This is a genomic window from Phytopseudomonas punonensis (genome assembly GCF_900142655.1).
GTDB lineage: Bacteria > Pseudomonadota > Gammaproteobacteria > Pseudomonadales > Pseudomonadaceae > Aquipseudomonas > Aquipseudomonas punonensis.
Genome location: NZ_FRBQ01000006.1, coordinates 79271 through 135201, shown reverse-complemented (window position 1 = coordinate 135201; position 55931 = coordinate 79271). Strand labels below are relative to the sequence as shown.

Here is a 55931-nt window from a genome sequence, read left to right as displayed (position 1 = left end):
TGTCGCAGGCCTTACAGCCTTCGATGGCGGCCGAGCCGGTATCACCACTGGTGGCACCCATGATCACCACACGCTCGTTGCGTTTGGCCAACACGTAATCGAGCAGGCGGCCGAGCAGCTGCAGGGCGAAATCCTTGAACGCTAGGGTCGGGCCGTGGAACAGCTCCAGAACCCACTCGTTGCCATTGAGCTGACGCAGCGGCGCAACGGCCGAGTGCTCGAACACGCCATAGGTGTCTTCGAGGATCTTCTTGAAATCGGCATCCGGAATGCTGCCGGTGACGAACGGGCGCATGACCCGGAACGCCAACTCGTGATACGGCAGGCCCGCCCAGGAAGCGATCTCTTCCTGAGTGAAGCGCGGCAAGTTTTCCGGCACGTACAGGCCGCCATCTGTGGCCAGGCCGGCCAGCAGGACGTCTTCGAAATTCAGGGCCGGTGCTTGGCCGCGAGTGCTGATATAGCGCATGGTCTGCAAACCTTCGGTTTGGGCGTCACGCCGCGAATGACCGCGGCGCGCGACTGAATTAGCTGAGTTGTTCGACGCGGATGCGCACCACATTGCCGACGACGTCGGCCAGCGCTTCCAGGGCAGAGATGGCGTCGTTCATGCGCTGCTCGGCAACGCGATGGGTGACCAGAATCATCGGCACCAGACCGTCCTGCTCCTCGACTTCCTTCTGCATGATCGATTCGATGTTGATGCCGCGCTCCGAGAGGATGCTCGCCACCTGAGCCAGCACGCCGGGGCGATCCTTGGCCTGAATGCGCAAGTAGTAAGCGCTTTCACAGTCGGTGATCGGCAGAATCGGGTGATCGGACAGCGAATCCGGCTGGAAAGCCAGGTGCGGTACGCGGTTGGTCGGGTCGGTGGTCAACACACGCACCACATCGACCAGGTCAGCGACGACAGCCGAGGCGGTCGCTTCCATGCCGGCACCGGCGCCGTAGAACAGCGTGCTGCCAGCGGCATCACCATTGACCATCACGGCGTTCATCACGCCGTTGACGTTGGCGATCAGGCGGTCGGCCGGGATCAGCGTCGGGTGCACGCGCAGCTCGATACCAGCGTCGGTACGGCGCGCCACACCCAAGTGCTTGATGCGATAACCCAGCGCCTCGGCATAGTTGACGTCGGCAGTGGTCAGTTTGGTGATGCCTTCGGTGTAGGCCTTGTCGAACTGCAGCGGGATACCAAAGGCGATGGAGGCCAGAATGGTCAGTTTGTGAGCGGCGTCGATGCCTTCGACGTCAAAGGTCGGATCGGCTTCGGCGTAACCCAGCGCCTGGGCTTCGGCCAACACGTCTTCGAAGGTGCGCCCCTTCTCGCGCATTTCACTGAGGATGAAATTGCCGGTGCCGTTGATGATCCCCGCCAGCCAGTTGATGCGGTTGGCCGACAGGCCTTCACGAATCGCCTTGATCACCGGAATGCCGCCTGCCACCGCCGCCTCGAACGCGACGATCACACCCTTTTCGCGGGCGCGGGCAAAAATTTCGTTGCCGTGTACGGCGATCAGCGCCTTGTTGGCGGTGACCACGTGCTTGCCGTTATCGATGGCCTTGAGGACCAGCTCACGGGCGACGCTGTAGCCACCGATGAGCTCAACGACGATATCGATCTCGGGGTTGCTGGCCACCGCGAAGACATCGTCGGTCATGGTAATGCCGGTCGACTGGTACTGAGGCTTGGGTGTACGGGTGGCAATCTGCGCCACCTCGATGCCACGCCCGGCACGACGCGCGATTTCCTCGGCGTTGCGCTTGAGCACATTCACGGTACCGCCACCGACGGTACCCAGCCCACAGATGCCTACTTTGACCGGATTCACACTAGACTCCCAACTGCACTGCGTAAAACGGCCGACGCGAGCGCCGGCCGTAGAAAAGAGCCGCACATTACGAAGCGGCTGTCTGATAGTCAATCTAGCCGGATCACTTGGCTTCCAGGGCCAGTTTCGCCAGCTGCGCCGCCGGCTGATAGCCGGGGATCATCTTGCCGTTTTCCAGAATGATCGCCGGCGTGCCATTGACGCCGATCATCTGCCCAAGCTGGTATTGCTGGGCGACCGGGTTGTCACAGGAAGCCTGGGCAATCGATTCGCGGGCCTTGGCCTTGTTCATCGCCGCCTGGCGATCCTTCGAGCACCAGACGCTGGCAAGATCCTTGGCGCCCTTGCTGCCCATACCCTGACGCGGGAAGGCCAGATAACGCACCTCGACACCCGCTTTGTTCAGCTCGGCCACTTCGCTGTGCAGCTTCTGGCAGTAAGCACAGTCGGTGTCGGTGAACACCGTGATATGGGTCTTTGGCTCTTTGGGCGCGAACACCACCATGTCCTTGGCAGGAATGGCGTTGATCTGCTTGGCAATCGCTTTGCCTTCTTCAGCCTCGGTGAGGTTCACCGCCTGGCCGTCCTTGAACTGGAACAGGTAGCCCTGCATCACGAACTGGCCGTCAGCGCTGGCGTACAGCTGGCGACCGCCTTTGAGCTGCACCTGATAGACGCCCGGCATCGGGCTTTCGGCGATGGCCTCGATCGGCAGATCCGGCTGGATCGACAGCAGGTTCTTGCGGATCGCCTGATCCGGGTCGGCAGCGTGGCCGAGAGTACTGACCAGACCAAGGGCCATGGCCGCGAAAATGCGGGTCACACGCATGGTTACTCCTATCGAGCGACGGGGTGACAAGGGAAGAGCGAAGACTACCATAACCAGGCCCCGCGACTGCGGACGACAAACGCAAAGCGTGAACCGGCGCCGGCCATTCAGCCGCGCGGATGATGCTGCGCATGCAGCGCCTGCAAACGCGCCCGCGCGACATGGGTATAAATCTGCGTGGTGGACAGGTCACTGTGGCCGAGCAGCATCTGCACCACGCGCAAATCCGCACCATGGTTGAGCAGATGGGTCGCGAAGGCATGCCGCAGGGTATGGGGCGACAGCGACTTGGCGATCCCCGCTACCTTGGCCTGATGCTTGATGCGGTGCCAGAAGGTCTGCCGGGTCATCTGCTCACCACGCAGGCTGGGAAACAGCACATCCGCTGGCCGGCCGGCCAACAGCGCCGGGCGCGCCTCGCGACAATAACGCTCGACCCAACCGATGGCCTCCTCGCCCATCGGCACCAGACGCTCCTTGCTGCCCTTGCCGAACACGCGCAACACTCCCTGACGCAAGTTGACCTGTTCGAGCGTCAGACCGATCAGCTCACTGACCCGCAGCCCACAGGCATACAGCACCTCGAGCATGGCGCGATCACGCAGGCCAATCGGGTCGTCCAGATCAGGGGCTGCCAGTAGCGCTTCGACATCCGCCTCGGAGAGCGATTTGGGCAAGGGCCGACCGAGCTGCGGCATATCCACCTGCAGCGTGGGGTCGGTATCGATAATTCCTTCGCGCAGCAGAAAGCGGTAAAAGCCACGCATGCCGGAAATCAGTCGCGCCGTGGAGCGCGCCTTGTAACCCTCATTCATCCGCCATGCGAGATGATCGAGCAGTACCTCACGCCCGACCGACTGCAGCTCGACGCCGCGCGCCTGCAGCCAGCCATTGAGCAACGCCAGATCACTGCGATAGGCCGACTGAGTATGGGCGGAAAGCCCCTTTTCCAGCCACAAGGCCTCGATGAAACGCTCGATTAGCGGATGGTCGACAGCGGACATGGGGGTCAGCTCTGCTTCAGGTAAATAGTCATGGCGCAGGGGCTCGCAGGATTTATCTGTGGGAGCGCGCCATGCGCGCGATTCGCAGGCATGGACGCCCCCGCCCGCTCCCACATTAGATCGCGAAACGACATCTGGTACTGGCTCACCAAACGCCAGAAACGAAAAAAGCAGCCGAGGCTGCTTTTTTCGTGGGAAAAGCTGGATTAAACCAGTTTTTCCTTGATGCGTGCTGCCTTGCCGGACAGGTCGCGGAGGTAGTACAGCTTGGCTTTGCGAACGTCACCACGACGCTTGACGGCCAGGCTGTCAACCAGCGGGCTGTAGGTCTGGAAAGTACGCTCAACGCCAACGCCGCTGGAGATCTTGCGCACAGTGAAGGCGCTGTTCAGACCGCGGTTACGCTTGGCGATTACTACGCCCTCGAACGCCTGCAGACGCTGGCGGTCACCTTCCTTTACTTTTACCTGGACGATTACGGTGTCGCCCGGGGCAAAGGTCGGGATCTCTTTGCTCATCTGCTCAGCTTCGAGTTGCTGAATGATTTTGTTGGTCATGCTGCGCTCCTAAGACGGGCCGTCAGGCCGGCCATCGATATTTAGTTATCGTCCCGCTGGCGGATGTATTCCTCCAGCAGCTTTTTCTCTTCTCCAGAAAGCGAGCGGCTATCCAGAAGATCGACACGGCGTTCCCAGGTGCGCCCCAGGGACTGCTGCAAACGCCAGCGCCGGATGTGTTCGTGGTTACCGCCAAGCAGCACCTCAGGAACACGTTTATCCGCATACACCTCCGGACGGGTGTAGTGCGGGCAGTCGAGCAAGCCATCCGTAAAGGAGTCTTCCTCGGCCGAATCTGCATGACCCAATGCACCAGGCAAAAGGCGCGTTACCGCATCGATCAGCACCATGGCCGGCAGCTCACCGCCGGACAGGACGTAGTCGCCAATCGACCATTCCTCGTCGACGTGCGTTTCGATGAAACGCTCGTCGACGCCTTCGTAGCGGCCGGCGATAAGGATCAAACGCTCCTCTTTCGCCAGCTCGCGTACCGCCGCCTGCGTCAGCGGGCGACCTTGTGGCGAGAGGTAGATCACCTTCGCCTGGCCGCCGCTGGCCTGCCTGGCATCAGCCAAGGCATCTTCAAGCGGCTTGATCTTCATCACCATGCCAGGACCACCACCGAAGGGGCGGTCGTCAACGGTGTGATGACGATCGGTGGTGTAACTGCGTGGGTTCCAGCAGGTGAGCTGCAACAGCTCCTGCCTGACCGCACGGCTGGTAATGCCGTAATCGCCGATGGCGGCGAACATTTCCGGGAACAGCGTAATGACGTCAACGCGCAAGCTAGGCATAGCGCTTAGAAGTCCGCATCCCAGTCGACCTGCATCTCTCCAGCTTCGAGATTGATCGACAACACACACTGCTGCGTATAAGGCAGCAGGCGCTCACGATCATCGAGGCTGTCAGCGCACGGCTTGACCACCATCACATCGTTGGCACCGGTCTCGAACAGATGATCGACCTTGCCGAGCAATTGCCCTACTTGATCGATAACCTTCAGACCTTCCAGCTGATACCAGTAGAACTCGCCGTCTTCCAGCTCCGGTAGCTGGCTGCGGGGAACGCAGATCTCAAACCCCGCGTAGGTACGCGCCACTTCACGATCATCGAGCCCCTTCAGCCTGGCGACCAGAACCTTGCCCTGCAAGCGTCCACCAGCCAGTTCAACCTGCCTCACCTCGCTATCGCGCCGTAGCGTCCAGCGAGGGTAATCGAGCACGTTATCCACCGGGTCGGTAAAGGAAAAAACCTTCACCTCACCTTTGACGCCATGCACCGAGACAATCTTGCCAAGAACCATCAAGTCCTCGGCGGGAGCTGGCGTCGTGCTCATAAAGTGCTTAGGCGGCAGCCTTGGCAGCTTCTTTCAGCAGCTGAGCAACGCGCTCAGACGGCTGTGCGCCCTGGCTCAGCCAGTAAGTAGCGCGCTCTTGATTCACGGACAGCTTAACTTCAGCACCCGAAGCGATCGGGTTGAAGAAACCGATACGCTCAACGAAGCGACCGTCGCGCGCATTGCGGCTGTTGGTCACGGTCAGGTGATAGAAGGGGCGCTTTTTGGAGCCGCCACGAGCGAGACGAATAGTTACCATGTGAACATCGTTCCTGTAGTCGGTGCTAACTTGAGGCACACATCAAAAATGGGCCTAGGCCCGAAAGGCCGCATATTCTAAGGATTATGCGGCTGTTTGCAAATCTCTTTTTCCGCCGGCCGTCGATAAGCCCGCGCAGAGCCATCAGAACTTCGGCATACCGCCGCCTGGCATCATGCTGCCCATGCCACGCATCATCTTGGCCATGCCACCTTTGGCGCTGAATTTCTTCATCATCTTCTGCATCTGCTTGTGCTGCTTGATCAACCGCCCGATATCCTGCACCTGCGTGCCGGACCCCATGGCGATACGCCGCTTGCGCGAGCCGCTGATGATATCAGGGTCACGGCGTTCGGCCGGGGTCATCGAGTTGATGATCGCTTCCATCTGCTTGAACTGCTTCTCTGCCGCGCCCTGGGCACCGCCCATTTGCGACAGATTGACACCACCCATTTGCGGCAGCTTGTCCATCAGGCCACCAAGGCCGCCCATGCTTTTCATCTGCACGAGCTGGTCACGGAAGTCTTCGAGATCGAAACCTTTGCCCTTCTTGAGCTTCTTGGTGAGCTTCTCGGCCTTTTCCCGATCGAGAGTCTGCTCTGCCTGCTCGATGAGGCTGAGCACGTCACCCATGCCGAGGATACGCGAGGCGATCCGCTCAGGATGGAACGGCTCGAGCGCTTCGCTCTTCTCGCCCATACCGATGAACTTGATCGGTTTGCCGGTGATGGCGCGCACCGACAATGCAGCACCGCCACGGGCGTCGCCGTCGACCTTGGTGAGCACCACGCCGGTGAGCGGCAGCGCATCGTTGAAGGCCTTGGCGGTGTTGGCGGCGTCCTGACCGGTCATAGCATCGACCACGAACAGGGTTTCCACCGGCTTGACTGCGGCGTGCAGCGCCTGGATCTCGGCCATCATCTCGGCATCGATAGCCAGACGACCGGCGGTATCCACCAGTACGACGTCGATGTACTTGAGCTTGGCTTCGCGAATCGCCGCTTCGGCGATGGCGACCGGCTTCTGGGTAATATCGGACGGGAAAAACGTCACGCCGATATCGCTCGCCAGAGTTTCCAGCTGCTTGATCGCAGCAGGACGGTAAACGTCCGCGGACACCACCATCACGCTCTTCTTCTTGCGCTCCTTGAGCAGGCGCGCCAGCTTGCCAACGGTGGTGGTCTTACCCGCGCCCTGCAGACCGGCCATCAACACCACCGCCGGCGGCGTGGTGCTCAGGTCGAGGTCTTCGTTGGCCGCGCCCATGAGGCTTTCCAGCTCCAGGCGCACGATCTTCACGAAGGCCTGACCAGGCGTCAGGCTTTTCGATACTTCGGTACCTACAGCGCGATCCTTGACGCGGGCGACGAAATCCTTGACCACGGGCAGCGCCACGTCGGCCTCGAGCAACGCCATGCGCACTTCGCGCAGGGTGTCCTTGATATTGTCCTCGGTCAGCTTGGCCTTGCCAGTGACGCTGCGCAGGGTCTGCGAGAGGCGATCGGTTAAATTTTCGAACATGCGCGTTCCTTTCGGGCCGTCTGGCCGGGATGGGCTGGCAGCAAACAGCTGATTATAACGAAGACTGGGCGGCTTTCGAGGCTTCTTTGTCGGCGCCCCTGCGACATATGAGACCTGATACCACTTGCAGTCTTTTTGCGTCCCCCGTTGTGTGCCACACTCGGCGCCTTTCAGGCTCTCGTCATCCAGGATCTATGCACCCTCTGTTGCCCAGTCTCGCCGCAGCCATCCTCTATTTTGGCGCCGCCGGTTACCAAGGCCTGCATTTGGCCCGCCGCAGCCAGCCCAGCAAAGCTGTTTTGCTGGTGGTGGGCGTAGTCGCCCTGCTATTCCACGGCGGCAGCCTGTTCATGCAAATGCATGACAGCACCGGGCTCAACCTGGACTTTTTCAACACCTCGAGCCTGATCGCCTTCACGGTGATCGCGCTTATCCTGCTGGCCTGTCAGCGCATGCCAGTGCACAACCTGCTGCTGTTCCTCTTTCCGCTTGGCGGGCTGACCATGCTGTGCGCGCAATTCATGCCCAGCGGCACCAGCCAGCCGATCGAAGAAGGCCCAGGCATCCTCGCCCATATCCTGCTGTCGATCGTGGCCTACGGCATGCTGACCATCGCCATGTTCCAGTCGCTGCTGCTGCTGGTGCAGGACCGTCAGCTCAAGAACAAGCATCCATCCGGGCTGATTCGCAACTTCCCTCCACTACAGACAATGGAAAGCCTGCTGTTCGGCTTCCTGTGGAGCGGCTGGGCACTGCTGTCGCTGTCGCTGCTTTCCGGCGCGCTGTTCATCGACAACCTGTTCACCCAGCATCTGGTGCACAAGACCATCCTGTCGTGCTTCGCCTGGATTGTTTTCGCCTTGCTGCTTTGGGGCCGCCACCAGCTTGGCTGGCGTGGACACAAGGCGATCCGCTGGACGCTGGCCGGGTTCTGCCTGCTGATGCTGGCTTTTTTCGGCAGCAAGCTGGTTCGCGAATTCATACTCCACATCTGAGCCGTGGACACGCCCTCTCCGCTTTTCCAGCTAGCCCTGCTACTCAGCCTGCTGGGCTGCGCCGCGTTTTTCATCTGCGCACGAACCGTGCTGTTCGGCCTGAACCGCTACCGCCTGCGCCATCGCGCGCGCCAGGGTCATCGTGCTGCTGCACGGCTGATCGCCCTGCTCGATCAGCCACAACGTCTTTCGGCCACCCTGCGTATCGGCACCATATGCAGCACCATGGCGGCATCGGTCACGGCTACGCTGTTGGCCTTGCGCCACGGCACGACCGGAACATTGGCACCGTCGCCGTTCATTCTGACGCTGGCCGTGCTGATGCTCGCCCACCCGCTTGGCCGAGTGCTGGCGATTATGCCGCCACCGCTGTTCGCCTACCCGGCAAGCTGGCCGCTCACCCTAGTAAGCAGCGCGTTGTCGCCCCTGACTCGCCTGCTGCTGGTGATCGGCCAGGCATTGCGCCGCGCTATTGGCAAGCCGGCTGAAGGTAACGAGCCCCACGACGCGCCCAGCCTGACGGAGCTGCGTGCTGCGCTGCAGGCCGACGATCTACCGTTGCCGGACGAGCGACGCGCAATGCTGCTGGGCGTGCTCGAACTGGACAATGTCAGCGTCGACGACATCATGATCCCGCGCCACGAGATCACTGGCATCGACCTGCTGAGCAGTACCCCGCTGCTCGAGCAGATCCGCGCCGCCTCGCACACCCGCCTGCCCGTGTATCGCAACAACCTCAACCAGACCGAAGGCATCCTGCACATGCGCCGCCTCGCCGGGCGTAGCGAGCTGAATGAAGCGACGCTGCTACAGGCCTGCGACGCGCCCTACTTCGTGCCGCAAAGCACCACGCTGGCCAATCAACTGGTGAGCTTTCAGCAGCACAAATACCGCACCGCGGTGGTGGTCGATGAATATGGGGAAGCCATGGGAATCGTCACCGTGGAAGATATTCTCGAAGAAATCGTCGGTGACCTGAGCTCGGTGGAAACTGCCCACCCTCGCGAATTTCACTCGCTGGGCGATGGCACCTGGTCGATCCAGGGCAGCGCTTATCTGCGTGAAGTGAACAGGGCATTGGGCTGGCAATTACCGGTAGATGGGCCGAAGACGGTCAATGGCCTGGTGACCGAGCTGCTGGAGAACATCCCGGATTGCGCGGTATGCCTGCAGGTTGGCCGCTACCGGCTGGAGATCGTCCAGGCCAGCGGCAGCCGGGTGCTAGAGGTGCGGGCCTGGGAAGCACAGCAGCACTGAGGCCGCTGGTGCCGAGAAGCTGTTCACGGCCGCCCGTAACCGAGAGCTCGCGTTCCTCACGAGCGACGGGAAAAAGCAAAAGCGGTCGGTGAGCATTGTAGGAGTGGCTTTAGCCACGAGCTTTTTATCAAAGCAAACAAAGAGCTCGCGGCTAAAGCCACTCCTACAAAAGTATTCCGCTCACCAGCCGCTCCCGCCACTTTGCGGCCGTTGCGCCAGTGGACAGGAACCGAAGCGTTACAGCTCGACCTTGACCGCCTGCGCCGATCGCAACGCCTTGGCGCGCGCCGCGTCCAGCGACTCGTCGCGGGCCAGGGCAACGCCCATACGGCGCTGACCGCTGACTTCCGGCTTGCCGAACAGACGCAATGCAGTATCCGGCTCGGTGAGAGCTGCGCCCAGGCTGCCAAAGCTGACCTGCTTGGACTCGCCTTCGACCAGAATCACCGCCGAGGCGGATGGGCCGAACTGGCGGATCGCCGGGATCGGCAGGCCGAGAATGGCCCGGGCATGCAGAGCGAACTCGGAGAGATCCTGAGAGATCAGGGTGACCAGACCGGTGTCATGAGGGCGCGGGGAAATTTCGCAGAACCACACCTGATCGCCTTTGACGAACAGCTCGACGCCGAACAGGCCACGGCCACCGAGAGACCCGGTCACGGCCAGGGCGATGCGCTCGGCCTCGGCACGTGCGGCCGGGCTCATCGCCTGGGGCTGCCAGGATTCCTGATAGTCGCCTTTCTCCTGACGGTGACCGACCGGTGCACAGAAGGTGGTGCCGCCGACGTGGCGCACGGTCAGCAGGGTGATTTCGTAATCGAAGTCGATGAACCCCTCGACGATTACCCGGCCTTTGCCAGCACGACCGCCAGCCTGGGCGTAATCCCAGGCCTTCTGCACGTCATCAGCGCCCTTGAGTACCGACTGGCCCTTGCCCGACGAACTCATGATCGGCTTGACCACGCAGGGGAAACCAATGGCGCTGACCGCAGCCTGGAACTCCTCGAGGGAATCGGCGAACTGATACGGCGAAGTCGGCACGCCCAGCTCTTCGGCAGCCAGGCGGCGGATGCCTTCGCGGTTCATGGTCAGCTGCGCAGCGCGGGCGCTAGGGATCACCGTGTAGCCTTCGTTTTCCAGCTCGACCAGCGTGGCGGTGGCGATCGCTTCGATCTCCGGCACGATGTAGTGCGGTTTCTCCTGCTCGATCACCGCACGCAGCGCAGCACCGTCGAGCATGTTGATCACGTGGCTGCGGTGCGCCACCTGCATGGCCGGAGCATTGGCGTAGCGATCGACAGCAATCACTTCGACGCCGAGGCGCTGCAGCTCGATGACCACTTCCTTGCCGAGCTCGCCCGAGCCACACAGCAACACGCGGGTCGCGCTGGGCGACAGGGGGGTTCCGATACGGGGCATAACAGGATCCTTGGGTAGCAGGAGAATTCAGGCGGGGATTTTAATCTCGCCGCGCCGCGACCGCGAATTAAATCGGCGAGCCCGCCGAATCAGCGTTATGGGTGACTGCAATGCATCGGCACCGCAAGGGCCATCATTGACCGCACGAATTGCCCTGAATCAGCACAACGGCACTGCCCCTCGACTACGCTAAAGGTGTAGGCCAGCACTGCATCCGCCACATCGCAGCCACGGCCAGCACCACTCTGCGAGGAGGCACCGCCATGGACGCTTTCCACATCATGATCGTGCTGCTGATCAGCGGCTTTCTGCTGCTGGGCATCGGCTTCAACAACCGCGAACAGGAATGGGGCATCTGGCTGACAGGCGTCGGCGCGCTTTCGATGTTCGCGCCCCTGTTCTTCAAGGTATTTATCGAGTTCAACTGAGCCGGCGCTGCCGCTCAGTCCGCCTCGGTTTGCCAGCGCTGTGCAGCGGTCTGGTCGCTCTCGCGGCCTTCGACCCAGCGCGGGCCGCCCGCGGTGTCTTCCTTTTTCCAAAACGGCGCGCGGGTCTTCAGGTAATCCATGATGAACTCGCAGGCCTGAAAGGCAGCCTGCCGGTGAGCGCTGGCCACGCCGACGAAGACAATCGGCTCGCCCGGCTCCAGCCGCCCTACGCGATGAATCACCTCGACGCCAAGCAGCGGCCATCGCGCGCGCGCCTGGGTTTCAATTCCGGCCAAGGCCTTTTCGGTCATCCCAGGAAAATGCTCGAGAAACATCCCCGCCACGTCCTGCCCGTCATTGAAATCGCGCACGTAGCCGACGAAGCACGCCACCGCACCGACGCCGGTATTGGCGGCATGCACGGCATTGGTCTCCTGCCCCGGATCGAACACGGCCTGCTGTACGCGAATACCCATCTCAGCCTCCGGTGACCGTGGGGAAGAACGCTACCGCATCGCCATCAACCAGCGGTTCGCTCAACGCGCACAGTTCTTCATTGCGGGCACACATCAGCCCGCGCTCGGCGAGCACCTCCCAAACGCCGCCACGGGCCAGCAGGTGCTGGCGCAGCTCATCAAGGGTGGCGAAGCCGGCTGGCAACTCTTCGGAGTCCAGCCCGAGGGTTTCGCGGTAGCGGGCAAAGTACTGCACGCGGATCATCGCTCGCCCTCGTCTGCCAAGAAATGACCACTCTTGCCGCCAACCTTTTCCAGCAGGCGCACCTGCTCGATGACCATGCCGCGATCCACGGCCTTACACATGTCGTAGATCGTTAGTGCAGCAACGCTGGCAGCGGTCAGCGCTTCCATTTCCACGCCGGTCTGCCCGGTGAGTTTGCAGCGCGCGCGAATCAGCACGGCATCGCTACCGTCAGCCTGCAGCTCGACCTTGACGCTGGTGAGCATCAGCGGATGGCAGAGGGGGATCAGATCAGAGGTTTTTTTCGCAGCCTGAATACCGGCGATACGTGCCACGGCAAATACGTCGCCTTTTGGGTGTTCGCCCTCGACGATCATCTGTAACGTGGTGGGCAGCATGCGAACGCGCGCTTCGGCCACCGCTTCGCGAACGGTCTGCGCCTTGTCGCTGACGTCGACCATATTGGCGCGCCCTTGAGAGTCGAGATGGGTCAGCACGGGCAATCTCCAAGTAGAAAACCTGGCGATTGTAGGCCCCGCACCGGCCCCTGCAAACCGCGGCTATCACAATGAATGCCCGGAGCCGCCAGGCGGCTCCGGGCAGGTTGCTACATGTGGCTTTCCGCGTACTCGGCAAGGATCGAGCGTGGTACACCCTGCAGGGTGATATGCACGCCGTGTTCGAAGCCCTTGAAGCGCTCGGTGAGGTAGGTCAGGCCCGAACTGGGCGCTGACAGGTACGGGGTGTCGATCTGCGCCAGGTTGCCCAGGCAGATCACTTTGGAGCCATTACCGGCGCGGGTGATGATGGTCTTCATCTGGTGCGGGGTGAGGTTCTGGCATTCGTCGATGAGGATCAGGCTCTGCTGGAAGCTGCGCCCGCGAATGTAGTTCAGCGATTTGAACTGCAACGGCACCTTTTGCAGGATGTAGTCGACACTGCCGTGGGTATTTTCGTCGTCCATGTGCAGGGCTTCGAGGTTGTCGGTGATGGCGCCCAGCCACGGCTCCATCTTCTCCGCTTCGGTACCCGGCAAGAAGCCGATTTCCTGATCCAGCCCCTGCACCGAGCGCGTAGCGATGATGCGCCGATAGCGCTTGCTGACCATGGTCTGCTCGATGGCTGCTGCCAGCGCCAGAATGGTTTTGCCGGAGCCGGCGGCACCGGTCAGGTTGACCAAGTGGATATCCGGATCGAGCAGTGCGTAGAGCGCCAGCGCCTGGTGGATGTCTCGCGGTTTGAGCCCCCAGGCTTCCTGGTGCAGCAGCGGCTCCTGATGCAGGTCGAGAATCAGCAGCTCGTGACCATCCACTTCCTTGACCCAACCGACGAAGCCTTGCTCGTCGATGATGAATTCGTTGACGTTCACCGCCGGCAGATCTTCGCTGAGCTGCACGCGGTGCCAGGTGCGCCCATGGCCCTGACGGGTATCGACCTTGGCGACGCGATCCCAGAAGGAGCCTTCGACGTCGTGGTATCCCTTGGACAACAGGGACACATCGTCGACCAGCTGGTCGGTGTGGTAATCCTCGGAATCCAGGCCACAACCACGGGCCTTCAGGCGCATGTTGATGTCTTTGGTCACCAGCACCACGGAGGTGCCCGGGCGCCGCGACTTGAGCTCGACCAGCTGGTTGATGATCTTGTTGTCGTTGAGGTCTTCCGGCAGCCAGGTAACCGGCGCCGCACTCTTGCTCATGAGAATCGACAGGAAGCCACAGGGGCCGCTCTTGTCACGCTGAATCGGTACACCGTGCTCGACCTCCTCGGGCGTGGCGCCATCGAGAATCTTGTCGATCAGGCGGATCGCCTGGCGGCATTCGGCAGCGACGCCCTGCTTGCCAGTTTTCAGCTTGTCGAGTTCCTCCAGCACCGTCATCGGGATGGCGACATGGTGTTCCTGGAAATTGAGCAACGCGTTGGGATCGTGAATCAGGACATTGGTGTCGAGGGCGTACAAGGTTGGGGCGGTGGGCTTGATGCGTCCGTGGTCATCCATACTCGTCACCTTTTGTCGGATCCAGCGACGGAATGCCGGGACGGCGCTCCGCCACACAGGGCCACCGACTCCCCGGTGAGGGGAGATGCAAACGAATGAGGGCCGAGGGCCGCCACCTGTCTGCAGGGTTCGGCGGTCTTTCAAAGCGTGGTCTGCGCGGGCCGATCATCATGCTCGGTTCGCTGCAAATCACAGTTCGTTGATACTCCAAAAAATGTGACAGGCAAACGATCTTTTCAGTTTTTTTATTTTTATTTTTCAGGTTGACGAATGACCTTGGCAGCCACGCCCAAGCGCCACTAGAGTCATAAGTCAGCCTCTGCCATATCCTCGTTCCCAGCGCCCCGCGGTGCTGATCGAATCGGCTAGAATCGCCGTTCCGCCGAAGGAGACGACTCATGCTGATGGTGATTTCACCCGCCAAGACCCTCGATTACGACACCGCGCCGGTGACGTCGCGCTTCACCCAACCCGAATTTCTCGACCACTCCCAGGAGTTGGTCTCACAGCTGCGTGATTTCTCGCCAGCACAGATCGCCGAGTTGATGCACCTGTCCGACAAGCTCGCTGGCCTCAATGCCGCGCGTTTCGGCAGCTGGACGCCCGAGTTCACCCTGCAAAACGCCAAGCAGGCGCTGCTGGCCTTCAAGGGCGACGTGTACACCGGCCTCGACGCGGAAAGCTTCAAGGAAGCCGATTTCGACTTCGCCCAGCAGCACCTGCGCATGCTCTCCGGCCTGTATGGTCTGCTGCGCCCGCTCGACCTGATGATGCCTTACCGCTTGGAGATGGGCACCAAGCTGGCCAATGCCCGCGGCAAGGACCTCTACGCGTTCTGGGGCGAGCACATCAGCGAGTGGCTGAACGAGGCGCTGCAGGCCCAGGGCGACGACGTGCTGCTCAACCTGGCGTCCAACGAATACTTCGGCGCGGTGCAACGTAAGGTGCTCAAGGCGCGCATCATCGATACCGAGTTCAAGGACCTGAAGAATGGCCAGTACAAAATCATCAGTTTCTACGCCAAGAAAGCCCGCGGCCTGATGGCCCGCCACGTTATCAAGGAACGCGTGACAGATCCGCAGCACCTCAAGGATTTCGACGATCAGGGCTACCGCTTCTCGGCAAAGGACTCGACCGCCAACAAGCTGGTGTTCCTGCGCGACCACGCGCCGGAGTAAGCACTGCAGAAACATCCGCCAACCCCTGCGCACGTGCCGATACATCCGCCCTTGTGTAGGATTGGCGAACATTCGACGTTCAAGGCCCAGCCATGATTTTCGGCGCGATTCTGGTTCTCAGCTGGTTCATCCTGCTGATCCGCTACCCGGCCAAAGCTCTCCCCATCTCACTTGCCGCCCTGCTTGGTCTGGGCCTGGTGGCGAGCTGGGTGCTGTGGCAGGAAAGCCGCGAAAATCGCTACCTGGCGCACCTTGAGTTGCGCCTGAGTTACGCGCCTGACAGTTGCCCCGCTGATCGCCCACTGAGCCTGCACCTGCATAACGGCAGTGAGGCTGCGATGCAGGAACTGCGCTGGCAGGTTACCGCTTACCGGCCGGGTGACAGTGTCAACCTGGCGCAGGGGCTGTTCGAAGCGCCACGCTACAGCGGCCCAGGTGAACTGTTGCCGGGCGCTGACTGGCAAAGCTGCATGCCGCTGCCTACCCTGCGTAGCGGCTACCGCGCCAGCACCCTGGAATTCCGCGCCGAACAGCTGCAGGGCACCTTTAGCCGCTAAGCCCGCCCTTCAATCCAGCAGAGAACAATCATAAGGATTACCCATGAGCCAACCCACGGTTCTGATCACTGGCTGCTCCAGCGGTATCGGTCGAGCGCTGGCCGATACCTTTGCACAGCATGGCTATCAGGTCTGGGCGAGCGCCCGTAAAAGTGAAGACGTGGCGCGCCTGAGTGATGCCGGCTTCAACGCCGTGCAACTGGACGTGAACGACGAGGCGGGCGTCGAGCAGTTGGCGACGCAACTCAAGGAGCGTATCGGTGGCCTGGACGTGCTGATCAACAATGCCGGCTACGGCGCTATGGGCCCGCTGCTCGACGGTGGCGCCGAAGCGCTGCGCAAGCAGTTCGAAACCAACGTGTTCTCTCTGCTCAACGTGACCCGTGCACTGTTTCCCCTGCTGCGCCAGAACAAGGGGCTGGTGATCAATATCGGCAGCGTCTCGGCTGTTTTAGTCACCCCGTTTGCCGGCGCCTACTGCGCCTCGAAGGCCTCCGTGCATGCGCTTAGCGACGCCCTGCGGCTTGAGCTAGCGCCGTTCGGTGTAGGGGTGATGGAAGTGCAACCGGGTGCAATCGAATCGAGCTTTGGCGCCCATGCCAGTCAACAGGCAGAACAGTTGATCGGTGAACGTTCCCCGTGGTGGCCGATGCGTGACGGCATCCGCGCCCGCGCCACCGCCTCCCAGGACAACCCGACGCCTGCCAGCCATGTAGCCCGCAACGTCTACGCGGCCGTCGCAGGTGCCAAGCGCCCGCGCATAGTGCGCCTCGGCAACGGTAGCCGCGCACTGCCGCTGCTCGCCGCCCTACTCCCCGGCGCGCTGCTCGACCGGATACTGAGCCGGCGCTTCGGCCTGCACCGCAACTTGTAGAACCCTGCGTCAGAGGCGAGACTCCAAGCTCTACAGCCACCGCCGAGTTGCACCACCATGCCGCCCTCTTCTCAGCCCGTAGCCATGCTTCGCTACGCCCTCGTCGGCGTGGTGGTGGCTGTGGTACTCAACCTGCTGCTGCGCAGCTTCGTCAAACTCGGCGGCGTGCTCGCCACGCTGGTGATCGCCGCCAGCATTGCGGCGCTGATGGCACTGCTGTTCGCCTGGCAACAGCGCCGCCCGCCAACGCGCGGTGAACGGCGCCGCCTGGTGTGGCTGTATGGCGGCATGCTCGCGCTGCTGTATGCCGGCCTGCTGGCCATGATGAGCCTGCAGGACGAGCCCAGCCCCATGGGCGTGCTGATCTTCATCCTTCATTACTTGGCCTATCCAGTATTCGCTCAGATGCTGTTCTCAGAGCGAATTTTCAAACGCGCATCCTGATCATGGGGCACTTGCCGGCAAAACGTCGCTCTACACTCGGTAACCAAACCTGACTGGAGAACCGATGAGAAGCAGCCGGCACATCAAAACCCAGGAGCGACGCATCATCGTGGTGTTGCTCGTGGCGTTGCTGACCGTGCAGGTGGTCATCTACCTGGTCAGCACTCGCACCAATCGCAATATCGTCGAAGAAACCATCAGCAATAGCCTGCACACCACCACCCAGGTGGTCGACGAATTGCTCGAGCTGCGCCAGCGGCAACTGGCCCAGGGCGCTGCCGTGCTGGCCTCTGACTACGGCCTCAAGGAAGCCATCGCCACCGGCGAGCGCTCGACCATCGAATCCATGCTGCTCAACCACGGCAGGCGGCTGAAGGCCGACTTCGCGCTGCTCAACACCCTGGATCGACAGTTGATCGCCAGCGTGCCCAAAGAACTGCAACAAGCCGACATTGCGCCGCTGCTCAAAGCCGCCGCGCTATCGACCAACCCCGAGGCGCAACCGGTCACCCTGCTGCGTAGCCAAAGCGGCGTGCTTTACCAGCTCATTCACAGCGTGGTGAACATGCCGACGCCACAGGCCGAGCTGACCCTGGGCTTCGCCATCGACGACGAGTTGGCAGAGTCGCTCAAGCAGGTCACCGACACCGACCTGGTGTTTCTGTCCCGCGGGCAGAACGGTGCCTGGCAGCTGCATGGCAATACCCTGCACAGCAGCTTCGAGCGTTTGCTGAGTAACCCGGCGGCGCTGGTCGATGGCGCCATGTGGACGCTGCAGGACGACAGCGACGAATACCTGATGCGCTCGGTGGCGCTGAACCGCCTCAATGTTCAGGAGGCCAGCGAGGTACTGCTGATTGCCGGCAAATCACTGGGCCAGAACATGGCTGCCTACGAGCGTATCGAGCGTTTTCAGCGCTATCTGCTGCTGGCCAGCCTGGTGTTCTCGGCGCTGGTAGTAGTGCTGATCGGCCGGCATCTGCTGCGGCCGCTCAACACCTTGGCCCATCAGGACCCTCTGACCGAGCTGCCGAACCGCCGCGTGTTCGATCACAGCGTCGCCAGTGCGCTGGCCAAAAGCCGCACGGCGTCGTTCGCGCTGATGATGATCGACCTCGACCACTTCAAGCAGATCAATGATCGCTACGGCCACGCCGCAGGCGATGAAGTGCTCAAGGTCAGCGCCAGCCGTCTGCGTGGCCTGCTACGCAGCATCGACATGCCGGCCCGCCTGGGCGGCGACGAGTTCGCCGCGCTGCTGCCGGGGCTGGACAGAGCCGCCGCCATTCGGCTCGGGCAGCGCATCGAGGACGAGCTCGGCGAGCCCATCGCCTACAACGGGCAAACCCTGCAGGTCGGTATCAGTATCGGTATCGCCATCGCCCCCGAAGACGGCACCACCGCCAGCGAGCTGCTGCGCATGGCCGATGCCGAGATGTACGCCGACAAGGCGCAGCGCGAGAACGCCCCGGTCTGAAAGGTCGAACGCACGCGGCACTGCGCCGGTCGCTACTGAGGTCACCCTCAGTTAACGGATGCATTCATGGAGTACCTCGACTGGCTGCAATGGCCAGCCATGCTGATCACCGTCGTCGCGGCCTGGCTGGTCGCGTCCAAACAACGGCGCCGTCGCAACCTGGGCTTCTGGGTGTTCATGGCAAGCAACCTGCTGTGGATAGTCTGGGGGCTTTATAGCCACGCTTATGCGCTGATCGTGCTGCAGCTGTGTCTGGGTGCGATGAACATTCGCGGCGCCCTGAAAACCGAAACCGACGGCGTCTGAACGGCCGGCGCAGTGCTGCCATTCGCGGGCGAGCTGTGAGACCATCGGCGGCTTTCCATCGTTTCCATCCTGCCATGCCAAACCTTGCCCCAGACTGCAGAGAACACGCCTGATGCCCGATATCCTGCACCTGCAGCAGGCCGACTGGCGCGGCGACTTCGAGGACGGCGCGCTGCGTCGTGGCCAGGATTACGCCAACCGTGGCCTGAGCCGCCTGCTCAGCCTCAAGGATCACAGCCTGCTCGCCAGTTGCCTGGGCAGCGGCGAGCGCCCCTATCAGCAGCGCATCACCTTGCATGCCTACGGCAAAGGCTGGGGCGTGACCGGCCATTGCAGCTGCCCGGTGGGCTTCAACTGCAAGCATGTGGCGGCTGCTCTGCTCACGCTTGAGGCGCGCCAGCGCGTCGGTGATGACCTGGGCACCTTGATCGTCACCGAAAAACCGGTGGACGAAACACGGCTGGAAGACGTGCGCCCACTGCCGGTGCTGACTCTGGGCAGCCACGTACGCGTGCACTTCGATGCGCGCAAGGGCCGCATGCTCGAGCAAACCCAGCACCGAGCTGCTTTGGCGTTCGATTACAGGGGCCACACGGCGGTCGGCAAGACGGCCAAGGATCTGCTGATCCGCCTTGGCCCAAACCAGCAGTTGCGCATCATCCGCGACGCAGCGCGTGAAGCCGAACTGCGCCGCCGTTTGGAAGATGGCGGCCTGCGCATCGCCCTGAGGCAAAGCGAAGCCCTCGCCCAGCACCCTGGCGAGCATTTCGAGTTGCAGGGTGATGCGGCCTGGCTGACGTTCATGCAGCAGCAGATCCCGGCGCTGCGCGAGGAAGGCTGGCGCATCGAAATCCAGCCCGACTTCCATTACAACCTGGCCGAGATCGACGATTGGTACGCCGACGTCGATGAGGTGCCTGAACAGGGCTGGTTCGACCTGGAGCTTGGCATCGAGGTGGAAGGCCAGCGCATCAGCCTGCTACCAGTGCTGCTGCAGGCCATCCGCCGCTCGCCCTGGCTGCTTTCCGGCGATGCTCTGGCGCAGCGCCAGGATGAAGAGCTGCTGCTGGTCAGCCTGCCGCATAGCCAACATCGCGTCGCCCTGCCCTATGCGCGGCTCAAGCCGCTGCTGGCCGCACTGGGCGAGCTGTTCATCGGTGATGCTGAAGAGATTGGCACACGCGTGCGCCTGGCACGTGCCGATGCCGCGCGCCTGAATACCCTGCAGCAAGGCCCGGCGCTGAACTGGAAAGGCGGCGTAGAACTACGCGACTTCGCCAGGCGCCTGCAATACACCACGCAACAAGACGTGAGCGCCCCCGATGCCCTAAACGCACAGCTGCGCCCTTACCAGCTGCAGGGCCTCGGCTGGATGCAGGCGCTGGGCGAGCTGGAAGTCGGCGGCGTGCTGGCCGACGACATGGGCCTGGGCAAGACTCTGCAGACCCTGGCGCACATCCTGCTGGAGAAGCAGAACGGGCGCCTGCAGCAGCCGGCCCTGATCGTCATGCCCACCAGCCTGATTCCCAACTGGCAGGACGAAGCCGCGCGCTTCGCGCCCACCCTCAAGGTGCTGGCCCTGCATGGCAGCAAGCGGCGCAGCGGGTTCAAGCTGATCACCGAGCACGACATCGTGCTCACCACCTATGCCCTGCTGCCACGCGACCTCAAGGCGCTGACCGCGCAGCGCTTCCACCTGCTGATTCTCGACGAAGCCCAGAGCATCAAGAATCCACGCAGCAAGGCCACCCTCGCTGCCGGGCAGATCATCGCCCGCCAGCGACTGTGCCTGAGTGGTACGCCGCTGGAAAACAACCTGGGCGAGCTGTGGTCGCTGTTCAACTTCCTGATGCCCGGCTGGCTCGGCGACTCCAAACGCTTCACCCGCGACTACCGCACGCCCATCGAAAAACACGGCAGCGAGCAGCGCCTGGCGCACCTGCGCGGGCGCATCAAACCCTTCGTGCTGCGCCGCAAGAAGGAGCAGGTCGCCCGCGAGCTGCCGCCCAAGACCGAAATCACCCAGTGGGTAGAACTGACCCCGGCGCAACGCGACCGCTATGAAATTTTGCGCCTGGCCATGGACCGCAAGGTGCGCGAGGAAATCACCCGCCAGGGCCTGGCGCGCAGCCAGATCGTGATCCTCGAAGCGCTGCTGCGTTTACGTCAGGTGTGCTGCGACCTGCGCCTGCTCGACGACACACCGGCCGAACTCACCAGTAATGACTCCGGCAAGCTCAGCAGCCTCCTCGATATGCTCGAAGCGCTGGTTGGCGAAGGCCGCCGCGTGCTGCTGTTTTCCCAGTTCACCTCGATGCTGGCGTTGATCGAGAGCGAATTGCAGGCACGCAGCATCGGCTACGCCAAGCTCACCGGCAGCACCCGCGATCGGCGCACGCCCGTGGAGCAATTCCAGGCCGGGCAATTTCCGGTCTTTCTGATCAGCCTCAAGGCCGGCGGCTCCGGGCTGAACCTGACGGCTGCCGACACAGTGATCCACTTCGATCCCTGGTGGAACCCGGCAGCCGAAGCCCAGGCCAGCGACCGTGCCTACCGGATCGGCCAGGACAAACCGGTGTTCGTCTACAAACTGATCGCCCGCGGCAGCGTGGAAGAAAAGATTCAGCAACTGCAGCAGGCCAAGGCCAACCTGGCCCATGGCCTGCTCGAAGAAGGTGGCAGCCAGAGCAGCTGGCAACTCAGCGAAGACGACCTGCAGGCCCTCTTCGCACCGCTGGCCGACTAAACGCCATTAGCGCTCGGAGTAGTTGTCGCCGACCACTTCGCCCGTGGAATCGATAGCCTTGCTGGAGGGGAACTTGTACGACGCGAAACGCACCGCCAGCACCGACAGCGCCAGAAAGAAGATCCCGCCACACAGATACAGCAAGCCGATATCCGGCGCTTTATGATGGGATACGTCACCGATCAAGTAGCGGGTCAGCGCAGTGATGGCGATGTACAGCAGAAAACGGATCGGCAGGTGGTTGGTCTTGAAGTAGATGCCAACCATCGCACCCAGCTCGAGGTAAATGAACAGCAACAGGATGTCATCCACGCTGGCTGTGCCCTTCTCTACCATCCCCAGAAAAGCAGCAACCGATGCCCATGCGGTCGCGGCGCCAATGGCGAACAGGCCCAGGTAATGGAAGCCCTCGACGAACAGATTACCGATCGAGTTCGCGCCCTTGTGCATCCGCTTGCGGCTATCGTCCACCCACTTCATAACGTTCCCCTTTCCAATTGATGCAGCCAGGCGCCTTCATCATGACGCGCCCGCATGACATTCCCATGCAGGAACGAGACCAGCGAACCGGCTGCGATGGCACACAGAAGCGTGCCGCCCCATGAAAGGCACATAAGCAGCCACGGGGCCGCCGCGACAGGATGCCGCGCATTGCCATCAATCAGGTTTACGCTGTTCAAACGCAACGCAGTTCATTATGCTTGCCACAACTGGATGCATGAACAGTATTTTTAATTATCAGCGTGAAGGCGTAGAGGTGATGAATGGCCGTCGAAGTGGTGTACCGCAGCAGTCGCGACCCGGAGCGTTTGTTTATGGATAAGGCCGAAGCAGATCGTCATGACAAGATGTTGGAGCTGGCCGAGCTGCTCAGCGAGGCACTGCACAAAGCCGTACCGTCGCTCAGCGAAAACCAGAGCGAAGAGTTGGGCATCTACATGGCGAGAAATCGCGATGTGTTCGCCAAGGCCTTCAAGAACCAGCCCGATGCCCTCGCTGAATTAGGCAGCCAACCGCAGGCAGAGTGAGCGGCTGACGCTACCGCTAACATCTCTTCGCTTTTCAGCGCTGGACGGCCAGCTCGCGCGCAGTTAAAACAAGGTCACCCCTCAGGAGGTGACCATGAGCGCGCGCGATCACTGTCTGGCCTGCTTGAACACCGAACAGCCGGCGCTTTTTGAAGCTGCCCTTTGGGTCGCTGCCGAACACGACCCGGCTGTACAGCCCGCCCAAGTCATGCACGAGCTTGAAGGCCTGAAGCATCAGATCGATGCAGGCCTGCCCAGCGTACCGCCAAAGGAGCTCGCGCAACCCATGTTGCGACGGCTCAGCGAGCTGCATTTCCAGGAAGATGACGAAAGCCCGTTGCGCCCGCACGCCGCGCTCTTGCACAAGGTGCTGCAGCGACGTCGCGGCCAGCCATTGAGCATCGCCCTGATAGCACTGGAGCTGGCGCGCCGCCTGCAGATTCCGCTGCAAGGCGTGAGTTTTCCAGGCTATTTCCTGCTGCGCGTACCCGGTGCCGACCACCTGCTCGATCCCTGTGGCGGTCGCCGGCTCTACCCGCGTGACTGCCGTGAGTTGCTGCTGCGTTATCTCGGCCCCAAAGCCCAACTGAGCGCCGAGCACATGCAGGCCAGCGATGCCCGCAGCATGATCGTGCGCCTGTCACGCAACCTGCGCCATCTGCACACTGGTGCCGAGGATTATCTCAGCGCACTCAAGGACGCCGAGCGCGTACTGCAACTGGCGCCGCCCGATGCCAATGATCATCTGGTCAGAGCAGATCTCTACCAGCACCTGGATTGCGCTCACGCCGAGCGTTTCGATGTGCAGCGGGCGCTGCTGCTGTGCGATGACCCCGCCCTGCGCATGAAGCTGGGTGAGCGCTTGCGCCAATCCGGTGCGCAGCCGGCACTTCATTGAAACTTCTGAAGTAGATTACGGAAAATGCCCACCAATCGTATCGATTTAGATACACCGTATCCAATACGACACAGCGATAGTCACCTGCGACATTCACCGGTTTGATGTGCAATACAGGGGGCTGCCCGTCAAAACCGTATTGGAATCAATACAAGCGCCTCAGCAGACAATAGATAAAAAACATAAGTCATTGATTTATAAGGATAAATATAACTGGCACTTACCTTGCTACTTATCTCCCCAATAGCCGCGCCCGCAAGATGGGCACACAGACAAAAGAGGGAGTCCCCATGAGCGAATTGCGTTTTACCGTCGAACACGAATGGCTGCGCCAAGAGGCCGACGGCCTGGTCACCGTAGGGATCACCGCCTACGCTCAAGACGCACTGGGTGACGTGGTATTCGTTCAACTGCCCGAGCTGCAAGCCTATGCCGCTGGCGACGAAGTAGCCGTACTGGAGTCTGTGAAAGCAGCCAGCAACATCGGCATGCCGCTCGACGGTGAAGTGGTCGAAGTGAATGCCGATCTCGAAGCCAGCCCTGAGCTGGTCAATGCCGAGCCGTTGGGCCAAGGCTGGTTCTTCCGCTTCCGCCCAACTGACGCCAGTGCACTGGCCGGCCTGCTCGATCAGAACGCCTACGAGCGCCTGCTCAACGCCAAAGCCGACGCTTGAGAGAAAACCATGACCGAATTGACCACCCGTAACGAATTCATCGCCCGCCATATCGGCCCGCCTGAGCAAGACACCGCTGCCATGCTGGAAACCCTCGGTTTCAGCGACCTCGACGCGCTGACCGCCAGCGTGATTCCGGGCAGCATCAAGGGCACCAGCGTACTGCCGGCCGGCGACGGCCAGAGCGAAGCCGATGCCCTGGCCGCCATCAAGGCCATCGCCGCCAAGAACCAGCTGTTTCGCAATTACATCGGCCAGGGTTACTACGGCACCCACACGCCGTCACCGATCCTGCGCAACCTGCTGGAAAACCCGGCCTGGTACACCGCCTATACGCCGTACCAACCAGAAATTTCCCAGGGCCGCCTGGAGTCGCTGCTCAACTTCCAGACCCTGATCAGCGACCTTACCGGCCTGCCGATCGCCAACGCCTCACTGCTCGACGAAGGCACCGCTGCCGCAGAAGCCATGACCTTCTGCAAGCGCCTGTCGAAGAACAAGGCCGCCAACGCCTTCTTCGCCTCCCAGCACTGCCATCCGCAGACCCTCGACGTGCTGCGCACCCGCGCCGAGCCGTTGGGTATAGAGGTGGTGGTTGGTGACGAAGCCACTATCGACGACGCCAGCGCCTTCTTTGGCGCTCTGCTGCAGTACCCGGCGAGCAATGGCGACATCTTCGATTACCGCGAAGTGGTCGAGCGCTTCCACGGCGCCAACGCTCTGGTCGCCGTCGCCGCCGACCTGCTGGCCCTGACCCTGCTGCAAGCGCCGGGCGAGTTCGGTGCTGACGTCGCCCTGGGCAGCGCCCAGCGCTTTGGCGTGCCACTGGGTTTCGGTGGCCCACACGCGGCCTACTTCGCTACCCGTGACGCATTCAAGCGTGACATACCGGGCCGCCTGGTCGGTATGTCGGTGGACCGCTTTGGCAACCCGGCCCTGCGCCTGGCCATGCAAACCCGGGAGCAACACATTCGCCGCGAGAAGGCCACGAGCAACATCTGCACCGCTCAGGTACTGCTGGCCAACATTGCCGCCATGTACGCCGTGTACCACGGCCCTCAAGGGCTGACGCAGATCGCCAAACGTGTCCATCAGTTGACGCTGATCTTCGCGCGCGGCGCGCAGAGCCTCGGCCTGCAGGTCGAACAGCAGGCATTCTTCGATACCCTGACCTTGCGCACTGGCGCGCAGACCGTCGCCTTGCACGAAAAAGCTCGCGCAGCCGGCATCAACCTGCGCGAAGTGGATGCCGAGCGTGTCGGCCTGTCGTTTGACGAAACCACTACTCAGGCGGATATCGAACAACTCTGGACACTGTTCGCAGACGGCAAGGCCTTACCGGATTTCGCAGCACTCTCCAGCACTACCGACAGCGGCCTGCCTGCCGCCCTGCTACGTCAATCGGCGATTCTCGAGCACCCGGTATTCAACCGCTACCACTCGGAAACCGAGTTGATGCGCTACCTGCGCAAGCTCGCCGACAAAGACCTGGCGCTGGATCGCAGCATGATCCCGCTGGGTTCGTGCACCATGAAACTCAACGCCGCCAGCGAGATGATTCCGGTCACCTGGGCGGAGTTCGGCAACTTGCACCCATTCGCACCTGCCGAGCAGAGCGCCGGCTATCAGGAGCTGACTGACGAGTTGGAAGCCATGCTCTGCGCCGCCACCGGCTACGACGCTGTATCGCTGCAGCCCAACGCTGGCTCCCAGGGTGAATACGCCGGCCTGCTGGCGATCCGCGCCTACCACCAGAGTCGCGGCGACGATAAGCGCGATATCTGCCTGATCCCGCAATCGGCTCACGGCACCAACCCGGCGACCGCACACATGGCCGGTATGCGCGTGGTAGTCACCGCCTGCGACGCCCGCGGCAACGTCGACATCGACGACCTGCGCGCCAAAGCCGAGCAGCATCGCGATCAGCTGGCAGCGATCATGATCACCTACCCGTCCACCCACGGTGTGTTCGAGGAAGGCATCCGCGAGATCTGTGCCATCGTTCATGACAACGGCGGCCAGGTGTATATCGATGGCGCCAACATGAACGCCATGGTTGGCCTCTGCGCCCCCGGCAAGTTTGGCGGCGACGTATCGCACCTCAACCTGCACAAAACCTTCTGCATTCCCCACGGCGGTGGTGGCCCGGGCGTTGGCCCGATTGGTGTGAAATCCCACCTAGCACCGTTCCTGCCCGGCCACGCGCATATGCAGCGCAAAGAAGGTGCAGTCAGTGCCGCGCCTTTTGGCAGCGCAAGCATTCTGCCAATCACCTGGATGTACATCCGTATGATGGGCGGCACTGGCCTGCGCCTGGCCTCGCAGATGGCGATTCTCAATGCCAACTACATCGCCCGCCGCCTGGAGGAACACTATCCGGTGCTGTACAGCGGTGAAGGCGGCTTGGTGGCGCACGAGTGCATTCTCGACCTGCGCCCGCTCAAGGACAGCAGCTGCATCAGCGTCGACGACGTAGCCAAGCGCCTTATCGACTTCGGCTTCCACGCACCGACCATGTCCTTCCCGGTGGCCGGCACGCTGATGATCGAGCCGACCGAAAGCGAATCCAAGCAGGAGCTGGATCGCTTCTGTGACGCCATGATCGCCATCCGCGAAGAGATCCGTGCAGTCGAGCGCGGCGAACTGAACGCCGACGACAACCCGCTGAAAAATGCCCCGCACACCGCTGCCGAGTTGGTGGGTGAGTGGACGCATCCGTACAGCCGTGAACAGGCGGTCTTCCCGACTCGCAACCTGATCGATGGCAAGTACTGGCCGCCGGTAGGCCGGGTTGACAACGTGTTCGGCGACCGCAATCTGGTCTGCGCCTGCCCGCCCATCGAGGCCTATCAGGACGCCTGATTGCCCATCGGCTGCCGGCGCCACCGGCAGCTGCCCTCTTCGTTTTGCCCGCACGCTGCGGCGGGCCGCTCACAGCCTATACAGGAGAGCGCAATGACCACTGAAACTCTGGCGAAAACGCCGCTTCACGCGCTGCACCTCGAACTGGGCGCGCGCATGGTGCCGTTCGCTGGCTACGAGATGCCGGTGCAATATCCGCTCGGCGTGATGAAAGAGCACCTGCACACCCGCGAAGCCGCCGGCTTGTTCGATGTCTCGCACATGGGACAGATCATCCTGCGCGGTGCTGGCGCCGCCAAGGCACTGGAAAGCCTGGTACCCGTCGACATCATCGACCTGCCAGTCGACATGCAGCGCTACGCCATGTTCACCGACACCAACGGCGGCATTCTCGATGACCTGATGGTCGCCAACCTGGGTAACGACACGCTGTTTCTGGTGGTCAACGCGGCCTGCAAGCATCAGGACCTGATGCACCTGCAGCAGCACATAGCCAATCAGTGCCAGATCGAATCACGCTTCGAACGCGCACTGCTGGCCCTGCAGGGCCCCAAGGCAGTCGATGTGCTCACCCGCCTGGCGCCTGAAGTCGCTAAGATGACCTTCATGCAATTTCAGGCCGTGCGCCTGCTCGGCGTGGACTGTTACGTCAGCCGTTCGGGCTACACCGGCGAGGATGGCTACGAGATCTCCGTGCCTGCCGCCCATGCAGAAATCCTGGCGCGTAGCCTGCTCGCCGAGCCGGAAGTACAGGCAATCGGCCTGGGCGCCCGTGATTCGCTGCGTCTGGAAGCCGGCCTGTGTCTGTACGGCCACGACATGAGCACCGACACCACGCCGATCGAAGCGAGCCTGGTATGGGCGATCTCGAAAGCACGCCGCGCCGACGGCACACGCCCCGGCGGCTTTCCAGGCGCAGAGCGGATCTTCGCCCAGAAACGCGATGGCGTCGCCCGCAAACGCGTCGGCTTGCTGCCTCAGGAGCGCACGCCGGTACGCGAGGGCGCAGAGCTGGTGAATGCTGAAGGCGAGATCATCGGTCAGGTGTGCAGCGGCGGCTTCGGCCCTAGCCTGGGCGCGCCGCTGGCGATGGGCTACGTGCAGAGCAGTCACGCGTCCGTAGATACGGAGGTATGGGCACTGGTACGCGGCAAGCGCGTCGCCATGAAAGTCGCCAAGACGCCATTCGTGGCGCAGCGTTACTACCGGGGTTAATCGCTGGCCGGGCGGTAGCCGTTACCGCCCGGTCTGGCCGATCAACCTGCGTCCAGACAATGGCGTCGGTTGCTGAAAGCTTCGCGGCGCATATCGCGCACATCCAGTGAAATGCTCTCGACCTCTGGCAAACGCTCCACCAGCTTGCGCACGATGGCCATCGACAGGGCTTTCTTCTGCTCGTCCGTACGACCGGCCAGCAAGTAGAAGATCACATGCACAAAGTCACTCTGATTGCCGCCGACACTGTAGTGATCGTAAAGACTCAGGCGTACCTTCACCTCCCCTTCCTTGAATAATCCCGTGCCCATCGCAGTGTCGTGAACCAATGCCACGAGCGCACCGGGCTCAAGAATCTTTTCGAGTGAACGAGCACCTTCAATAAGGCAATGCGGCATGAAAATCTCTCACTTTTTTAGCTGATATACGTTATCGCACAACATTTATTGAGAGGCGAGTGCATTGGCTAGCCTACATCATCCACCTCAAACAGCAGCGAAAATGCGCTACCGATATAACCCAAAAGCCCATAGCTGTGAGGCTTAGGCTATAGCTCCGTTGCCGGGTAAACGGGATATTCAGCACGGTGTGGGAACTTTTCATCAGCGTGCGTTGACAAGGCGATTCGGAGCTGTCGATAATCCCCGCCAATGTTGTATGACAACAAACCTTATAAAAACAAAAAAGGTCGCACCATGAAGACATTCGCCTTCACGTCACCCGCACATTTTCTCTGGGCCACAGCGCCCTGCCCGACGCATTCATTTCAATACCTGCGCGCCACTTATTCGCCGATGGCTAGGGCCTGAGGCAGAGTCCTGCGTGAACGCACGCAGGTCTGCGCCCCGCAAGGGGCATTCCACACCGACCTCAAGGCATGTCGATCACTGATTGGCACTGGGCGGTCTGTTCAAAAATCGGGAGCACAACAACAATGACAGCACGCAAAATCATCTCGCTGGGCCTGATCGGAGCCGGAACCATGGCCCTCGCCATGCCATTCGCGGCCCATGCCGAAGGTTTTGTAGAGGATGCCAAGGTCAACCTCAACCTGCGCAACTACTACTTCAACCGCAACTTCCTCAACCACACGGGCCCCCAAGTCCAGGGCGATGACCAAGGTCAGAGAGCTGAGTGGGCGCAGAGTTTTATCTTGGACGCACGCTCCGGCTACACGGCGGGCACCGTCGGTTTCGGACTCGACGTGTTGGGTATGTACGCCGTCAAGCTGGATGGCGGCAAAGGGACAATCAACAGCGAGTTGTTCCCGACTCATGGCACGGGCAACGATGCTCACTCTGCAGGTGATTTCGGCCGCACAGCGGTAGCTGCCAAAGCCAAAATCTCCAAAACCGAGCTGAAAGTTGGCGAATGGTTTGCCGTACTGCCAATACTGCGCGCCGATGATGGCCGCTCCCTGCCGCAGACTTTCAAGGGTGGCCAGCTCACGGTCAACGAAATTGAAGGCCTGTCCCTGTATGGCGGTCGCTTCAATGGCAACAGCGCGCGTAACGATGCCAGCCTAGAGCGTATGTCCTACTCCGGATTCAAAACCAACGCTTTCGACTTCGCCGGTGGTGAATTCAAGTTCAACGAAAAACGCACCATGATTGGCTTGTGGCGCGCTGAGCTGAACGACATCTACCAACAGAATTACCTGCAGTTGACCCACAGCCAACCAGTCGGCGATTGGGTACTGGGTGCCAACCTCGGTTATGTCGACAGTAAAGACGAAGGCTCGTCCAAAGCGGGCAAGCTGGATAACAAGGTCTATCAGGGAAGCTTCTCCGCCAAGACAGGCATGAACACCTTTACCGTGAACTACCAGAAGCTAAGTGGTGACAGCCGCTTCATCAAAGTCGATGGCACAAGCGGCGGCCTGCTGGTCAACGATGGTTTCACCAGCGCTTTTGACGGCGTGGATGAGCGCTCTTGGGCGATTCGTCACGACTACAGCTTCGCCGCTCTGGGCGTTCCTGGCCTGAGCCTGATGAACCGTTACACCAAAGGCGACAACATCCGCGCAAGCGCCACCCGTGACGACGCTGAAGAGTGGAGCCGTGAAACCGAACTGGCTTATACCCTGCAAGATGGCGTGCTGAAAAATCTGAACATTCGCGTGCGTAACTCCAGCCTTCGTCGTGATGTTGGCCAGGACATGAGCGAAAACCGTCTGATCATCAACTACCCGTTGTCGATCCTGTAACACCGCATCGCATCGCCGACTCCAGTGGCATATTTGGCCCGTCCTCGTGACGGGCTTTTTTATGTGCCCGCAAAAGCTCGATTCGTGGCTGGCAATTGCTTTGATTTACACTGCCGCGCCCTGCCGACCGATAGCACTGCCCATGACTCCAGCCAATCTCGCCCTGCTGCACCACCACCTGAGCGACGCCTTGAGCGCACCACCGAGCGAGGCCCGCCGCCTGTTCCACGGGCGTGGGCGCTGCTGGGAGGGGCTAGAGCACATCACGGTCGATTGGCTGCAGGGCATCATGCTGGTGTGCCTGTTCCGGGAGCCTGCGGGCGAGGAGCTTAATGCGTTGCAAGTCATGCTGCAGCAACTCAGCGAGTCGCCGACGTGGCGCAGCAGCAACGCCAAAAGCTTGCTGCTGCAACAGCGCTACCTGCCCGACAGCCCAATGCTGTGTATGGCTGGCGAGCTACCCGAAGAGTGGGTGATCGTTGAGGACGGCCAGCGCTTCTTGCTCGACCTGGGCCGCAAGCAAAACACCGGGCTGTTTCTCGACATGCGACTGGGGCGCCGCTGGGTACGCGACAATGCCAGGGGCAAAAGGGTGCTCAACCTGTTCGCCTACACCTGCGGCTTTTCTGTCTCGGCACTCGCTGGCGGTGCCGAGCACGTGGTCAATCTGGACATGGCCAAGGCCGCTCTGAGCCGAGGCCGCGACAATCACCGCCTGAACGAGCATGATCTCAGCCGGGTCAGCTTTCTTGGCCACGAGCTGTTCAAGTCGTGGGGCAAGGTCAAACGCCACGGCCCCTACGACCTGATCATCATTGACCCGCCGTCGTTCCAGAAAGGCAGCTTTGCGTTGACGCGCGACTATCAGAAGATCCTGCGCAAGCTGCCGGAACTACTGGGCCCCGAAGGCTGCGTGCTGGCTTGCGTCAACGATCCCACTGTCGGCAGTGATTTTTTGATCTCCGGTATGGCCAGCGAAGCCCCCGAGCTGCGCTTCGAGAGGCGCCTGGAAAACCCACCGGAGTTTCCCGACGCCAACCCTGAAGGCGGGCTCAAGGCCTTGCTGTTCAGGCGCGGTTGAACCAGTCCCACAGGCCCAAGGAGAATCCTGAAAACAGGTTGATGCCCAGTGCCGACTTGATCAGGTACAGGAACAGCAGGCCAAGCGCCAGGGAAACCATCAGGAACAGGCTGACCCCCAGGGCCTTGGCGGTCAGCGACAGCTCCTGCTGGGCTCGGCTCAGGTCACGCTTGTTGCGCCCGGCCAGGAACACGAAATAGTAGCGCCAGCGCCACAGTTTAAGGGTGCCGCGCAGGTCCAGCGGATGGCGGCCCCACTGCCGCGCGCCAAAGGCCACCTTGAGTGCAGCGAGCTGCTCGGCGGTGAAGGAATCACGGAGATCCTCGGGCAAGCGGTCCTTGAGACCGGCAATGAAAGCGTCTTGCTCGTTCACGGTTATATCTCCCACTCTCAGAATTCGGCGTACACACATTGCTTACGCGTAACGAAAACGGGCCCCGTCATCATTGATGACGGGGCCCGCTCGATTCGCTCGTCAAAGCTTAGCGCGAGGCAAATGCCGCACAGAAACCACTGACGTTGTCGACGCCACAGATGTGATTGACCGAGGTCATCAGCATCTGGCTTGGCGTGGCCTGGAAGTCCACCGACATCATCACGCTCAGCGCGGTGATGGTGACGATGGAGAACACGAACAGCTTGCGTGCCCAGACCTTGTCATCGACGGCCTTGTAACCCGACACCCCCATCCACAACCAGTAGGCACCGCTGACTGCTGCTACCACGAAGTAGCTGTAGCCCGCGTAACCGCTGATGGTCAACATCAGGGTGGCGACCAGGAACGCGGCGATGTACAGGACGATGCTGCGCTTGGCAGCAGGAACGCCCTTGATCACCGGCAACACCGGAATGTTGGCGGCCTGGTAGTCATTGAAACGGAAAATGGCGATAGCGTACGAGTGGGGCATCTGCCAGAGGCTGAAGATCAGCAGCAGAATTGCTGCCCCCATGTCGAACTCGTTGCTTACAGCGCAATAGCCCACAACAGGCGGAGCGGCGCCCGACAGACTGCCAACCAGGGTTCCATAAACCGAATTGCGCTTGAGGTACAGGCTGTACAGCCCGACGTAGACGACAAAGCCCATGAGGACCAAGGCGACTGCAAGCAAATTCGTAGCTTTATAGAGCAAGGCAACGCCTGCAATCCCCAGGATGCAGGCGTAAACGATGGCATGAGTCGGCGGAACCAGGCCTTTTACCAGCACCCTGTTCTTGGTCCGCTCCATCTTTTCATCGATGTCCATATCGATGTAGTTGTTGAACACGCAACCGGAAGCAATCACCAGAGCGACGCCGAGTGCTGTTGCCAGGAACAGCATCAGGTCGATATCCCCCTTCGAAGCCAGGAAGAAACCACCGGCGACGGAAATCATGTTCCCGAAGACGATGCCCGGCTTGGTCAGGAGCAGGTATTGCTTGAACATCAGGCTGCTCTCTTTTAGTTGGCCATCATGTAGTAGTGCATGCTCCAGATGATCCAGATAGAGAGCGCTACGACGATGATGGTGATCAGGATGGTGAACACGAATGCCACCGTGTTCCAACGCTGCGCGGAGGACGTGTTCATGTGCAGGAAGTACACAAGGTGCACGTAGATCTGCACGACCGCGAAGGCAACGATGGTGAACAACGTGGCCGCTTTCGACATGACGGGGTTCATCACGATCGCGAACGGGATCACGGTGAGGATGATCGACAGCACGAAGCCGACGACGTAATCCTTGGTGCTGCCGTGGCTCGCGCCAGCGGCAGAGTGGTGATCATGAGCCATTACAGAGCCCCCATCAGGTAAACAACGGTAAACACGCAGATCCAGACCACATCGAGGAAGTGCCAGAACAGGCTCAGGCAGCTCAGGCGGGTCTGGGTGACCGGAGTCAGGCCGCGGCTGGCGACCTGGTGCATCATCACAGCCATCCACACCAGGCCGGCACTGACGTGCAGACCGTGGGTGCCGACGAGGGTGAAGAATGCCGACCAGTAAGCGCTGACCTGCGGCGCAGCACCTTCATGGATCAGGTGGTGGAACTCGTACAACTCGATCGAGATGAACACCAGGCCGAACAGGAAGGTCGCGGCAAGCCAGGACAGCACTTTGCCTTTGTCGCCACGGTACATGGCCAGCATGGCCATGCCGTAGGTGATGCTGGAGAACAACAGGGCGAATGTTTCGACCAGAACGAGTTTCAGGTCGATCAGATCCTTCGGAGTAGGACCGCCGGCGTACGCGGTGCTGAGCACCGCGAAGCCTGCAAAGATACTCGCGAACAGGATGCAGTCGGTCATCAGGTAAATCCAGAACCCGAAGACCTTCATTTCACCCGCGTCGTGGTGATGCTCGTGCTCATGATCATCGTCATGAGCGGCGTGGTTGCTCAAAACTTCACTGGACATGGTTTACGCCTGCTTAGCCTTTGCTTGAATGTGTGCATTCTCGATGCGCTCGATCTCATCGGGCTGCACGTAGTAATCGACGTCTGTGTTGTAGCTGTTGCGAATCAGAACGGCGAAGGTACCTACGAAGCTCAATGCAGCCAGCCACCAGATATGCCAGATCAGGGCGAAGCCAAAGCCCAGAGCGCCAATGGACATGATCAGGCCAACACCGGTGTTCTTCGGCATGTGGATCGGCGAGTACTTGGTCGGCGCAGGCTTGAGGCCATCGCGCTTCTGCTCGTGGAACTCGTCGATACGATCACCGCGCGGAGTAACAGCGAAGTTGTAGAACGGCGGTGGCGAAGAAGTGGACCACTCCAAGGTACGCGCGTCCCATGGGTCGCCCGTCACGTCGGCCAGCTCTTTGCGCTTGATGATCGACACAGCGAACTGGATCAAGGTGCACAGGATACCGATACCGATCATCACCGCGCCGACCACGGCCACGTACAGCCACGGCTCCCACTCTGGGTTGGTGGTGCTGTTCAGACGACGGGTCATGCCCATGAAGCCCAGCACGTAGAGCGGCATGAACGCGAAGTAGAAGCCGACGATCCAGAACCAGAACGATGCCTTGCCCCAGCCTTCGTGCAGCTTGAAGCCGAACGCTTTCGGGAACCAGAAGGTGATACCGGCCATGTAGCCGAATACCGCACCGCCGATGATCACGTTGTGGAAGTGGGCGATCAGGAACAGGCTGTTGTGCAGCAGGAAGTCAGCACCTGGAACGGCCAGCAGTACGCCGGTCATACCACCAATGGAGAAGGTGATGATGAAGCCCAGGGTCCACAGGATCGGCGAAGTGAACTCCAGACGACCGCGGTACATGGTGAACAGCCAGGTGAAGATCTTCACACCGGTCGGGATGGCGATGATCATCGTCGCGATACCGAAGAAGGCGTTGACGCTGGCCCCAGAGCCCATGGTGAAGAAGTGGTGCAGCCATACCACGAACGACAGCACGGTGATTGCCACGGTGGCCCAGACCATCGAGGCGTAGCCGAACAGACGCTTGCGAGCGAACACCGAAGTGACTTCGGAGAATACACCGAAAGCCGGCAGGATCAGGATGTACACCTCAGGGTGGCCCCAGGCCCACAGGAGGTTGACGTACATCATCGGGTTGCCACCAGCTTCGTTAGTGAAGAAGTGGAAATCCAGGTAGCGGTCCAGAGTCAGCATGCCGAGCACGGCAGTCAGAATCGGGAACGCGCCGCAGATGATCACGCTGGTGCACAGGATGGTCCAGGTGAAGATCGGCATTTTCATCAGGGTCATGCCAGGGGCACGCATCTTGATGATGGTCACGAAGAAGTTGACACCGGTGAGCAGCGTACCGATACCGGATATCTGCAGCGCCCATATGTAGTAGTCAACCCCGACTCCCGGACTGTACTCGATGCCCGACAACGGCGGGTACGCGACCCAGCCAGTCATGGCGAACTCACCGACGAACAGCGATACGTTGGTCAGCAGCACGCCAACCACGAACAGCCAGAAGCTCAGCGAGTTGAGGAACGGGAAAGCAACGTCGCGCGCACCGATCTGCAGCGGCGTGACGATGTTCATCAGACCGACCACCAGTGGCATGGCCACGAAGAAGATCATGATCGTACCGTGAGCGGTAAAGATCTGATCGTAGTGGTGTGGCGGCAGATAGCCTTCCGAGCCACCCGTGGCGATAGCCAACTGGGTACGCATCATGATTGCGTCAGCGAAGCCGCGCAGCAGCATGACCAATGCGACGAGAATGTACATCACGCCGATTTTCTTGTGGTCGACCGAGGTCAGCCATTCAGTCCACAGGTAGCCCCATTTCTTGAAGTAGGTCAGCGCGGCAACCAGCCCGAGACCACCCAGAGCCACCGCGATCATGGTGATTACAAGGATGGGCTCGTGCAGGGGTATTGCATCTAGTGTCAGCTTTCCGAACATCGTTTATTCCTCCGCACCTGAAGCGTGCGCGGCTTCGCTCACAGGGTTGCTCTTGTAATCGATGTACTGGCCGAGGATCTGCCGGAACAGGCCTGGCTGAGCATTGAAGTACTCGACTGGGTTGTTTTCACTCGCCTTGGACAGCATTTTGTAGTTGCCATTGAAGTCCAGCGTGTTCGGCGACTGTTTGACCTTGGCCACCCACTGCTCGAACTCTTCGTTGCTGGTCGCGTGAGTCTGGAACTTCATGCCCGAGAAACCATGACCGCTGTAGTTGCCCGACAGGCCGAAGAACTCGCCTGGCTCGTTGGCAATCAGGTGCAGCTGGGTGCGCATGCCGCCCATCGCGTAGACCATGCCGCCGAGCTGCGGGATGAAGAAGGTGTTCATCACGGTCTGCGAAGTGATCTGGAAGCTGATCGGCGTGTTGGCCGGAATGTACAGCTCATTGACGGTAGCGATGCCCTGCTCCGGATAGATGAACAGCCATTTCCAGTCCAGCGCTACCACTTCCACGGTCAGCGGTTTGACCTCGGACTCGATAGGCTTGTACGGATCGAGCGAGTGGGTGGTTTTCCAGGTGATCACCGCGAGCACGATGATGATCACGCAAGGGACGCCCCAAACGATGGCCTCGATCTTGTGCGAGTGAGCCCACTCAGGCGCGTAAGTCGCGTCCTTGTTCGAGGAGCGATAGCGCCATGCGAACAGAATGGTCATGAAAATGACGGGTACCACCACGATCAGCATCAGCAGAGTGGCGGTAATGATCAGGTTACGCTGCTCGATACCGATTTGGCCTTTCGAATCGAAAAGAACCCAGTCGCAGCCACTCAGGGAGACGGCCACGACAATCGTCAGAAGCGTGCGGAACAAGCGGTGGTACTTCTCTTCTCTCATTTCACGACCTTCAGCAAAGTGATATCCCACATAGCGTTCTGTTCAGCCTGGCACCCAATACCGCCGGGCATGTCAGGAAAACGATGCGCTCAGGCACCGAAATCGTTTCAACATCGAAACTACTAAACGGAGGGGGCGACATTTTCGGTTACGCAGCCAAAAAAACCAACCGCATAACGACGATGGGCCTACAAATAGTCTGGGTGTGTATTTCGCCCAGCCTGCCCCAGCCCTGGAACACCGGCTGCAACCCTGCAACCGGCAACTGCTCGCTAAACTCGCAAAGCCCCACCTCATAGACCCTGTAGCCCGGGAGCAAGTCACAGCTCGCAGGCCAAGCGCCAATTAAAGGATGAGTTGAGACTTATGATAGTGGCTCATGCCTGCGCAGTTACGCGGCAATATGTCGCACAGCAATAACCCTAAAAATCACAAGGATTACTGTGACAGGTCAAGAACCTTCTTTCGATTGCCAATCGCAGTAGCAGCCCACCGCCATGGTGTTGGCTGCCGAAACACTGCGATTGGCCGACAACGCATCAAGAATCGGCTCGACGAAACTGTTCGAGGAGTTGCACACCAGCCCCTCGCTGTAGGGGCCGGCATACGCCAGGTTACCCTTCTGATCCCAGATGGCGATGGCCGGGCTGGCCGGAATCGACTCCATGCCTTCGAGCTTGTCGAGTGGCGTCAGCTTGCCACGCAGAAACGGTAGCATCTCACCCTCGCTGCCCGGCTTCTGCACGCTGTAAAACTCGACCCCGGAAAACCGATACAGGCCGATAAGGTAATTGAGGTGGGCGTCGGTTTCCTTATGGCACGGGCACTGGGGATCCCAGAAATGCACCACACGGATCTTGCCCGGTCCGGCCAGCTCGGCGGGTAACTTGAGGCCGCCGCCCTGAAAGAACACGGCTTGCTGCTCCTGATCACCGAAGGGGCGCAGGTAAGCAACGCCAAAGCGCCCCCACACCCAGGCACCGATGGCCAGCATGACGGCCAACGCCAGCAGGCACAGGATCAGCAGAAAGCGTTTGGAGGGAGCAGTCTGTTCCTGGCTCATCACTCAGGCTCGCGGTTGTACTTGAGGCGAAACTGCTTTTCCATTTCCTTACAGCTATCGGTAGCGAAGGAGCGCGAGGTCGGCGTTGCCGACGGGTCATTGGCCTTGACCCAGCAGGCCTGAATGGCGCGCTGCTCGTTGGCCTGGATGTCAGCGGTCTGCTCGCGGGTGATGGCGTAGATGATGATGCCGAACACCAGCACGATGAAACCGAGGCCGAGCAGAGTCAGCCACAGACAGCCGCCGCGCTTGCCGCTGTCAGACTGTTCGATGGAGTGATTACGTGCCTTATCGTCGCTCATGATCTAGCCCTGCCTGAGAGGGGGCGAAACATAGCATTTTTGCCCTACCGGAGGCAGGGGCCAAAGAGCACACAGGAAAGGTATGGGTATCGCCCTCCCCTGCCCCCGGACTGTCAAAAGCCTATTTCTGCGGGCTTTGCAGCGCCACGCTGCGATTCTCGCGGCGATCACTCGACATACCCAGTTACGCGCCAATACGAACGGCGCTCACTTGCCGCCGCGGCCCGCCAACCGCGGCATCGATCTCCAATCTGGCAGCCACAACAAAAGCGGGCACGGCCACAGGGTAAATTTCTGGTCAAACCTATTGTGGTGAACTTCACTCATACCTGTGAGGGCTGAATTGAATGGCACCTGCCGCACAATCCAGACTGATCAGCTCTCGGGTATCTCATGCCGGCACGATGCTGGAGTCAGAGGAGAAGAGTCATGATCAATCACATTTGGGGGCTGCTGGCCAATCCGGGCCGCGAGTGGCGCAACATCGACCGGGAAAAGGAAAGCATCACCAACCTTTATGCCCGCCACGTTCTGCTGATGGCACTCATCCCCGTGGTCAGTGCTTTTATCGGTACAACCCAGATCGGCTGGCACCTGGGCGGTGAAGCCTACAAGGTGGCAGTGCCGACCGCCGCAGCGCTGGGGATCGTGTTCTACATCCTGATGCTGATCGGCGTGGCCATCATGGGTAACGTCATCCACTGGATGTCCGACTCCTTCGCCAGTCGCCCGAGCCGTAGCCGCTGCATCATCTTCGCAGGCTACGTGGCCACGCCGCTGTTCATCGCCGGTCTCGCCCTGCTCTATCCGAAGGCCTGGCTGCTGCTGATGGTCGGCATCGTCGCGCTGGCCTACAGTGCACGCTTGCTGTACGTGGGCATGCCAGCGTTCCTGCGCATTCCGGTCAACGAGGGGCTGACCATCTCCGGCGGCACCCTGGCAATCGGCGTCTTGGTGCTGGAGCTGCTGCTGGCCCTGACCGTCGCGCTGTGGGGCCTGGGCTTCAATGACTATGCAGTGAGCTGGTCGCTGTTCCGCTAACCGGCTGCCCCATAGAAAAAAACCCGCCATCGGCGGGTTTTTCTATTTATGCACATACCTCAGGGTCTGTACGAAAGTCTCCGAGCGAAGGTCAGGCGAGGCAAAAATCGGTGAGGCCGCGGAGTTTACGAGCTGTAAATGAGCAGGCCGAAGCGATTTTTAACGAAGCATCACCGAGCGCAGGTACTTTCGCACAGAGCCTCAGAGGAACCAGCGGTACTCGCGGGCATTGATGTGCTCCATGAACGCCAGGTGATCCTGTCGTTTGTTTTCGCAGTACACCATCACGAACTCCTCACCCAGCCCGGCATTGACCTCCGGGTGATGGCGCATCTGCGCCACCGCCGCGAGCATGTCCATAGGAAAGTCGATGCCGCTCTGACGGTTCTCGCTCAACGGTGCGATAGGCTCGGCGCGCTGCTCGAGACCATGCTCCATGGCGCCCAGAATCGCCGCCAGCACCAGATAAGGGTTGGCGTCGGCACCGGCCAGGCGATGCTCGATGCGCAGGTTGCGGGCATCCGAATCGGGGATGCGTACACAGGCGTCACGGTCCTCGTAGCCCCAGCTGGCACGGCTGGCAGCGTTCACCCGTGAGCCATAGCGGCGATAGGCGTTGTGGTGCGGGGCAAAAATCGGCATGCAGTGCGGCAGCCAGTCCAGGCAACCGGCCACTGCATGGCGCAGAGGCGTGCCGCCGTCGAGCGCCAGCAGGTTATTGCCCTGTTCATCGTACAGACTGACATGCACGTGCATGCCACTGCCTGGCGCATCCAGATAGGGCTTACTCATGAAGCTCGACCGGTGACCATGCTTGAGCGCCACGCCGCGGGTCAGGCGGGTGAACAACGCCGCCCAGTCGGCGGCCTGCAGACCATCCTCACAGTGGCCGAAGTTGATCTCGAATTGCCCGGGGCCGATCTCCGCAGTGATCACGTTGGCGTCGATACCCTGCTCATTGGCCACCTCAACAATCTCGTGGAGTACCGGGGAGAAGCGCGACAGGCGCTCGATATGCAGGTTGGGCTGATCGTCCTCATCACCACACAGCGGATCGCGGGGGTATTGCGGCAAGCCGTCCTTCAGGGCGCGGTCGAACAGGTAGAACTCCAGTTCGAAGGCCACAACCGGCCGAATCCCCTTGGCCGCCAGGCGCGCCAGCACCCGTGCCAGCACTTCCCGGGGCTCGAACTCGATGGGCGAATCGGTGCCATCGGAGCTAATCAGCATTTGCCCTAGTGGCTGCTGTTCCCAGCGCACCGGCCTGAGCGTGCCGGGAATCAGCCGCCGTATGGCGTCCGGGTCGCCGTCATTGAAGCAGTAGTCGCCGATCTCGTGCAGCCCGCCCTGGGCACCGAGCAGCACGCAGTTCTGCGGCAGCTTGAGCAGGCTGCCGGCGGCGACTTTTTCCAGCATGTCGATGGGGTAACGCTTGCCATAGAAATGCCCGGGAATATCCAGGCAGATCAGGTCGACGTAACGCACGTCGGGGTGGGCGGCGCGAAAGGCGCGGACTTCGTCGGACAAACTCTTGAAGGTCATGTGAGATTTCCTGTGCCCGCCTAGCGGAACACCCAGAGTACCCGTGCGGGCTGATCGGTAAGGTTGGCGTAACGAAACTGGCTGTGCGGCGGCAACTGGAAGCTGTCATTGGGCCCGAGCGTAACGGGGTCCGGCTGGTCATCCAGCCAGATGCTCAACTGGCCTTCGAGCACGAAGCCGCCCTGTTCCGAGCTGTCGTTCAGGTGCCCGTCACCGCTGGTCGCGCCAGGCGCCAGGTGACTTTCCAGCATCGAAAAGCCCGCTGACATGCTCGGCGACGCCAGCACATCGGTGATGCCGCCGGCGTAATACAGCGTGCGCCGCTCACCGGGCCGGGTGACCCACGACAGCGCCCGCGGCTTTTCCAGGCTGTAGAAATAGGTGGTCGATACGCCGAGCGCTTCGCTGATGGCGGTCAGATCCGCCACGGTCGGCTTCGACAGTCCACGCTCGACCTGGGACAGGAAGCCCACCGAGCGGCCGATGCGCGCGGCCAGCTCGCCAAGCGTAAGGTTCTTGTGCTTGCGCAGGTCGCGGATGAGGATCGCGAGGCCTTCGATTTCTTCCTGCATGTCCATGCCGGTGGAGCCCTTCATAAATAGTCCCGCAGCCGATACCAGGCCTTGCCTGCCGCCTCTAGCGGCGCGGCCAGCCACGAGGCGCCAGGGAAAGGTGGATTATCGATGCGCTGATACAACCCCAATAATCGCTCGTCGCCGGCAATTGCGTCGGTTACGGCGCGTGCCGCGGCCAGGGTCGGCAGCACGCCGTGCCCGGAAAAACCTTGCAGCCAGTAACGCTGCCCCTGGCGACCGACATCCGGCGTGCGCCTCAAGGTAACGTCGATATGCCCGCCCCAGCCGTAATCGATGGCCACGCCTTTGAGCTGGGGAAACACACGCTCCAGATAAGGCCGCGTAGCCGCTGGAATATCCCTCGGCAAACCGCCCAGGTACGTGCAGCCGCCACCGAAGAGCAGGCGGTTGTCCGGGGTCAGGCGGAAATAGTCGGGCACGAACTGGTTGTCGATCACGCAGCTGTTATGGGGCAGCAGCGAACTTGCCAACTGCGGGTCGAGCACCGAGGTCGCCACCTGATAGGAGCCCACTGGCAGTACGCGCCGCGACAAAGGTCTATCCAGGTCATTGAGGTAGGCGTTGCAGGCCAGCACCAATACATCGGCGCGCACCTCCCCGTGGCAGGTACGCACCCGATAACCTTCGAGCAAGGTTTCGTAAGCGAGGGCGCGACTCTGCTCGAAGATACGCCCGCCGGCCTGCTCGATGGCTGTGGCCAGCCCCTGGGCCAGCTTGAGCGGGTCGAGATGGGCACCCCTGGCATCGTGCAGCGCCGCCACGTAGCGCGGGCTGTCGACCCACTCGCGCAGCTCCGCGCCCTCGATCAGACGCAGATCGCGGTAGCCCCACTTATGCACGGCCTCCTGCTGCGCCTCACGCAACTGGGCGACGCGGCGCGGCAGCACCGCCGTCCATAAACTGCCAACGCGGTAGTCGATATCGAAGCCATGACGCGCCGGCAATTCGCGCAGCTCATCTGCGGCCCAGCACATGCTGTCCCACAGCTGGCGGGCGCCCTGCAGGCCAAGGGCTTTTTCCAGCGGCGGCATATCGCACGACCAGCCCAGCAGCGCTTGCCCGCCATTGCGGCCCGAGGCTGCCCAGGCCACGCGGCTGGCTTCCAGCACGACCACACGCTTGCCACTCTGTGCTAGCCGCAACGCGCAGTGCAGGCCGCTGAAGCCGGCGCCAACGATCAGCACATCGCAGTCGAGGTTGCCTTCAAGACGCGAGCGTTGGGGGATCGAGCCCGGGTAGCAGCCTGCATAGTAAGTAGCGAGGTGCGCGGAGGATTGCATGAACATGCGATGAAATTATCGGATAATTATTTCATGAAAAAATACACTAGTATTTTCATGCCACCAAGAGAGATCTGCTCGCCGGGCATTTGCCTCAGTGGAAGCGAACCGTTTGCAGGCAGCCCGGTCGAACCTCGACAACAATCGAAGCACTGACGGCTCACTGACCGCTATTGGCCATGAAGCAAGAGTCGTCTATCCGGAGCCCAACATGATCCAACTGTCCGCCCTGACCACTCCCCTGCTGCTCGCCAGCCTCATCGCCCTGCTCGCAGGCTGCGCCAACCGTGACGAAACCAAGACGCCTGCGGACCAGGGCACAACCTCTACCGTGTCACCCGAACAGCAGGCCGTCGACGGCGACATCCAGCGCCTGACCGAGCTGGCACAGCGCGGTGATCTGGACAGCCAGTTCAAGCTCGGCAGTTTCTACTTCGTTGGCAAGCCGCAAAAGGATCTCAAACAAGCCGAGTACTGGTGGAAGCAGGCAGCCGATCGCGGCCACGCCGAAGCAGCCGTCAGCCTGGCCTACCTCTACACCGGCCGTGACAACCCGGAGTTTCGCAACTCGCCAGCCATGCTCAAATACCTGAACCAGTCCGCCAGCAGCGGCAACCCGATGGCCCAGCACATTCTCGGTAACCTCTACCTGCGCGGTATCGATGGTGTGCAGCGTGATCCCAACCAGGCGCGTCGCCTGTTCCAGAGCGCCTGCAAGCAGAACTTCGCCGCCAGCTGCAAGGCACTGGACAGCGCACCAGGCGCCTGAGCCCCCGCTTTTACGACAGGGATGTGATTGAAAGATGAGCCGCGACGAAATCAGCAAATTCCTCAGCTACGTGCTGCGCCATGAACCGCAGGCCATTGGCTTGCAGCTGGACAGCGAAGGCTGGACCGATATCGATGCGCTGATCGCAGGCGCTGCACGCAGCGGCCGCTCGCTGGATATCGAAACCATCAAGGAAGTGGTGACCAGTAGCGACAAGAAGCGCTTCAGCCTGTCCACCGATGACCGTCTTATCCGCGCGGCCCAGGGCCACTCGAGCGCCCAGGTACGGCTGCAACACACGCAGAAGCAACCGCCCGAATGCCTCTACCACGGCACGGCCAGCCGCTTTCTGGAATCAATCGAGGTCCAGGGTCTGATCGCCGGGACGCGCCATCACGTGCACCTGTCCCAGGAAGTGCCGACAGCCCTGCAGGTCGGCCAACGTTACGGCAGCCCGGTGATTCTCGAGGTGGACGCACTGCGCATGCACGCCCAGGGGTTCGAATTCTTCCAGGCCGACAATGGCGTGTGGCTGACCCAAGCGGTGCCCGCCGAGTTTCTCAAGCGGGCCTGACTGGCTCACGCCAGCGCTTGCAAGGCCTCATCCAAGGCCGCGATCAACAAATCGGCATGGCTTTGCTCGAAGGCCAGCAACGGCCGGATCTTCAGGATGTTCTCCAGTGGCCCGGCCGCGCTGATCAGCACACCCCGCTCGCGCATACCGTTGACCACCCGCTTGGCCTGCGTAGCCGCAGGAGCTTTGCTGGTACGGTCGCTGACCAGCTCGACACCGATAAACATCCCGGCGCCACGCACATCGCCGATCAGCGCATGGCGCTGCGCCAACTGGCGAATGCCGGCCAGCAGGTAATCACCGATCTGCGCCGAGCGCTGCTGCAGGCCTTCGTCGCGGATCACGTCCAGCACCGCCTGGCCGGCTGCGCAGGACACCGGGTTGCCGCCAAAAGTATTGAAGTAGCGCATGCTGCGGCCGAACGGTTCGAGCACCTCCGGGCGCACTACCACGCCAGCAATCGGCTGGCCGTTGCCCATGGGCTTGCCGAGGCTGACCAGGTCCGGCTGCACGCCATGGCGCTGAAAGCCCCACATGTGTGAGCCGGTGCGGGCAAAGCCGCACTGCACTTCATCGGCGATATACAGCAGCCCCTCGGCCCTGGCGATGGCGACCGCTTCGGCGATGCAGCCTTCAGGCTCTGCAAAGATGCCGTCGCTGGCGAAGATGCCATCGATGAGCAGCGCTGCCGGTTTGATGCCATGGGCACGTAGATCGGCGATGGCGGCGCGCACGTCGTCGGCGAACAGCTTGCTGGCCTCGGGCCCGAGGCGATAGATATCCGGGGCGCGCACGCTACGGGCATGGGCAGGAAGCTGGATGCTGGCGCCGAGTGACGGCGACAGCTCGGCAATATCGCCGGTCACCCCGTGGTAGGCGAACCGGGTGATGATCATGCCCGTACCGCCGGTGTAATGCCTGGCGATGCGCAGCGCCAGGTCGTTGGCCTCGCTGCCGGTGCAGGTGAACATTACCTGCTCCAGCCCGGCCGGAAAGGTCGCCAGCAGCTGCTCGGCGTAATCGAGAATGCCTTCCTGCAGATACCGAGTGTGGGTATTGAGCACCGCCGCCTGCTCGGCAATCGCCTGCACCACGCGCGGGTGGCAATGGCCGATGGAAGCGACATTGTTGTAGGCATCCAGATAGGCGCGGCCGCTTTCGTCGTATAGCCACACACCCTCGCCGCGTACCGTATGCAACGGGCGTTCGTAGAACAACCGATAGGCCGGGCCAAGCAGCCGCTCACGGCGCTCGATCAAGCTTTTTTCCTTTTCGCTCAAGTGCGCTGCATCGGCAGCGCTGAATCCGTTGATCATGCTCATGGCTGCAGCGCTCCCCGACAGGCCTGATGAATGCGCGCGCGCGTCGTATCGCTGGAAATGGCCGCCAGGCCGCGCAGGCTGGCGCTAGCCTGGGGCACGTTGCGCAGGATGTAGTCGCGGTTTTCCGGGTGCAGGCTGGCGCGCCAGGCGGTGATAGCGATGGTCATCACCAGCCGGGTGGCGATCAGCTCGCCAAGGATCTCCAGCTCCTCTTCCCGCAGCAGACTGCGTCGATGGTAGGCCGCCACGAAGTCCAGCGCGGGCGCCAACACGTCACCGTCATGCCCCACCTGATAGGCCGCTGCCACACCCACCTCATTGATCAGTGGCGCATGCACCATGTCGCCGAAATCAAGAATGTTCAGCACACGCTCGGGCTGCTGCGGGTCGACGATCACGTTGTGCGGGTTGAGGTCGTTGTGGATCACTTGCCGCCGCAGCGCCGGATAACGCGGCAACGCGCGGACCTCGAAGGCATCCAGCGCCTCGCTCGCTAGCGCTCTGAGGGGCTCGTCATCAATATGCACCAGCAGCGGTCGCAACCGAGCGGCCTGCTGCATGTCCCAGAGCAGTTCATGCCCGGAGGCCGGGTGCTGATATCCGGCCAGCGCGATATCGAGCCGCGCCATGGCGTCGCCGAGATTGCGCCGCAGACTCGCACCGGACTGCTTGACCTGATGCAGCGGCTGCCCATCGACGAACGACAACAAGCGCACCAGCATCTGCTGGCCGTCGACATCGACCGCTGCCTGATAACGGCCATCGCGCGCGGCATACACGCGCTGCACCGGCAACTCGGGGTCGGCGTGCTGAATCTGCAGCAGCGCCTGGTTCTGAAAATCCACCACCTGGGGGTTTTCCAGCGGGTGGGAAATCTTCAATAGATAGGAGGAGCCATCCGCGCAGGCGAGCTGGAAATTCAGATCGCGCTCACCAGCCAACGGGCGGATGGCGCCCAGCACGCCAAAGCACTCGCTGGCGATGACACCGGCACGCATCGCGCTGACTCGCGCCGGCTGCGCCTGCAACAAGGGGTCATACACAACCTGGGTATTCAGCGACATCCCAACACTCCCGTGGACTAGTGAACGCCCAGCAACTCAGCTCGCCGGGCATCGGTTGATTACTTGCTGGCCCAGGCGTTGAAGCGCTGTTCCAGATCCTCGCCATGGTCGATCCAAAACTCGATATCCATGGCCCGTGCGTTCTTCAAGTTCTGCGGCGCCGTCGGCAAGCTGCTTTGAATCGCCGGATCGATCAGCGCGGTGGTGTGCGTATTGGTCGGGCCGTAGGGAATGCCCTCAGCGTAGATTTTTTGCAGCTGCGGCGTGCTAGCCATGGCGATGAATTTCTCGGCCAGCTCCTTGCTCTTGCTGCCTTTGACGATGGCCCAGTGATCGAGGTCGTAGAGGCTGCCGTTCCATTGCATGACAAAGTCGCGGCCCTCCTTCTGCGCCGTGGTCACGCGGCCGTTGTAGGCCGAGGTCATGACCACGTCACCGGCGGCCAGCCACTGCAGCGGTTGCGCGCCAGCTTCCCACCACTGGATGTTCGACTTGATCTGATCGAGCTTGCGGAACGCCCGCTCGACGCCCTCATCAGTGCCCAGCACCTTATACAGATCGGCCTGCGTCACGCCGTCAGCAAGCAGGGCGAACTCCAGAGTGAACTTGGCGCCGCGGCGCAGGCCGCGCTTGCCCGGGAATTTCTGCACATCCCAGAAATCCGCCCAGCCCGCCGGGACGCCCTTGAACTTGCTGCTGTCGTAGGTCAGTACCGTCGACCAGATGAAGATCCCAGCGCCGCACTCGCTCACCGCCTCCGGGATGAAATCCTCGCGCTTGCCAATCTTCGCCCAGTCCAACGGCTCGAACAGGCCTTCGCTGCAACCACGGATTAATTCCGGGGTCTCCACTTCGACGACGTCCCAGGAGACCTGCCCGGTATCGGCCATGACCTTGATCTTGGCCATTTCGCCGTTATAGGCCGAGGCTTCAATGGTGACCTTTTCGCGCTCTTCGAACGGTTTGTAGAAGGCTTTTTCCTGAACCACCTTGTTGTCACCACCGAAGGAAACCACGGCGAGTTTCTCAGCGGCTTGCAAGCTGGCGGCGCTGCATGTGATGGCAAGCAATAATGCAGTTTTCTTGAACATTGAGGAGTGCTCCTGGCAGGGCCGAGGCTCTGATTGAGTAAGGGCAGCTTCAAGGAAGAAACACCGATGCTTTACTGAATTAGGCACCTGGGGTGGAGCGAGAGCCTGGCGCTGTAGGTCTGACAGGATTCATCAGGTCATCTGATTATTGTTATTGGCTTGCACGGCAAAACCATTAAAACACCCACAACTTTATGATGCATCATGTTTTTAATTGAGCCATGATCCATCCAGGCAGTTGTGCCTGAGCACGCTTTCTATTCCGGGAGATACGCAATGAGCGATCAGAAAACTCTGCTGCTGACCGGCGCCAGCCGTGGCATCGGCCATGCCACGGTCAAGCATTTCAACGCGGCCGGCTGGCGGGTATTTACCGCCTCGCGGCATGACTGGGTGGCTGAATGCCCGTGGGCGGAAGGCAAGCTCAACCATATTCACCTGGACCTCGAAGACATCGAGCACCTGGAGGAGAGCCTGCCATTGATCCGTGAGAAGCTTGGCGGGCGCCTGGATGCACTGGTCAACAATGCTGGCATATCTCCCAAAGGCGAGGGTGGCGAACGCCTCGGCGTGCTGGGCAGCGACTACGCGACCTGGATGAAGGTCTTCAACGTCAACCTGTTTTCCACCGCCTTACTCGCCCGCGGACTGTTCGAGGATCTGAAAGCAGCACAAGGCAGTATCATCAACGTCACCTCCATCGCCGGCTCCCGGGTTCACCCGTTCGCTGGTTCGGCCTATGCGGCGTCCAAAGCCGGGCTGGCGGCGCTGACCCGCGAGATGGCCCATGAGTTCGGCTGCCACGGCGTGCGCGTCAATGCCATCGCGCCGGGTGAGATCGACACCTCGATTCTGTCCTCCGGCACCGAGCTGATTGTCGAGCGCGACATCCCCATGCACCGCCTGGGCAAGCCCGAGGAGGTCGCTTCGCTGGTGTACTTTCTGTGTACCTCGGGTGCGACCTACGTCAACGGCGCGGAAATTCACGTAAACGGTGGCCAGCACGTCTGAGGCGCCGCGAGGTAGAATCGCCGCGCCAGCGCCCCGGAAACCACTGCCATGAAATACCCCATCGACGGTCTCAGCCACTCCTACCTCGGCAGTGGCGTTTACGCCTTGCTGCGTGAAGCCCTGATCACCGGCCGCTTCCAGCCAGATGACCGGCTACGCATCCGCGACCTGGCCGAGCAGCTCGGTACCAGCGTCACGCCGGTACGCGATGCGATTCTGCAGCTGGCGAAAGAGAAAGCGTTGATTCTGAAAACCCCGCGCGACATCCGGGTGCCGGTGCTGACCCAGGCGCAGTATGGGGAAATCCGCAGTATCCGCCTGGCGCTCGAAGGGCTGGCGGCAGAAACCGCAGCGGCCAAGGTCACGCCCGAGCAGTTGCAGATGCTCGAACGCAATATCCGCGACAACCTGGAGGCGGTGCACAGCGGCGACCTGATCGCAGCGCTGAAGCTCAACCAGGCCTTTCACTTTGCCCTCGCCGAGATTGCCGACATGCCGCTGCTGCGCGACGTACTCGACAGCCTGTGGATGCGCACCGGTCCGCTGATTGCACTGGCCTATGGCGATTTCAACGAGCGCATCGCCATCGAACATCACTGGGAAGTTTTTCATGCCCTGCAGAACGGTGACGGCGCTGCCGCACGTCAGGCGATCTGCACCGACATTCTCGATGGCAATGGCAAGATGATGGAATTCATTGCCCGGCGCGAGGCCGCGCTGGCCTGAGGAGCCCGGTGCGCTTGTGGCGCACCGGGTGACGCTCAAGGGTAGAAACCGCGGTCGGGCTTGTGGCCCGGCGCGTATAAGCGAAAGCCGCTTGCACGGCTCGCCTATTCGGTCAGAACTTGCTCACGATCTAGCGAGCTAGAGCCCTGCAAGGCCTAGGCGGCCCCGCAAAAACAGGCGAGGAAGCGGCCGGGGTCACGGCCGACTGTACTGGTGTACATGAGCATTACTCGCTGCACTCGCCCCTTCGGGGTCGCACTAAAGTGCGTTAGCCGCAAGCGGCTTTCCGACTGGGCTGGCAATCCAGCCTGTTTTTAACGCCGCAGGGCCGACGCGCAGTAGATCGTGAGCATGTTCTCAGAGCGGGGTGATCAGCTCACCACGCTCGATGAAAGCGTCGAGATTATCGAACACCAGATTCTCCATGGCCAGCCGGGTTTCCTCGGTGGCGCTACCGACGTGGGGCAGCAGCACCACATTGGGCATATCGAACAGCGCCTCGGGCACCCGCGGCTCGTCCTCGAATACATCAAGCCCCGCGCCGCCCAGCATACCCGCCTGCAGCGCCGCGACCAATGCAGACTCATCCACCACGCTACCGCGCGAGATATTCACCAGAATGCCTTCTGCGCCCAAGGCCGCTAGCACTTCGGCGTTGATCAGGTGGTGGGTCGAAGCCCCACCTGGGCAAGCCAGCACCAGGAAGTCGGCCCAGCTCGCCAACGCTTTGAGATCGGCCTCATAACCATAATCAGTGGTCGGATCGGGACGGCGATTATGGTAGCGGATTTCCATGTCGAACCCGGCTGCACGCTTGGCGATGTCTTTGCCGATCCGGCCAAAGCCGACGATGCCCAGCTTCTTGCCACTGACCTTGCGGGTCAGCGGATACTGGCCGTTGAGCCACTTGCCCTGGCGCACGTGACGGTCGCAGGCGGCGAACTGCCGTGCAGTGTCGATCACCAGGCCAATGGCGGTATCGGCCACGCACTCGTTGAGCACGTCCGGCGTGGTGCTGATGACGATGCCCCGCGCTTTGGCGTCATCGACAGCGATCGAGTCGTAGCCGACACCGAAGCTGCAGATGGCCTTGAGATTGGGCATCTGCGCCAGTTGCTGGGCCGAGCAGCCGTAGCGGGCGGAGGTGACCACAATATCGATCTCGGCACCACGCTCTGCCAGCACGTTGGGCTGCTCCCAGAGGCGGATCAGTTGATAGTCGCGCTGCAGACGCTCGTTGAAACGTGCCGGAAAACGACCGACCTGAAGCACATTGGGACGACTCATGCAGCTCTCCTGTGAGGCTCAGTAAAGGATGGATCATACCTGCCACTGCCGACGCAGAAACGCGGCAGCGGTAAATGCTTGTACGGTTATCGATCAGGTCACTGGCGCCGGGTTGAACAGCACCAGATCGTTATGCAGACGATGCTTCTCCGCCCACGTCTGCTGCTTGCCGCTGGCGACATCCAGATAGAGCTGGAAGATATGCCAGCCCATTTCCTCGAGGCTCATGCGCCCGGAAGTGATCTGCCCGGCGTCTACGTCGATCAGGTCCGGCCAACGCTCGGCCAGCTGTGTGCGGGTCGCCACCTTGATCACCGGCACCATGGATAGCCCATAAGGCGTGCCGCGCCCGGTGGTGAAGATGTGCAGGTTCATGCCGGCGGCCAGCTGCAGGGTGCCGCAGATGAAGTCGCTGGCTGGCGTGGCGCAGAACCACAGGCCTTTACCGCGAATCCGCTCGCCTGGCGCGACCACGCCGGCAATCGGGCTGTTGCCGGACTTGGCGATGGAGCCCATGGCCTTCTCGACGATGTTGTTCAAGCCGCCTTTCTTGTTGCCCGGCGTGGTGTTGGCGCTGCGGTCGGCCATGCCACGTTTCAGGTAACGGTCGTACCAGTCCATCTCGCGAATCAGTGCATCGGCAACCTCAACGCTGGCCGCACGCGGCGTCAGCAGGTGAATGCCGTCACGTACTTCGGTGTTCTCGGAGAACATCACGGTGGCGCCGGCGCGCACCAGCAAGTCAGCCGCCACGCCCAGGGCCGGGTTAGCGGTAATACCGGAGAAGGCGTCACTGCCGCCGCACTGCATGCCGACCACCAGCTCGCTGGCAGGCACAGTTTCACGTCGACGTTGATCGAGTACCGTCAGGCGCGTTTCGATCATCGCCATGATCTCTTCGACCATGCCGGTGAAGCCGGTGCTGGAATCCTGCAAGCGGAAGAGCCACTCCTCCTCGTTCATGCCGTTGGTGAGTTGGTCGCCGTCCATCAACTGGTTGGCCTGCAGCTTTTCACAGCCGAGGCTGATCACCAGTGCCTGGCCACCGAGGTTGGGGTTGCGGCTGATGTTGTAAAGGGTGCGGATCGGCACCACCGCATCCGGCGCGTTGATCGCCACGCCGCAGCCGTAGCTGTGTGACAGCGGCACCACGTCGTCGACGTTAGGATACTTAGGCAGAATTTCCTTGCGCACACGCTCGACGCAGTGGTCGAGCACACCTACCACGCACTGCACGGTGGTAGTCACGCCGAGAATGTTGCGCGTGCCGACGGTGCCATCCGGATTGCGGAAGCCTTCGAAGGTATAGCCTTCCAGTGGCTCGGGCGCCGGCGACTTGATGGTCGCCTTCGGCAAATTGTCCAGCACCGGCGGATCGGGCATGCGCAGCACCTGCTCGGTCACCCAGGTGCCGGCGGCGATGGGTTTGAGCGCATAGCCGATCACCTCGCCGTAGCGCACCACAGTTCCGCCTTCGGGAATCGCCACCAGCGATACCTTGTGGCTCTGCGGAATGCCTTCCAGCGCTTCCAAACCATCGGCGAAATGACCGCCCGCTGCCACACCCTGCTCATTGACCACCACGCCGACATTATCGTCGGGGTGCAGGCGGATGTAACGCGGAGAGTCCTGATGTTGAATGAGATCCATGGAGGCTAATCCTTTTATTGTTCTGAAATTGCTCTCAGCCAGACCTGCCAGTGGCAGGCCCGGCCGCATACTGGCTCAGGTGGCCGGCGTAGGCGAAGCCGGGTCACTGATTGCCTGGCCGTGTTCATCTTTGAGCACCACGCGCTGAATCTTGCCGACGATGAACAGGTAGCTGAACACCGCCACCAAGGCGTTGGCACCAACGTAAACCAGCGCCCATTTGAACGAGCCGGTAGCACTGATGATGTAGCCGATGACGATCGGTGTGGTGATCGAGGCAATATTGCCGAAGGTATTGAACAGGCCACCGGACAGACCGGCGATCTGCTTCGGCGAAGTATCCGATACCACGGCCCAGCCAAGGGCGCCGAGACCTTTACCAAAGAATGCAAGGGTCATGAAGCCGACGACCATCCACTCGGCCGACACGTAGTTGCACAGCACCATGCTGGTCGAGAGCAGCAACCCGAAGATGATAGGCAGCTTGCGCGCCAGGGTCAGGCTGTAGCCGCGACGCAGCAGCCAGTCGGAGATCACCCCACCAAGCACGCCACCAAAGAACCCCATGATGGCCGGCAAGGAAGCGATGAAGCCAGCCTTGAGAATGGTCATACCGCGCTCCTGCACCAGGTACACGGGGAACCAGGTGAGGAAGAAATAGGTGATGCCATTGATGCAGTACTGGCCCAGATAGACACCGACCATCATGCGATTGGTCAGCAGCTGGGTGATGTAATTCCACTTCGGCCCGCCACTGCTGCCCTTCGCCTGATCCATATCGACCAGGCCGCCGTTGTTGGCGATGTGTTCGACCTCGGCAGCGCTGACGCGCGGGTGCTCCTTGGGGTTGTAGATGGTTTTCATCCACACGCCAGCGAAGATGATGCCGAGCACGCCCATGACAACGAACACATGCTCCCAGCCGTAGGTGTAGACGATCCAGCCCATCAACGGCGCGAACAGCGCGGTGGCGAAATACTGTGCCGAGTTGAAGATCGCCGATGCGGTACCGCGCTCTGCCGTCGGGAACCAGGCCGCGACGATGCGCGCGTTACCCGGGAATGAAGGCGCTTCGGCAAAACCGACCATGAAACGCAGCACGAACAGAGTCACCACGGCCCAGGCCACCGGCATCATGCCGACGAAGCCCTGCAGCAAAGTGAACAGCGACCAGATGAAGATGCCCGCAGCGTAAACACGCTTGGAGCCGAAACGGTCTAGCAGCCAGCCACCTGGGATCTGCCCGATCACATAGGCCCAGCCGAATGCGGAGAAGATATAGCCGAGCGTGATCGCATCGATGCCCAGATCCTTTTGCATACTGGAGCCGGCGATCGAAATGGTGGCGCGGTCGGCGTAGTTGATCGTGGTTACCAGAAACAGCATCAGCAGAATCAGGTACCGGACGTGGGTTTTCTTTGTCTCTCCCATGGAGATGTCACCTCAAATTTTATTTTTATTGCTGACAGGCACGCACAGACGCGCCAGCCGCCAATTGGCGCGGTCATGAAATCTAAAACGGTGTGTAGAGCTGGCTTGTTAGCTCGTGGCGGCAGCCGTAGCGACACCCGGATAGAGTCTCGAAACGTTGGGCGCAAGCGAATACATACTGAGGCTGCCCGCACTGGGGCAAGGAATGGACGTGCGGATACTGTTTTTCACGGCTTTATTATCCTTATTGCTGAAGGTGCCCCGCTAGCCGTGGCGCAACCCGTGATTGCGCAATCAATCCAGCAAAGAACGAGGCACGAACCAGTTCGTTACAAGGACGACTTTACTATGATTGCGCAATCATTCAAGTCATTTTGTTACCGGTCGTCAGTTGTCTGACAAGAAATCAGGTTGTCGCTCGTTCGACCAGCGTGAAGCCAGTATCCAGGCGCACCGGTGCGTGCCCGTCGCCGTCATGAAACCGCTGCAGCAAAGCGCTGGCTACCAGCTTGCCCATACGCCCGCCGTCCACATTCACGGTCGAGAGCGCCGGATGCAGGTGCGCTGCGCTGGAGAGATCGCCAAACCCCATGACCGCCAACTGGCCGGGCACATCGATGCCGCGGCTGGCCGCTTCGGCGAGGATGCCCTGAGCTACGGTATCGGAACTGCAGACGATCACCTGCGGCTCATGCCCGTCGGAGAGCAACTGACGCAGCCCTTCTCTGCCGCTTTGCAAAGTGGCCGGCGCGGTGAGAATCGCCATCGGCACCTCTTCGATGCCCAGCGCCTTGAGCTGATTGACCACGCTGCTGCTGCGCTTGAGCGCTCGAGAATCGTCCACCGAGACGATGGCGAAACGTCGATAGCCCTTGCCATGCAGCTGGCTGGCAATCGCCTGGCCAACCTTTTCATGAGAGAAGCCCACCTGCATATCAATGGGCGAGGCGCCTAGATCCCAGGCTTCCACCACCGGAATGCCCGCAGCCTGCAAACGCAGCCGGCTCTCTTCGGTGTGCAGTGTGCCAGTCAGCACGATGCCATCGGGGCGCCGACCGAGCACGGCGCCGAGCAAACGCTCTTCCTGCTCAGCGGAATAACCGGTGAGGCCGATCATGGTCTGGTAGCCGGCGGCGGTCAGGTGATCCATAAGCGATTGCACCGTCTCGGCGAAGATCGAGTGGGCGATGGTCGGCACGAAGATGGCGACAAGCCGGCTCTTGTTCGACGCCAGTCCGCCCGCCAGCATATTTGGCACGTAGCCGGTAACCCGCACCGCTTCGAGGACTTTCTTGCGGGCATCCTCGCTGACCACCTCAGGGCGGTTCAGCGCACGCGACACGGTGATCGGCGAAACGCCAGCCACCTTGGCCACATCGATCAGCGTCACGCTCGCCCCCTTGCTCGGTAGCGTGGAAGATGAAGCGCGAGAAGATTTCTTTGCCATGACGGGCCGCAGGTTGCGTGAGTGATCGCACATCTTAACCAGCCGCTCTGGCAGTAACTAGAGAGCCCGCAGTAATCGACTGCTACTCCGCTAAACGCAAAAAGCCCGGGCGCGAGGCCCGGGCTTTTGAGTGCTTTGAAAGCGAAGCGCTTACTGGGCGCCTTGTTTCTTGATCAACGCAGCCAGCTTCTCGTACTCGGCTGGCAGCAGATCGGTCAACGGAGCGCGCACCGGGCCAGCGTCATAACCGGCGATCTTCGCGCCCGCCTTGACGATGCTCACTGCGTAACCGGATTTCAGGTTGCGGATATCCAGGTAAGGCAGGAAAAAGTCGTCGATGATCTTGGCGACGGTGACGTGATCTTCCTTGGCAATCGCGTGGTAGAAGTCCATCGCGGTTTTCGGGATGAAGTTGAACACCGCCGAGGAATAAACAGGCACACCCAGTGCCTTGTAGGCAGCGGCGTAGACCTCAGCGGTAGGCAGACCACCCAGATAGGTGAAGCGATCACCCAGACGACGACGGATGGAAACCATCAGTTCGATATCGCCCAGGCCGTCTTTGTAACCGATCAGGTTCGGGCAACGCTCGGCCAGCTGCTCCAGCAGCGGAGCGGTCAGGCGGCAGACGTTGCGGTTGTAAACGACCACACCGATCTTCACCGACTTACATACTTGTTCAACGTGGGCAGCAACACCTTCCTGCGAGGCTTCGGTCAGGTAGTGCGGCAGTAGCAGCAGGCCTTTGGCGCCCAGGCGCTCGGCTTCCTGTGCGTACTGAAT

Annotated in this window: 57 protein-coding genes (1 of these 57 cut by a window edge); 22 read left to right on the top strand and 35 right to left on the bottom strand. The window is 61.2% G+C overall.

The window, feature by feature from the left end; all coding sequences use genetic code 11:
• From thrC to ffh, 9 genes are all read right to left on the bottom strand, one after another.
• A protein-coding gene (thrC, locus tag BUC40_RS15965; protein ID WP_073267162.1) for a threonine synthase crosses the window boundary here: on the bottom strand, window positions 1–469 show its start. It extends 941 nt beyond the left edge of the window; the window shows 469 of its 1410 coding nt (coding positions 1–469); it begins with the start codon at window positions 467–469; its stop codon lies beyond the left edge, outside the window.
• A 58-nt stretch (window positions 470–527) separates the two neighbouring features.
• On the bottom strand, window positions 528–1832 hold the full coding sequence (locus BUC40_RS15960; RefSeq protein ID WP_073267161.1) for a homoserine dehydrogenase: 1305 nt from the start codon (window positions 1830–1832) through the stop codon (window positions 528–530).
• A 103-nt stretch (window positions 1833–1935) separates the two neighbouring features.
• A complete protein-coding gene (locus tag BUC40_RS15955; protein ID WP_073267160.1) occupies window positions 1936–2661 on the bottom strand; it encodes a DsbC family protein in 726 nt (241 codons plus the stop codon).
• 107 nt (window positions 2662–2768) lie between these two features.
• A complete protein-coding gene (gene xerD, locus BUC40_RS15950; protein WP_073267159.1) occupies window positions 2769–3665 on the bottom strand; it encodes a site-specific tyrosine recombinase XerD in 897 nt (298 codons plus the stop codon).
• Between the two features lie 206 nt (window positions 3666–3871).
• The gene (rplS, locus tag BUC40_RS15945; protein WP_073267158.1) at window positions 3872–4222 is read right to left on the bottom strand and encodes a 50S ribosomal protein L19; all 351 of its coding nucleotides are present in this window, start codon (window positions 4220–4222) and stop codon (window positions 3872–3874) included.
• 41 nt (window positions 4223–4263) lie between these two features.
• The gene (gene trmD, locus BUC40_RS15940) at window positions 4264–5016 is read right to left on the bottom strand and encodes a tRNA (guanosine(37)-N1)-methyltransferase TrmD (protein WP_042555421.1); all 753 of its coding nucleotides are present in this window, start codon (window positions 5014–5016) and stop codon (window positions 4264–4266) included.
• Window positions 5017–5021: 5 nt separating this feature from the next.
• A complete protein-coding gene (gene rimM / locus BUC40_RS15935) occupies window positions 5022–5558 on the bottom strand; it encodes a ribosome maturation factor RimM (protein WP_073267157.1) in 537 nt (178 codons plus the stop codon).
• Window positions 5559–5565: 7 nt separating this feature from the next.
• Window positions 5566–5817: a 30S ribosomal protein S16 gene (gene rpsP / locus BUC40_RS15930; protein WP_009403592.1), complete on the bottom strand. Its 252-nt coding sequence runs from the start codon at window positions 5815–5817 to the stop codon at window positions 5566–5568.
• 144 nt (window positions 5818–5961) lie between these two features.
• Window positions 5962–7338, bottom strand: coding sequence for a signal recognition particle protein (gene ffh, locus BUC40_RS15925; protein WP_073267156.1), 1377 nt, complete (start codon window positions 7336–7338; stop codon window positions 5962–5964).
• Window positions 7339–7532: 194 nt separating this feature from the next.
• Between ffh and BUC40_RS15920 the strand changes: the two genes are divergently transcribed.
• Both BUC40_RS15920 and BUC40_RS15915 read left to right on the top strand, forming a co-directional pair.
• The gene (locus BUC40_RS15920; RefSeq protein WP_073267155.1) at window positions 7533–8333 is read left to right on the top strand and encodes a cytochrome C assembly family protein; all 801 of its coding nucleotides are present in this window, start codon (window positions 7533–7535) and stop codon (window positions 8331–8333) included.
• Between the two features lie 3 nt (window positions 8334–8336).
• The gene (locus tag BUC40_RS15915; protein WP_073267154.1) at window positions 8337–9590 is read left to right on the top strand and encodes an HlyC/CorC family transporter; all 1254 of its coding nucleotides are present in this window, start codon (window positions 8337–8339) and stop codon (window positions 9588–9590) included.
• A gap of 237 nt (window positions 9591–9827) precedes the next feature.
• Here BUC40_RS15915 and purT read toward each other — a convergent pair whose 3' ends face one another.
• Window positions 9828–11009, bottom strand: a complete 1182-nt coding sequence (gene purT, locus BUC40_RS15910) for a formate-dependent phosphoribosylglycinamide formyltransferase (RefSeq protein ID WP_073267153.1) — start codon at window positions 11007–11009, stop codon at window positions 9828–9830.
• A 263-nt stretch (window positions 11010–11272) separates the two neighbouring features.
• Between purT and BUC40_RS22910 the strand changes: the two genes are divergently transcribed.
• On the top strand, window positions 11273–11437 hold the full coding sequence (locus BUC40_RS22910; RefSeq protein WP_167369166.1) for a hypothetical protein: 165 nt from the start codon (window positions 11273–11275) through the stop codon (window positions 11435–11437).
• A 14-nt stretch (window positions 11438–11451) separates the two neighbouring features.
• Here BUC40_RS22910 and moaE read toward each other — a convergent pair whose 3' ends face one another.
• From moaE to BUC40_RS15890, 4 genes are all read right to left on the bottom strand, one after another.
• Window positions 11452–11913 (bottom strand): molybdopterin synthase catalytic subunit MoaE, encoded by a 462-nt coding sequence (gene moaE / locus BUC40_RS15905; protein WP_073267152.1) that lies wholly within the window; start codon window positions 11911–11913, stop codon window positions 11452–11454.
• Between the two features lies 1 nt (window position 11914).
• Window positions 11915–12157: a MoaD/ThiS family protein gene (locus tag BUC40_RS15900; protein WP_073267151.1), complete on the bottom strand. Its 243-nt coding sequence runs from the start codon at window positions 12155–12157 to the stop codon at window positions 11915–11917.
• Window positions 12154–12633: a cyclic pyranopterin monophosphate synthase MoaC gene (gene moaC / locus BUC40_RS15895; RefSeq protein ID WP_073267150.1), complete on the bottom strand. Its 480-nt coding sequence runs from the start codon at window positions 12631–12633 to the stop codon at window positions 12154–12156. Before moaC ends, BUC40_RS15900 begins: the two co-directional genes overlap by 4 nt.
• 110 nt (window positions 12634–12743) lie before the next feature.
• Window positions 12744–14135 carry a PhoH family protein gene (locus BUC40_RS15890; protein ID WP_073267149.1) on the bottom strand — a complete coding sequence of 464 codons (1392 nt, stop codon included), beginning with the start codon at window positions 14133–14135 and terminating at the stop codon, window positions 12744–12746.
• A 398-nt stretch (window positions 14136–14533) separates the two neighbouring features.
• On the opposite strand from BUC40_RS15890, the gene yaaA reads away from it, so the two are divergent.
• The 7 genes from yaaA to BUC40_RS15855 all read left to right on the top strand — a co-directional run bounded on the left by yaaA (window position 14534) and on the right by BUC40_RS15855 (window position 21717).
• Entirely contained in the window at window positions 14534–15313 is a 780-nt protein-coding gene (gene yaaA / locus BUC40_RS15885; RefSeq protein ID WP_073267148.1) for a peroxide stress protein YaaA, read from the top strand.
• 92 nt (window positions 15314–15405) lie between these two features.
• Window positions 15406–15870 (top strand): multidrug transporter, encoded by a 465-nt coding sequence (locus tag BUC40_RS15880; RefSeq protein ID WP_073267147.1) that lies wholly within the window; start codon window positions 15406–15408, stop codon window positions 15868–15870.
• Between the two features lie 43 nt (window positions 15871–15913).
• Window positions 15914–16744 carry an SDR family oxidoreductase gene (locus BUC40_RS15875; protein WP_073267146.1) on the top strand — a complete coding sequence of 277 codons (831 nt, stop codon included), beginning with the start codon at window positions 15914–15916 and terminating at the stop codon, window positions 16742–16744.
• Window positions 16745–16801: 57 nt separating this feature from the next.
• The gene (locus BUC40_RS15870) at window positions 16802–17188 is read left to right on the top strand and encodes an ABZJ_00895 family protein (protein ID WP_073267145.1); all 387 of its coding nucleotides are present in this window, start codon (window positions 16802–16804) and stop codon (window positions 17186–17188) included.
• 64 nt (window positions 17189–17252) lie between these two features.
• Window positions 17253–18665 carry a GGDEF domain-containing protein gene (locus BUC40_RS15865; protein WP_073267144.1) on the top strand — a complete coding sequence of 471 codons (1413 nt, stop codon included), beginning with the start codon at window positions 17253–17255 and terminating at the stop codon, window positions 18663–18665.
• Between the two features lie 66 nt (window positions 18666–18731).
• Window positions 18732–18971, top strand: a complete 240-nt coding sequence (locus tag BUC40_RS15860) for a hypothetical protein (RefSeq protein WP_073267143.1) — start codon at window positions 18732–18734, stop codon at window positions 18969–18971.
• A 112-nt stretch (window positions 18972–19083) separates the two neighbouring features.
• A complete protein-coding gene (locus BUC40_RS15855) occupies window positions 19084–21717 on the top strand; it encodes a DEAD/DEAH box helicase (RefSeq protein ID WP_073267142.1) in 2634 nt (877 codons plus the stop codon).
• Between the two features lie 6 nt (window positions 21718–21723).
• Here BUC40_RS15855 and BUC40_RS15850 read toward each other — a convergent pair whose 3' ends face one another.
• The gene (locus BUC40_RS15850) at window positions 21724–22197 is read right to left on the bottom strand and encodes a phosphate-starvation-inducible protein PsiE (protein WP_073267141.1); all 474 of its coding nucleotides are present in this window, start codon (window positions 22195–22197) and stop codon (window positions 21724–21726) included.
• Between the two features lie 284 nt (window positions 22198–22481).
• Here BUC40_RS15850 and BUC40_RS15845 point away from each other — a divergent pair, with 284 nt between their 5' ends.
• From BUC40_RS15845 to gcvT, 5 genes are all read left to right on the top strand, one after another.
• Complete coding sequence (locus BUC40_RS15845; protein WP_073267140.1) at window positions 22482–22745, top strand: YebG family protein; 264 nt, start codon at window positions 22482–22484, stop codon at window positions 22743–22745.
• A 94-nt stretch (window positions 22746–22839) separates the two neighbouring features.
• Window positions 22840–23643, top strand: coding sequence for a SirB1 family protein (locus BUC40_RS15840; RefSeq protein WP_073267139.1), 804 nt, complete (start codon window positions 22840–22842; stop codon window positions 23641–23643).
• 290 nt (window positions 23644–23933) lie between these two features.
• A complete protein-coding gene (gcvH, locus tag BUC40_RS15835) occupies window positions 23934–24317 on the top strand; it encodes a glycine cleavage system protein GcvH (RefSeq protein ID WP_073267138.1) in 384 nt (127 codons plus the stop codon).
• A 9-nt stretch (window positions 24318–24326) separates the two neighbouring features.
• Entirely contained in the window at window positions 24327–27179 is a 2853-nt protein-coding gene (gene gcvP, locus BUC40_RS15830) for an aminomethyl-transferring glycine dehydrogenase (protein WP_073267137.1), read from the top strand.
• Between the two features lie 93 nt (window positions 27180–27272).
• Window positions 27273–28394, top strand: coding sequence for a glycine cleavage system aminomethyltransferase GcvT (gcvT, locus tag BUC40_RS15825; RefSeq protein ID WP_073267136.1), 1122 nt, complete (start codon window positions 27273–27275; stop codon window positions 28392–28394).
• A gap of 41 nt (window positions 28395–28435) precedes the next feature.
• Here gcvT and BUC40_RS15820 read toward each other — a convergent pair whose 3' ends face one another.
• Window positions 28436–28792 (bottom strand): 5-carboxymethyl-2-hydroxymuconate Delta-isomerase, encoded by a 357-nt coding sequence (locus BUC40_RS15820; protein WP_073267135.1) that lies wholly within the window; start codon window positions 28790–28792, stop codon window positions 28436–28438.
• A gap of 536 nt (window positions 28793–29328) precedes the next feature.
• Here BUC40_RS15820 and BUC40_RS15815 point away from each other — a divergent pair.
• Both BUC40_RS15815 and BUC40_RS15810 read left to right on the top strand, forming a co-directional pair.
• On the top strand, window positions 29329–30600 hold the full coding sequence (locus BUC40_RS15815; protein WP_073267134.1) for an OprD family porin: 1272 nt from the start codon (window positions 29329–29331) through the stop codon (window positions 30598–30600).
• A gap of 142 nt (window positions 30601–30742) precedes the next feature.
• The gene (locus BUC40_RS15810) at window positions 30743–31681 is read left to right on the top strand and encodes a class I SAM-dependent methyltransferase (RefSeq protein ID WP_073267133.1); all 939 of its coding nucleotides are present in this window, start codon (window positions 30743–30745) and stop codon (window positions 31679–31681) included.
• Here the strand turns inward: BUC40_RS15810 and BUC40_RS15805 are convergent.
• The 8 genes from BUC40_RS15805 to BUC40_RS15770 all read right to left on the bottom strand — a co-directional run bounded on the left by BUC40_RS15805 (window position 31668) and on the right by BUC40_RS15770 (window position 38317).
• Window positions 31668–32093, bottom strand: a complete 426-nt coding sequence (locus BUC40_RS15805; protein ID WP_073267132.1) for a 3-phosphoshikimate 1-carboxyvinyltransferase — start codon at window positions 32091–32093, stop codon at window positions 31668–31670. The two genes, BUC40_RS15810 and BUC40_RS15805, sit on opposite strands and share 14 nt — an antisense overlap.
• Before the next feature lie 70 nt (window positions 32094–32163).
• Window positions 32164–33108 (bottom strand): heme o synthase, encoded by a 945-nt coding sequence (gene cyoE / locus BUC40_RS15800; RefSeq protein WP_208605781.1) that lies wholly within the window; start codon window positions 33106–33108, stop codon window positions 32164–32166.
• 11 nt (window positions 33109–33119) lie between these two features.
• Entirely contained in the window at window positions 33120–33452 is a 333-nt protein-coding gene (locus tag BUC40_RS15795) for a cytochrome o ubiquinol oxidase subunit IV (protein WP_073267130.1), read from the bottom strand.
• A complete protein-coding gene (gene cyoC / locus BUC40_RS15790; RefSeq protein ID WP_013790123.1) occupies window positions 33452–34075 on the bottom strand; it encodes a cytochrome o ubiquinol oxidase subunit III in 624 nt (207 codons plus the stop codon). Before cyoC ends, BUC40_RS15795 begins: the two co-directional genes overlap by 1 nt.
• Window positions 34076–34078: 3 nt before the next feature.
• Entirely contained in the window at window positions 34079–36052 is a 1974-nt protein-coding gene (cyoB, locus tag BUC40_RS15785; protein ID WP_073267129.1) for a cytochrome o ubiquinol oxidase subunit I, read from the bottom strand.
• A 3-nt stretch (window positions 36053–36055) separates the two neighbouring features.
• Entirely contained in the window at window positions 36056–36952 is an 897-nt protein-coding gene (gene cyoA, locus BUC40_RS15780; RefSeq protein WP_073267128.1) for a ubiquinol oxidase subunit II, read from the bottom strand.
• A gap of 451 nt (window positions 36953–37403) precedes the next feature.
• Entirely contained in the window at window positions 37404–38015 is a 612-nt protein-coding gene (locus BUC40_RS15775; protein WP_073267127.1) for a DUF6436 domain-containing protein, read from the bottom strand.
• On the bottom strand, window positions 38015–38317 hold the full coding sequence (locus BUC40_RS15770) for a hypothetical protein (protein WP_073267126.1): 303 nt from the start codon (window positions 38315–38317) through the stop codon (window positions 38015–38017). Before BUC40_RS15770 ends, BUC40_RS15775 begins: the two co-directional genes overlap by 1 nt.
• A gap of 429 nt (window positions 38318–38746) precedes the next feature.
• On the opposite strand from BUC40_RS15770, the gene BUC40_RS15765 reads away from it, so the two are divergent.
• Window positions 38747–39358: a Yip1 family protein gene (locus BUC40_RS15765; protein WP_073267125.1), complete on the top strand. Its 612-nt coding sequence runs from the start codon at window positions 38747–38749 to the stop codon at window positions 39356–39358.
• A 201-nt stretch (window positions 39359–39559) separates the two neighbouring features.
• On the opposite strand, the gene BUC40_RS15760 is transcribed toward BUC40_RS15765, so the two are convergent.
• The 3 genes from BUC40_RS15760 to BUC40_RS15750 are packed head-to-tail and all read right to left on the bottom strand — an operon-like array spanning window position 39560 to window position 42782.
• On the bottom strand, window positions 39560–40900 hold the full coding sequence (locus BUC40_RS15760; RefSeq protein ID WP_073267124.1) for a glutamine synthetase family protein: 1341 nt from the start codon (window positions 40898–40900) through the stop codon (window positions 39560–39562).
• 20 nt (window positions 40901–40920) lie between these two features.
• Window positions 40921–41478, bottom strand: coding sequence for a helix-turn-helix domain-containing protein (locus BUC40_RS15755; RefSeq protein WP_083593578.1), 558 nt, complete (start codon window positions 41476–41478; stop codon window positions 40921–40923).
• A gap of 14 nt (window positions 41479–41492) precedes the next feature.
• Window positions 41493–42782 carry an NAD(P)/FAD-dependent oxidoreductase gene (locus BUC40_RS15750; protein ID WP_073267123.1) on the bottom strand — a complete coding sequence of 430 codons (1290 nt, stop codon included), beginning with the start codon at window positions 42780–42782 and terminating at the stop codon, window positions 41493–41495.
• Between the two features lie 205 nt (window positions 42783–42987).
• On the opposite strand from BUC40_RS15750, the gene BUC40_RS15745 reads away from it, so the two are divergent.
• Window positions 42988–43545 carry a tetratricopeptide repeat protein gene (locus BUC40_RS15745; RefSeq protein ID WP_073267122.1) on the top strand — a complete coding sequence of 186 codons (558 nt, stop codon included), beginning with the start codon at window positions 42988–42990 and terminating at the stop codon, window positions 43543–43545.
• A 34-nt stretch (window positions 43546–43579) separates the two neighbouring features.
• Complete coding sequence (locus tag BUC40_RS15740; RefSeq protein ID WP_073267121.1) at window positions 43580–44119, top strand: RNA 2'-phosphotransferase; 540 nt, start codon at window positions 43580–43582, stop codon at window positions 44117–44119.
• A gap of 5 nt (window positions 44120–44124) precedes the next feature.
• Here BUC40_RS15740 and BUC40_RS15735 read toward each other — a convergent pair whose 3' ends face one another.
• The 3 genes from BUC40_RS15735 to BUC40_RS15725 are packed head-to-tail and all read right to left on the bottom strand — an operon-like array spanning window position 44125 to window position 47596.
• Window positions 44125–45441 carry an aspartate aminotransferase family protein gene (locus tag BUC40_RS15735; RefSeq protein ID WP_073267120.1) on the bottom strand — a complete coding sequence of 439 codons (1317 nt, stop codon included), beginning with the start codon at window positions 45439–45441 and terminating at the stop codon, window positions 44125–44127.
• Window positions 45438–46505, bottom strand: coding sequence for a phosphotransferase (locus BUC40_RS15730; protein WP_073267119.1), 1068 nt, complete (start codon window positions 46503–46505; stop codon window positions 45438–45440). The genes BUC40_RS15735 and BUC40_RS15730 overlap by 4 nt, the downstream gene beginning before the upstream one ends.
• A gap of 59 nt (window positions 46506–46564) precedes the next feature.
• Window positions 46565–47596 (bottom strand): ABC transporter substrate-binding protein, encoded by a 1032-nt coding sequence (locus BUC40_RS15725; RefSeq protein WP_073267118.1) that lies wholly within the window; start codon window positions 47594–47596, stop codon window positions 46565–46567.
• Between the two features lie 276 nt (window positions 47597–47872).
• Here BUC40_RS15725 and BUC40_RS15720 point away from each other — a divergent pair, with 276 nt between their 5' ends.
• Both BUC40_RS15720 and BUC40_RS15715 read left to right on the top strand, forming a co-directional pair.
• Window positions 47873–48607: an SDR family NAD(P)-dependent oxidoreductase gene (locus BUC40_RS15720; RefSeq protein WP_073267117.1), complete on the top strand. Its 735-nt coding sequence runs from the start codon at window positions 47873–47875 to the stop codon at window positions 48605–48607.
• Window positions 48608–48655: 48 nt separating this feature from the next.
• On the top strand, window positions 48656–49333 hold the full coding sequence (locus BUC40_RS15715) for a GntR family transcriptional regulator (protein WP_073267116.1): 678 nt from the start codon (window positions 48656–48658) through the stop codon (window positions 49331–49333).
• 357 nt (window positions 49334–49690) lie between these two features.
• Here the strand turns inward: BUC40_RS15715 and BUC40_RS15710 are convergent, their stop codons facing one another.
• From BUC40_RS15710 to BUC40_RS15690, 5 genes are all read right to left on the bottom strand, one after another.
• Window positions 49691–50620 (bottom strand): 2-hydroxyacid dehydrogenase, encoded by a 930-nt coding sequence (locus tag BUC40_RS15710; protein WP_073267115.1) that lies wholly within the window; start codon window positions 50618–50620, stop codon window positions 49691–49693.
• 93 nt (window positions 50621–50713) lie between these two features.
• Window positions 50714–52270, bottom strand: coding sequence for a galactarate dehydratase (gene garD, locus BUC40_RS15705; protein WP_073267114.1), 1557 nt, complete (start codon window positions 52268–52270; stop codon window positions 50714–50716).
• A gap of 75 nt (window positions 52271–52345) precedes the next feature.
• Window positions 52346–53701: an MFS transporter gene (locus BUC40_RS15700; protein ID WP_073267113.1), complete on the bottom strand. Its 1356-nt coding sequence runs from the start codon at window positions 53699–53701 to the stop codon at window positions 52346–52348.
• 406 nt (window positions 53702–54107) lie between these two features.
• Window positions 54108–55148 (bottom strand): LacI family DNA-binding transcriptional regulator, encoded by a 1041-nt coding sequence (locus tag BUC40_RS15695; RefSeq protein ID WP_073267236.1) that lies wholly within the window; start codon window positions 55146–55148, stop codon window positions 54108–54110.
• Between the two features lie 150 nt (window positions 55149–55298).
• On the bottom strand, window positions 55299–55931 hold a 633-nt coding region (locus tag BUC40_RS15690), incomplete at its 5' end, for a 5-dehydro-4-deoxyglucarate dehydratase (RefSeq protein WP_073267112.1).

What these genes read in the sequence shown, in the direction of transcription:
- BUC40_RS15955 (WP_073267160.1), bottom strand. Translation starts at nt 2,661, where the DNA reads ATGCGTGTGACCCGCATTTTCGCGGCCATGGCCCTTGGTCTGGTCAGT.
- xerD (WP_073267159.1), bottom strand. Translation starts at nt 3,665, where the DNA reads ATGTCCGCTGTCGACCATCCGCTAATCGAGCGTTTCATCGAGGCCTTG.
- rplS (WP_073267158.1), bottom strand. Translation starts at nt 4,222, where the DNA reads ATGACCAACAAAATCATTCAGCAACTCGAAGCTGAGCAGATGAGCAAA.
- trmD (WP_042555421.1), bottom strand. Translation starts at nt 5,016, where the DNA reads ATGCCTAGCTTGCGCGTTGACGTCATTACGCTGTTCCCGGAAATGTTC.
- rimM (WP_073267157.1), bottom strand. Translation starts at nt 5,558, where the DNA reads ATGAGCACGACGCCAGCTCCCGCCGAGGACTTGATGGTTCTTGGCAAG.
- rpsP (WP_009403592.1), bottom strand. Translation starts at nt 5,817, where the DNA reads ATGGTAACTATTCGTCTCGCTCGTGGCGGCTCCAAAAAGCGCCCCTTC.
- ffh (WP_073267156.1), bottom strand. Translation starts at nt 7,338, where the DNA reads ATGTTCGAAAATTTAACCGATCGCCTCTCGCAGACCCTGCGCAGCGTC.
- BUC40_RS15920 (WP_073267155.1), top strand. Translation starts at nt 7,533, where the DNA reads ATGCACCCTCTGTTGCCCAGTCTCGCCGCAGCCATCCTCTATTTTGGC.
- purT (WP_073267153.1), bottom strand. Translation starts at nt 11,009, where the DNA reads ATGCCCCGTATCGGAACCCCCCTGTCGCCCAGCGCGACCCGCGTGTTG.
- BUC40_RS22910 (WP_167369166.1), top strand. Translation starts at nt 11,273, where the DNA reads ATGGACGCTTTCCACATCATGATCGTGCTGCTGATCAGCGGCTTTCTG.
- moaE (WP_073267152.1), bottom strand. Translation starts at nt 11,913, where the DNA reads ATGGGTATTCGCGTACAGCAGGCCGTGTTCGATCCGGGGCAGGAGACC.
- BUC40_RS15900 (WP_073267151.1), bottom strand. Translation starts at nt 12,157, where the DNA reads ATGATCCGCGTGCAGTACTTTGCCCGCTACCGCGAAACCCTCGGGCTG.
- BUC40_RS15890 (WP_073267149.1), bottom strand. Translation starts at nt 14,135, where the DNA reads ATGGATGACCACGGACGCATCAAGCCCACCGCCCCAACCTTGTACGCC.
- yaaA (WP_073267148.1), top strand. Translation starts at nt 14,534, where the DNA reads ATGCTGATGGTGATTTCACCCGCCAAGACCCTCGATTACGACACCGCG.
- BUC40_RS15880 (WP_073267147.1), top strand. Translation starts at nt 15,406, where the DNA reads ATGATTTTCGGCGCGATTCTGGTTCTCAGCTGGTTCATCCTGCTGATC.
- BUC40_RS15875 (WP_073267146.1), top strand. Translation starts at nt 15,914, where the DNA reads ATGAGCCAACCCACGGTTCTGATCACTGGCTGCTCCAGCGGTATCGGT.
- BUC40_RS15870 (WP_073267145.1), top strand. Translation starts at nt 16,802, where the DNA reads ATGCCGCCCTCTTCTCAGCCCGTAGCCATGCTTCGCTACGCCCTCGTC.
- BUC40_RS15865 (WP_073267144.1), top strand. Translation starts at nt 17,253, where the DNA reads ATGAGAAGCAGCCGGCACATCAAAACCCAGGAGCGACGCATCATCGTG.
- BUC40_RS15860 (WP_073267143.1), top strand. Translation starts at nt 18,732, where the DNA reads ATGGAGTACCTCGACTGGCTGCAATGGCCAGCCATGCTGATCACCGTC.
- BUC40_RS15855 (WP_073267142.1), top strand. Translation starts at nt 19,084, where the DNA reads ATGCCCGATATCCTGCACCTGCAGCAGGCCGACTGGCGCGGCGACTTC.
- BUC40_RS15850 (WP_073267141.1), bottom strand. Translation starts at nt 22,197, where the DNA reads ATGAAGTGGGTGGACGATAGCCGCAAGCGGATGCACAAGGGCGCGAAC.
- BUC40_RS15845 (WP_073267140.1), top strand. Translation starts at nt 22,482, where the DNA reads ATGGCCGTCGAAGTGGTGTACCGCAGCAGTCGCGACCCGGAGCGTTTG.
- BUC40_RS15840 (WP_073267139.1), top strand. Translation starts at nt 22,840, where the DNA reads ATGAGCGCGCGCGATCACTGTCTGGCCTGCTTGAACACCGAACAGCCG.
- gcvH (WP_073267138.1), top strand. Translation starts at nt 23,934, where the DNA reads ATGAGCGAATTGCGTTTTACCGTCGAACACGAATGGCTGCGCCAAGAG.
- gcvP (WP_073267137.1), top strand. Translation starts at nt 24,327, where the DNA reads ATGACCGAATTGACCACCCGTAACGAATTCATCGCCCGCCATATCGGC.
- gcvT (WP_073267136.1), top strand. Translation starts at nt 27,273, where the DNA reads ATGACCACTGAAACTCTGGCGAAAACGCCGCTTCACGCGCTGCACCTC.
- BUC40_RS15820 (WP_073267135.1), bottom strand. Translation starts at nt 28,792, where the DNA reads ATGCCGCATTGCCTTATTGAAGGTGCTCGTTCACTCGAAAAGATTCTT.
- BUC40_RS15815 (WP_073267134.1), top strand. Translation starts at nt 29,329, where the DNA reads ATGACAGCACGCAAAATCATCTCGCTGGGCCTGATCGGAGCCGGAACC.
- BUC40_RS15810 (WP_073267133.1), top strand. Translation starts at nt 30,743, where the DNA reads ATGACTCCAGCCAATCTCGCCCTGCTGCACCACCACCTGAGCGACGCC.
- BUC40_RS15805 (WP_073267132.1), bottom strand. Translation starts at nt 32,093, where the DNA reads ATGTGTGTACGCCGAATTCTGAGAGTGGGAGATATAACCGTGAACGAG.
- BUC40_RS15795 (WP_073267130.1), bottom strand. Translation starts at nt 33,452, where the DNA reads ATGGCTCATGATCACCACTCTGCCGCTGGCGCGAGCCACGGCAGCACC.
- cyoC (WP_013790123.1), bottom strand. Translation starts at nt 34,075, where the DNA reads ATGTCCAGTGAAGTTTTGAGCAACCACGCCGCTCATGACGATGATCAT.
- cyoB (WP_073267129.1), bottom strand. Translation starts at nt 36,052, where the DNA reads ATGTTCGGAAAGCTGACACTAGATGCAATACCCCTGCACGAGCCCATC.
- cyoA (WP_073267128.1), bottom strand. Translation starts at nt 36,952, where the DNA reads ATGAGAGAAGAGAAGTACCACCGCTTGTTCCGCACGCTTCTGACGATT.
- BUC40_RS15775 (WP_073267127.1), bottom strand. Translation starts at nt 38,015, where the DNA reads ATGAGCCAGGAACAGACTGCTCCCTCCAAACGCTTTCTGCTGATCCTG.
- BUC40_RS15770 (WP_073267126.1), bottom strand. Translation starts at nt 38,317, where the DNA reads ATGAGCGACGATAAGGCACGTAATCACTCCATCGAACAGTCTGACAGC.
- BUC40_RS15765 (WP_073267125.1), top strand. Translation starts at nt 38,747, where the DNA reads ATGATCAATCACATTTGGGGGCTGCTGGCCAATCCGGGCCGCGAGTGG.
- BUC40_RS15760 (WP_073267124.1), bottom strand. Translation starts at nt 40,900, where the DNA reads ATGACCTTCAAGAGTTTGTCCGACGAAGTCCGCGCCTTTCGCGCCGCC.
- BUC40_RS15755 (WP_083593578.1), bottom strand. Translation starts at nt 41,478, where the DNA reads ATGGACATGCAGGAAGAAATCGAAGGCCTCGCGATCCTCATCCGCGAC.
- BUC40_RS15750 (WP_073267123.1), bottom strand. Translation starts at nt 42,782, where the DNA reads ATGTTCATGCAATCCTCCGCGCACCTCGCTACTTACTATGCAGGCTGC.
- BUC40_RS15745 (WP_073267122.1), top strand. Translation starts at nt 42,988, where the DNA reads ATGATCCAACTGTCCGCCCTGACCACTCCCCTGCTGCTCGCCAGCCTC.
- BUC40_RS15740 (WP_073267121.1), top strand. Translation starts at nt 43,580, where the DNA reads ATGAGCCGCGACGAAATCAGCAAATTCCTCAGCTACGTGCTGCGCCAT.
- BUC40_RS15735 (WP_073267120.1), bottom strand. Translation starts at nt 45,441, where the DNA reads ATGAGCATGATCAACGGATTCAGCGCTGCCGATGCAGCGCACTTGAGC.
- BUC40_RS15730 (WP_073267119.1), bottom strand. Translation starts at nt 46,505, where the DNA reads ATGTCGCTGAATACCCAGGTTGTGTATGACCCCTTGTTGCAGGCGCAG.
- BUC40_RS15725 (WP_073267118.1), bottom strand. Translation starts at nt 47,596, where the DNA reads ATGTTCAAGAAAACTGCATTATTGCTTGCCATCACATGCAGCGCCGCC.
- BUC40_RS15720 (WP_073267117.1), top strand. Translation starts at nt 47,873, where the DNA reads ATGAGCGATCAGAAAACTCTGCTGCTGACCGGCGCCAGCCGTGGCATC.
- BUC40_RS15715 (WP_073267116.1), top strand. Translation starts at nt 48,656, where the DNA reads ATGAAATACCCCATCGACGGTCTCAGCCACTCCTACCTCGGCAGTGGC.
- BUC40_RS15710 (WP_073267115.1), bottom strand. Translation starts at nt 50,620, where the DNA reads ATGAGTCGTCCCAATGTGCTTCAGGTCGGTCGTTTTCCGGCACGTTTC.
- garD (WP_073267114.1), bottom strand. Translation starts at nt 52,270, where the DNA reads ATGGATCTCATTCAACATCAGGACTCTCCGCGTTACATCCGCCTGCAC.
- BUC40_RS15700 (WP_073267113.1), bottom strand. Translation starts at nt 53,701, where the DNA reads ATGGGAGAGACAAAGAAAACCCACGTCCGGTACCTGATTCTGCTGATG.
- BUC40_RS15695 (WP_073267236.1), bottom strand. Translation starts at nt 55,148, where the DNA reads ATGGCAAAGAAATCTTCTCGCGCTTCATCTTCCACGCTACCGAGCAAG.